The organism is Maribacter spongiae (assembly GCF_047345125.1).
Classification (GTDB): domain Bacteria; phylum Bacteroidota; class Bacteroidia; order Flavobacteriales; family Flavobacteriaceae; genus Maribacter.
In genome coordinates this window covers 57672-115342 of sequence record NZ_JBLFEQ010000001.1, presented here as the reverse complement: position 1 = coordinate 115342, position 57671 = coordinate 57672, and the positions used below count along the sequence as shown (strand labels likewise).

Here is a 57671-nt window from a genome sequence, read left to right as displayed (position 1 = left end):
AAGCCTTAAAAGTCGGGGAGGTATCGTCCGTACCATTATTTCCGTCATTCATATAGGAACTCTTAAGCAGTTCTAAATGACTTTTTGCTTTTTCTATTTTTTCGTCTATCAGCTCCTTGAACTCTGCTAAATCCTTATCGGAATATCTAATTTTTAAATCTTCTGCCATCTTTTAATGTTTTTCGATCAATAATTTTGTATTCACTTCGTCAAAGGCCACTTCGGTGCCTTTTTCCAATTTTTCTTCAAAATCCAGTTCGGCGGTCAAGGTTTCGGTCTTAATATACGCTAAATTACTCGTCACCGCTTTTTCCACAAAACCATCCTTGAGCATTTTAATGTCTATCTTATCAGTCACTTCAAACCCGGATTCCTTTCTTAGGTTTTGTATCCTATTCACCAATTCCCTGGCAATACCTTCTTTTCTTAAGTCCTCATTGATCGTAATATCCAGTGCTACGGTAAGCTTACCGGAAACGGCCACCAACCAACCTTCAATATCCTGAGAACTTATCTCTACATCCTGAAACTGTAATTTAATATTTTTATTTTCTATTTGAACGGATATTTCGCCTTCTTGTTCAATTTTTTGGATTTCTTCTTGAGAAAATGCATTTACCGCCCCTGCGATCTGCTTCATATCTTTTCCGAATTTTGGCCCCAATGTCTTAAAATTGGGTTTAATGCGTTTTACCAAAATACCGGAAGCATCGTCCAAAAGTTGTATTTCCTTTACGTTCACCTCGGATTTTATCAATTCTGAAACCGCTAAAATATCCGCTTTGTCCGTTTCATCTAAAACGGGTATCATTATCCTCTGCAAAGGTTGCCTTACTTTTATTTTTTCTTTTTGACGAATGGACAATACCAGGGATGAAATAATCTGGGCCTTGTTCATTTTGGATTCCAAGCCCTTATCTATCAAGCTTTCGTTGGAAACGGGAAAATCCGCCAAGTGAACACTTTCAAATGGATCTTTTTTGGTGGCGGCATTCAAATCCTTGTACAATTGATCCATAAAGAAAGGTGCGACGGGTGCGGACAGTTTGGCAATGGTTTCCAAACAAGTGTACAGGGTCTGGTAGGCCGAAACTTTATCCTTTTCGTAATCTCCCTTCCAAAAACGTCTTCTGCACAAACGCACGTACCAGTTGCTCAGATTCTCCTGAACATAATCTGAAATGGCCCGGGTAGCCCTTGTTGGCTCATAATCCGCATAGGCTTCATCCACTGTTTTGATCAATGAATTCAATTCCGATAAAATCCACCGATCTATTTCAGGGCGTTCCAAAACCGGAATCTCCGCTTCGCCATAATGAAAATTATCGATGTTGGCGTACAATGCAAAAAAGGAATATGTATTGTACAACGTTCCAAAGAACTTTCTTTTAACTTCAATAATACCCTCAGGATCAAACTTTAAGTTGTCCCAGGGATTGGCATTGCTGATCATATACCAACGCGTGGCATCTGCCCCGTGTTCGTTCATGGTTTCAAAAGGATCAACGGCGTTGCCCAAACGCTTGGACATCTTCTTGCCATCCTTGTCCAGTACCAATCCGTTGGAAACTACATTTTTATAGGCTACGGAGTCGAATACCATGGTCCCTATAGCATGCAGGGTGTAAAACCAGCCACGGGTCTGATCTACGCCTTCGGCGATAAAATCGGCCGGGAACGTTTCCCCGTTATCTATGAGATCGGCATTTTCAAAAGGATAATGCCATTGCGCATAGGGCATGGAACCGCTATCGAACCAAACATCTATCAAATCGCTTTCGCGTTTCATGGGTTTCCCGGAAGGGGAAATCAATATGATCTGATCAACAATGTTCTTATGCAAATCTATTTTATCGTAGTTGGTCTCGGACATATCCCCAATAACAAAATCCCCGAAAATATCCTTCTCCAAGACTCCGGCGACCATTGCTTTTTCCATTTCTGCCTTCAGTTCGGCCACGGACCCGATCATAAGCTGTTCTGTACCATCTTCCGTTCTCCAGATAGGCAAGGGTATTCCCCAATATCTGGAACGCGATAAATTCCAGTCATTCGCATTGGCCAACCAGTTGCCAAACCTACCTTCTCCCGTTGCTTTTGGTTTCCAATTAATGGTCTGGTTCAATTCGAACATCCTGTCTTTAATGTCCGTCACCTTTATAAACCAGGAATCCAAGGGGTAATACAGAATGGGCTTGTCCGTACGCCAACAGTTGGGATAACTGTGTATGTATTTCTCTACCTTAAAGGCTTTGTTTTCTTCTTTTAATTTGATGGCAATTTCAATATCTACCGATCTTTCGGGAGCTTCGCCATCTTCATAATACTCATTCTTCACATATTTGCCTCCAAACTCCTTCATTTCCGCCCTGAACTTTCCCTGAAGGTCTACCAACGGAACCGGATTGTTATTTTCATCCAAAACCAGCATGGGCGGCACTTCCGGTGAGGCTTGTTTTGCCACTAAGGCATCGTCCGCACCAAAAGTAGGGGCGGTATGTACGATTCCCGTACCATCTTCGGTAGTTACAAAATCCCCTGCTATTACCCTAAAGGCATTTTCGGGATTTTGATAGGGCTGTACGTAATCGATAAGTTGTTCATAACGGATTCCGACCAAATCGGCCCCTTTTGCTTCTGCCAATATCCGGTATGGGATTTTCTTATCGCCCGATTTGAAGTTTGTGAAATCCGCTTCATTTTCAGCTTCAAAGAATTTCCCCGAAAACTGCTTATTGACCAATGGCTTGGCCAAGATTACCTGGATCGGTTCAAAAGTGTATTGATTAAAAGTACTTACCAATACGTATTCAATTTTTGGACCAACGGTCAATGCGGTATTCGATGGAAGCGTCCAAGGGGTCGTTGTCCATGCCAAAAAATAAGTCGTTCCTCCTTCTCCTTTTTGCAGAAAATCGGGCAGGGTTTCGTCTACAGCCTTAAACTGGGCAGTAACCGTGGTATCCGTAACATCTTGATAGGTTCCCGGTTGGTTTAATTCATGGGAGCTTAATCCCGTTCCGGCTTTAGGGGAATACGGTTGAATGGTATATCCTTTATAGATCAGTCCCTTGTCATAAATCTGCTTTAACAACCACCAAACGGATTCCATGTACTTGGGCTTGTACGTTATATAGGGATTGTCCATATCTACCCAATAACCCACCTGTTCGGTCATGGCGTTCCAAACATCCGTATAACGCATGACCGCTTTTTTACAGGCCGCATTATATTCCTCTACGGATATTTTTGTTCCAATGTCCTCTTTGGTGATTCCCAATTCCTTTTCAACGCCAAGTTCAATCGGAAGGCCGTGGGTATCCCAACCTGCCTTACGTTTTACCTGATATCCCTTCATGGTCTTGTACCTGGGAAAAATATCCTTGATAGTACGGGCCATTACATGATGAATACCCGGCATTCCATTGGCAGATGGCGGTCCTTCAAAAAAGACATAGCTATCCTTGCCCTCCCTGGAGGAAATACTCTTGTCAAAAATAGCCTGTTCTTTCCAGTAGTTGAGAATCTCTTTGGCTACCTTGGGCAAATCCAATCCTTTATATTCTGCGAACTTCATATGAAATGCTTACGGTTCTGGGTTTTACGGCTGCAAAATTATAAAATTTAGATTTAACCATAGGTTATTAAAATCAATGAAATGCACTTAAAAATACTACCAAGGGAAATATATACATTACTTGTGTCCATAATGTAATCATCTCCTTAAACAACGTGATATAAACACTGGACCAATATAGGGTTCATACGTTTTATCCGCTCAAAACTATCTTTATGGTTTAATCTTCTCCCTAAGGGCAATAAAACGAAATAGGGCAGCCGGGGGGTTTATTAAAGCTAGACAATATAATTCGTATTTAAAACTGATACCCAAACCCTATGACAAGGTTGCTCCCGGGGGCAGCAATTCCAGAAGAATACGTGCGGTATCTTTGATCGGTAATATTCTCCAGGCCTAAAGAGGTTTTTAATCTATTGGAAAATTCATATTGCGTCCTAAGGTTTAACGTATACCATGATGGTGAATAGGGGTTTCCATTGGCATCCGGTGTATAGATGTAGGGCTTGGAACGTTCCGAAACGGCCAGATCGTCAAAGGAAATTTTTCCATTATAGTTCAAAAAGAAATCCATTTTCAACCTTTGGTTTTTCCAGATAATATGGGCATCCGCAAAAGTAGGTGCCACATGTCTGGCCGGTGTATCCGTCCCATCTATTTCTTCCTCGGTTCCTTCCGTAAGTGTTAGATTGGAGGAAAACGACCAATGATCATCAAAAAAAACATCGAGCCCAAATTCTAGACCATATACATAGGCCCTAGCCGCATTTTGAATGGCCTGAACATTACTAAGTTCCCCACGATATACAATCTGGGACATTCCATTGATTTCAAAATCCCTGCGCACCAAGGCATCCACTAAATAGGTATAGTACGCGGCCCCTTTTAAGACCACTTTGTCCTTAAAGTTTTTTCGCACCCCCATTTCTACGTTGTATGCATATTCAGGTTCCAAATTGGCATTCGGCACTACGACCGAACCCGGTTCGGAATCAAAAATTTTACCTACATCATCAATATTCGGTGCTCTAAAACCTGTAGATCCATTAAAGGTAACCTGCAGGTCTTTCTTTGGAAACCAACTGAACCCTAAGCTACCTGTAAGGGCCCCGGTACTTAAATCCGCTGTTTCAAAAGGAAAATCATAGAACGTTCTGTCGAGCATGGCACCTATCCATACATGACTATAGCGCAGACCGGACAATATCGTAAAATTGGGTTTTGCTTTATATTCCCCATTAAAATACCCAGCCAGACTTTTCCATGTAGCACCATCTGGGTAACGGGATGGGGCATCGGATTTTTGTACTGTTTCAATATTGATATTTGCACCGTCCGAATACACTTTATTAAAGATATACTCCGTACCATAATACAATCTTAATTTCCCTATGCCCTTATTTTCAAAATCCACATTAAGATTTATGGCATCTACTTTTTCCTCCGTAGTGTTCAACTCTATTTCCCCAAAATTCCTGCTATTCCTACTTTCTTGAAAATATTGATAGGCCGATGTAATCTTTACGCGATCATAAAATTTGCCGTTCCCCTTTTTATTGATCTGCAGATTTGCCATAAGCCATTTTTGGGGACCGTAAAACCATTCTGCCGAACGAAGTCCGTCACCATCATCGGAAGGGCGAATCAATCGGTCGTACCTGTCATAATCCGATGTTTCCGAGTAATACAGTCCTAACTTGGCATTCCAATCAACATTAGGCTTGAACAATATCTTCTGCATAAAATTCACCTGATCATATCCTGTAGCAACCTGTTTTTTAGGGTTTTCATTGGCAATGAGTACATCCTCGCCGTTGGATCGGGCCGCAAATGAATTTCTTAGATACGAATCGGGGCCGTGTGTTCCCATCTTCAAATCCTGAAAACTGTTATATGTAAAACTTGTTAACGACGCCCAATGCCGATTTCCAAGATTGATAGCTGCGTGGAACGTGTTCTCATTATTTGCCGAGGCATATCTATAATTGGCATTGCCCAATATCTGAATGCTATCATTCTGGGAAAGTAAGGGTGACTTTGTATAAAAGTTCATTACCCCACCAATAGCGTCACTACCATAAATGACCGATCCAGGGCCAAAAATGACCTCCGTATTTCGAATGGTAAAGGGGTCTATAGAAATAATATTCTGAATGTTCCCACCTCTAAAAATGGCGTTGTTCATTCTTATTCCGTCTACGGAAAGCACCAGCCTATTTGTTGCAAAACCCCTAATTATAGGGCTTCCTCCTCCTAACTGGCTCTTTTGCACAAACACCTTTCCACTCTGTTGCAATACATCCGCCGAAGTTTGGGGGGTGGCAAAGGCAATGGATCGTGCATCAATGGAAACTATCTTATTGGGAATATCCTTTTTCTGTTGCTCCCATTTGGAAACGGACATCACCACCTCATCCAACTCTTCCGGCCTCAGTATCAAAAAGACTTTTTGGCCTTGCTTACGGATTTGGGATTTGGTCATTTTTTTGACTTCGTAACTGATATGCTTAAAATTCAAGCGTTCATTATCGGTAAATTGAGCTATATCAAAAATTCCATCAAAATCAGTCAGGGCTATTTTGGATTTGTCCTTGTTAAAAATGGCCACATTGGTAACGGGCTCTCGTGTGTCCACATCAAGAACCTGTACTTTTTGAGACCATATGACCGATGCAAAAAGCAGTAAACAAATGAAAACTATTTTATGCATACTAACTAAAAACTTCATTTAAAACGGCAAGCGACCTAGGTTTTCTGAACCCTTGCAAATGTAATTCAAAATAGACCACAAGGGATTTCAACAACTCCTGACGGTTGGTTTTTTTCATCTTTATCCGATGTATTGCATCAAAATTTGTGCCTAAAAAAGATTTAAAGTACAGCAGGTTTTCACCGGCAATCATTGGATTAAGAGAAGGTGCGTTGGTAAACTCCCCTTCCAAAAGGTCAAAAAAACCAGCTTCCATTTGATCGGTATCAGGATAAAACCCCAGATACCTGGTCAAGGAAAGCAGAAAATAGAGATGGAAATTGGCAATCTCATTATGGGTGTCCAACCACTGTAAGGTTGCCTCTAAAAATTGATATAAGGCAGGATTGGCCTCTTCTTCATGAACGCTGTTCCCCAACATTTCGGCCAAAAAAAGAATCATCGCATTTTTAGTAATATCCGTATGTAAAGTCTGGTAATGATAATGGACCTTGGCCTCACGGATACTTTCCAGAGTCCCTTTATTACGATGGTTCGCTACAAGTTCCAACTGGGACAGGGGCAGAAAATAAGCCGATTTTAATCTCCCCTTTTTAGAAGTCAAAATTCCCTTGATCAAATATGACTTTAGACCGTCCGAAGCTGTAAATGCCCTTACAATAAGACTGGTATCTCCATATTTTATCGAGGAAAGGACTATGGCCTTGGTGGTTATTTGCATCTGAAATGTTGGGTTTGGGCAAAGATAAAGGTTACAAAAGTTTTCAATAGGCAGTAACAGTTAGTAGTGGGCGATAACAGTGGACAGTGGCCGTATGTGGTGGCAGCAGGTAAGCCGATATGAAAAAGACCCGCTAGATTTAAAAAAACCTGGCGGGTCTATCCTTTGTTTATTATGATGGGTTCCTATATAACGCCTTGCGCCAGCATCGCATCCGCTACTTTAACAAAACCGGCGATATTAGCCCCTTTTACATAATTACAATACCCATCCTCTTCTTTGCCGTATGCTATACAGGAATCGTGAATATCTTCCATAATGCCCTTTAATCGTTCATCCACTTCTTCCCTTGTCCAACTAATACGCAACGAGTTCTGTGACATTTCCAGACCAGAAGTGGCAACACCACCTGCATTGGAGGCCTTACCGGGCGCAAAAAGAACTTTGGCTTCGTGAAAAGCATGGATGGCCTCTGGTGTTGAGGGCATATTGGCACCTTCGGCAACACAAGCACAACCATTCTTGATCAAGATTTCGGCATCGTCTCCGTTCAGTTCATTCTGTGTAGCGCACGGTAACGCGGCGTCACAGGAAACTTCCCATGGTGTTTTTCCTTTATGGAATTCAGCCGATGGATAGTTATCCACATATTCCGAAATACGTCCGCGACGGCTATTTTTCAAATCCATGACAAAGGCCAACTTATCCTCATTTATGCCATCCTTATCATAAATATATCCACCGGAATCCGAAAGGGTCAATACTTTCCCCCCCAACTGCAATACTTTTTCCGCAGCATATTGTGCAACATTACCGGAACCGGAAATTACAACATTCTTGCCCTTGAAAGATTCGCCTTTGGTCTTTAACATGCTATCCGCAAAATAAACGGTGCCATATCCTGTAGCCTCCGGTCTAATTAGGGAACCCCCCCAGGAACGCCCTTTTCCGGTAAGTACCCCGGTAAATTCGTTTCGTATTTTTTTGTACATTCCAAAAAGGAAACCGATCTCTCTGGCACCCACACCGATATCTCCGGCAGGAACATCTGTATTTGGTCCAATATGTCTGTTCAATTCCAACATAAAGGCATGACAAAAACGCATCACCTCATCATCCGATTTCCCCTTAGGATCAAAATCGGAACCTCCTTTACCACCGCCCATGGGCAAGGTGGTCAAACTATTTTTAAAGACCTGCTCAAAAGCCAGGAATTTTAGGACACTGGCATTTACGGTGGGGTGAAAGCGCAACCCTCCCTTATAAGGTCCTATGGCCGAGTTCATCTGAATACGATAACCGCGATTTACATGGATCTCTCCATCGTCATCGACCCAGGCCACCCTAAATGATATCAACCGTTCCGGCTCTACCATTCGTAACAATATATTTTTACCGTGGTATATATCGTTCTTTATAATATATGGGATAACGGTTTCCGCTACTTCCTGTACTGCTTGAATGAATTCGGGTTCATGACCATTTCTGGTCTTTACCTCATCCATAAATCCTTTGATTTTTTCGTCCATAAGGCTTGTTCGTATTTTTAAATTATCGAATTAAAAATATTTTGGCAAAAATATGCTATTGCTGTAATTTTTAAGGTTGTTTTTTTTCAATTTGCCAATAATTATGATTTTATCTACATTATTTTGATTTTTATGAAAAAAAAGCAGGCTTCCCTTTAAAATGATAGTAAAAATATTGGATTACCCTACGACCTGTTCCATATCCGTAATAAGCTCATCTATAGCACATCCACATTCAATCCGACAAAGCATCCATTACACCTCTTTTTTCCGTTCATATCCAAAATTATTCGCATAAACATATCGTTATTCTTTAGAGATTGGAATGAAGCCTTACTTTTACGTTTAAAGTTGGTGATTTCATGAAAAAAATCATTTTATACAGTTTCTCCCTATTCTTTTGGTTTGGTTGCGGAAAAGAAGGTAAACTTACGTTCGACTATATTTCTTTTGAAAAAAAAGCTTGCGCAACCTGTGCCACCGTTACCATTTCTATTCCAGAGGCATTGAATAAATCGAAAATCGATAGGACCATTAATGCAGCTATCAAGGAAGAGATTATTTATCTACTGAATTTTGACGAGAATACCGAAACCATGGATATTGATATGGCCATAAATTCTTTTTTAAAGGGATATGATGAACTGAAACTAAAATATGCGGAAGCGGCTACGCCATGGGAAGCGAACATTAACGGGTACATAGCATATGAAAATGAACGATTATTGACCGTTCGTTTGGATTCCTATCTCTTTACGGGCGGTGCCCATGGGTATAGTTCTGTGCGATTCTTAAACTTTGATAAGGAAAAAGGCATAGAACTGGAAAACAAAGAGCTTTTTGTTAACGAGGGTGATTTTACGGCATTCGCCGAAGTAAAATTCCGTTCCCAGGAACACGTCCCACAAGGATCGTCCATTAACAGTACAGGGTTTATGTTTGAAACGGACTCGTTCTACCTTCCCGAAAACATAGGATATACCCAGGAAGGGTTACAGCTGTTCTATAAACCTTATGAAATTGCCTCTTATGCAGACGGCCCCATTGTATTGACCTTACCTTTTAAGGAGATATGGTCCTATTTGATGTTTCAAGTAAAATCCTAACCTGTTCCGAAACCCTGAAATAACCTCCACGATGCGTAAAAATGGTAATGGGTTTCTCAAGAATTAACACCATAGGCCTTAGTCGTTTAATCGGATTTAGGTTTCTTTGTCTTTTATAAATAATCGATACGCATGAAAAAAATATACCACCTGAGCAGCTGCAATACCTGTCAAAAAATAATCAAGGAACTACAACCATTGGAGGGTTTTGGACTTCAGGATATAAAATCGGAAAATGTCACAGAAAACCAATTGGAGGAAATGCGCAGTTTGACCGACAGTTATGAATCCTTGTTTAGCAGAAGGGCCATGCTTTTTCGTCAACGTGGGCTGAACAACCAAGAATTAGGGGAAACGGATTATAAAAACCTGATTTTGGACCACTACACATTTTTAAAACGCCCGGTAATCATAGTTGACGATAAAATATTTATTGGAAACAGCAAAAAAACGGTAGCAACAGCCAAAGAAGCCATTCGCCTGTGAACAAAAGGATCTTGGCCATAGGTGCCGCTTTAGGGGCCACCACCATATATGGGCTTAACCATACCATTGCCAAAGGTGTTATGCCCACCTATATACAGCCCTTTGGTTTTATTGTTTTAAGGGTAGTCGGTGCCGCTTTTCTTTTTTGGATAGCTTCCTTATTCGGCCCCAAAGAAAAAATAGATAAAAAAGACTATCCCCGTCTATGTCTTGCCGCAATATTGGGTATGGGTTTTAATATGCTGGTCTTTTTTAAAGGATTGGCTTTGTCGACCCCTATAAACAGTGCCGTTTTAATTACCACGACCCCCATAATCGTGTTGATTCTTTCCGCCTTGGTCATCAAGGAAAAAATAGGGGCACAAAAATTTTGGGGGATAGGTATTGGTCTTTTGGGTGCTTTGGGACTAATTCTCTTTAGTTCCGAAGTACGTCAGGACGCTCCCAACATTCCCTTGGGAAATATTTTTATTCTAATGAACTCTGTTTTTTACGGTTCTTACCTTATTGTAGTCAAGGCCTTGCTCAGTAAATACAACCCGCTTACTTTTATGAAGTGGCTTTTTACGTTGGGTATATTCATATGCCTTCCCTTTGGTTATGATGAATTTAGCCAAATTGCTTGGTCTACACTCCCTTTTGAGGCTATTTGGCCCATCATCTTTGTTATTGTAGGTACAACCTTTTGTACATACCTCTTTAACATCTTTGCCCTAACACAGTTAAAGGCCTCTACTTTAAGTGTTTTTATGTATGTACAACCCTTGGTCGGTATTATGTATGCCATAGGTACAGGCCGGGACAATTTAACGATCGTAAAAATAGCAGGGGCCTGTTTGGTCTTTTTAGGTGTTTATTTGGCTAGCAGGAGACCTAAAAAATCGTAATTTCCAGAAGCGTATATGCACCTAAATGTACTATGGGATTTCATTTATCTTTAGAAGTTAGCGAACTAAATCTTTCGGGATTTTAGCAAATTTTCTCGTATCTTCTTTGGTCAATACTTTAAAACCTGCTCCCTTTTCAGCCTTGTTGAACGCTTCTAAAAATTCGCCGGTAAGACTTGTTAGTTTACGCGTCTTCAAATCCATCCAAGCTCCCATCATTTCACAATGGGCAAGGTTTTCCCCTTTGTGATTGTAGAAATTATGGTGAAACTCAAAGAATTTTCCATCCTCGCTCATTCCCATCACCTCCATGGATACTTGTATAGGGCGCCCGGGAAAAGCTTCTTTAAAATAGTACATATGCTCATAAAAGACCACGGGGCCAATGTTATGATGGGCCATTGTATTATGGTCAAATCCCAATCGCATTAAATAAGCCATTCGTGTATGGCTCATAAAGTTTAAATAGGCCGAATTGGCCAGATGGCGATTGGCATCCACGTCACTCCATCTAATCTCAAATTCCTTTAAATACATCTTATTTTTTTCTTATGCATGCATAATAAATGTAAAAATACCATAGTTTTGAAAAACCGGGGCGGAAAGCTCCTGATTTTATTGTTAATTTTAGAAATCCAATAATGTAAGATTATGTCTAGCAAACCTGCTTTTATCAAAGAACTTTCCCTACCCGCCATTGCAGCTCCCATGTTTCTTATTTCGGGGCCGGAATTGGTGGTGGAATGCTGTAAAAATGGCATTGTAGGCACCTTTCCCGCATTGAACCAACGCACGAGCCAGGGCTTTGAGGAATGGCTCGTACAGATAAAGGAAGAATTGGACAGTTTTGAAAATGAGACGGGTAAAAAGGCGGCCCCTTTTGGGGTAAACCTTATTGTACATCCAACGAACCCAAGGTTAGAGGCAGACATTAAACTGTGCATAAAACATAAGGTGCCGATCATTATTACCTCTTTGGGTGCAGTTTCCCGTGTAGTGGATGCCATACATAGCTACGGTGGGATCGTTTTTCACGATATTATCAAAAAACGCCATGCGGAAAAGGCCGCTGCCGCCGGTGTGGACGGGCTTATTCTAGTTGCTGCCGGAGCCGGGGGGCATGCAGGGACCATTAACCCAATGGCCCTGGTAGGGGAAATCAAAAAATTCTTCCACAAGACCATTGTTCTTTCGGGATGCATCAGTACGGGAAGGGATATTGCCGCTGCCTTGCAGATGGGAGCGGATATGGCCTATATGGGTACACGTTTTATCAATACCGAAGAAAGCAAGGCCGAATTGGAATATCGCAAGATGATTATAGATGCGGGAACCAGTGATGTGGTCTATACGGCCGCAATTTCCGGCGTACATGCCAATTTTTTGGGCGCGAGCCTAAAAGCGGCAGGGCTTACCGAGGAAGATTTGAAGAAAAATACCAAAGTAGATTTTGGAAAAGAGCTGGATACCGAAGCTAAAGCATGGAAAACCATTTGGTCCGCCGGACAGGGTTCGGCCTTAGTCGATGATTCCATGCCCGTCTCAACATTGGTTTCCAATTTAAAAATAGAGTTTAAAGAAGCGATCGAAGCCCAAGTCAAAGTATTGGATACCTATCCTAAGTGATTGCGAACCCTGATTTTTTTGTCGCAAAGAACCCATGATAAACTTATAGCGACGAAATTTTAGATGGGTATGGACTATGCTCAATAATACACACCTCAAATAAGCTATATGCCCCTGCTCACCTCTAATTACGATCCACCTTATTTTTTTAAGCAGCCTCATTTTTCTACCATTTATTCCGGAACGATCCGCAAAGTAAAAGGAGTATATCAAAAAAGGGAGAGAATCAACCTTCCTGATGGTGATTTTCTAAATCTGGATTGGAGTTTTAGCTCTAGGAAGGCTTCCAAAGCCACCGTACTGTTACATGGATTGGAGGGTAATGCACAACGGTCTTATATGTTGGGGAGTGCCAAGATACTTGCCCGGTCCGGCCATGATGTATGTGCGGTAAATTTTAGGGGATGTAGCGGGGAGCCCAACCTTAAATACCACTCCTATCATTCCGGGGCTACAAAAGACTTACGGTCTGTTTTGCATCATATCGTACATACAAAAGAATATAATGAAATCTACTTGAAGGGTTTTAGCCTGGGCGGTAATCTGTTATTAAAATATCTGGGGGAAGGAAATCCCGTTCCCCAACAATTAAAAGGTGCCATGGCCATTTCCGTTCCCTGCCAATTGGCCGATTCCCTAACACAATTGTTATCCTTTAAGAATATCTTATATGCTATACGTTTCAAAAAAAATCTTTTGGAAAAATTAAGGGCCAAACAAAAAGTTTTCCCAGACCTTATTTCGAATGCCGATATAGCCCGGGTAAAGACCCTAAAGGATTTTGACGATATCTATACTAGCAAAGCACATGGATATGCGGATGCCATGGACTATTATGCGCAATGTAGCAGCCTTCAATTTTTAGCCTCTATAACCGTGCCTACGCTCATAGTGAATGCCCAAAACGATTCATTTCTCGGAGAAGCCTGTTATCCCGTTGAAGAAGCCAGACGCAGCAAAAGTGTATTTTTGGAAATTCCCGAATACGGAGGCCATGTAGGTTTTTATGGCCCAAATGGTTTTACATATACAGAACAAAGGGCCGTGGAGTTTTTCGCCGGACTCTAAAAAATGTTTTTTGACCGCATTTTAGTTCCTCCTTTTTCGTGTTCATTCGCTATTCCCACTAGCTATAAAAAATTGACCATCTATCAATATTATCACAAAAATCAATGAACCGGTACAATCTCAAAACACATATCGCCCAATAAAAATCCCTATCTTCGTATTTACAACGTTTTTAATATTCAATAGATAAAATTCGGCTAGAAATGCGAAAATTGCTCACTTTATTAGTCTTTAGCGCCATAATGGTCAGCTGTGGTGAAAAAAAAGAAGAAAAGAAAGAAGGTTTTGAAATGAACCGCACCAAAAAAGAGGTCAAATCGGTAAAAACCTCTGAAGGTGTTCCGGTAGACTTGAACAACAAAGGTGTTGGACCAATAAAAAATGTTGAGTTCGCCGATGATATCGACCAGGAAATGGTGACCGCCGGGGAAGCAAAATTCCAAACCATCTGTACTGCCTGCCATATGGCGGAGCAACGTATGATCGGACCGGCCTTAAAAGGTGTTTATGAACGTAGAAGCCCGGAATGGGTCATGAATATGATTCTTAATCCCGATGGTATGTTAAAAGAAGATCCCATTGCCAAGGCTTTATTAAAGGAATATAATAACGCTATAATGCTCAACCAAAACCTTAGCGAAGAAGAAGCACGAAATGTTGCGGAATATTTACGTATCCTATAGCAACGTATACGTTTGTTAAAAGTAAATTGCTTACTTCCCAAGAAATACAAAAAGAAGCCCGGCCCTTAAAACAAGCCGGGTTTTATTATGTCTTATTCTAACGTTTTTTAACCTGGTCAAAACTCCCCCCCAATTAATTTGTCCAAAATTCCCCGAACCTTTTCGCTGTTCCAGTCCGCGGCACCTTGTTCTTTTACAATAATCTGTCCTGCTTTATCAATTATATAATTGGTAGGGATGCTACGCTCAGAGAGTACTTTGGGTGTTTCCATTTGCGGTAAGACTACGGGAATATCATATTGTTTCTCCTCCAAAAATTCTTGGATTATTTTAGGATTCTCATTTGTGATAAGGACAAAGTTTATTTTATCGCCATAATCTGCATATAATTTTTGGATGCTTGGAAGTTCCGCAATACAGGGCGGACACCAGGTTGCCCAATAACTGAGAAATGTAACTTCTCCCCTTCCTATCTCTACAGGGCTTGGAGTACCTTTCAAAGAGGTCAGCCTATATGTAAAAGGTTCTAATTGAGTCCGGTCTTCCATATCCAAGGCAGACGGGGTAAACAGCTGCACTTTTACACTGTTGATCGCTACCTGAATAGGGGTTCTGGTCTGCGGAATGATCAACAAGGCCACAAAAATGACAAACAGCACATCCCCTACTTTAATCTTTCTTTTTTTCACGGTCAACAAGTTATTCTGTTATTAGTCGTTTCGGGCCATTCTATCATTACATTCAAATAAAATAGTTTCTTCTTTGCCTAAACGATTTCAAAAAACAATCTTTTCAAGGAGAAAACAACCTTGTTTCAAATTAGGTTTTCGTTATCTTTTACGACCAAACGGAAACAAACGGTAAACCTTATTTTGCGATGCAGAAAGAAACGATAAAAGTAGCTATTGTCTCGGACGTGGCATGCCCTTGGTGTTATGTCGGAAAACGTAGATTGGAGGCGGCCATAAAAAAGTGGAAAGGAACCCATGTTTCCGTAACGTGGCATCCGTATCAACTGGATTCCAACATTCCTGCGGAAGGCCTCGATAGAAACACCTATCTCACCAACAAATTTGGCAATCTGGAACGCATACACGAAATGACAGAACGCCTTATTGAAGCAGGAACGGATGAAGGCATTACCTTTAATTTTGGGGAGAAATGGCTTGCCGTAAATACCCTGCCATTACACCAATTACTCCATGTGGCCGGTGAAGAAGGTTTTAAAAGCACATTAAAAGAACGTTTCTTAAAAGCTTATTTTGACGAAAACCTGCATTTGAACGACACGACCGTTCTCCATACGATTATGAACGAATTTGGATGGGATGCCGAAAAAACATCCGGTATTATCGCGGACGAAAACATTGCCTATACGGTAAAGCAGGAAATTGCACATTACCGACAACGTGGTGTTACGGGCGTTCCTTTTTTTATCATAAACGATAAATACGGTATTAGCGGTGCCCAGTCACCGGATGTGTTTTTAGATGTATTTGCACAGGTATCCTCCGTTCAAACCATAAGGGAAGGTGACAGTTGCGATCCTGTTTCGGGTGAATGTTAACCTATTCCCGACAACTTATCATACTATAAAATTTCTCGATTTGGCAGGGGGAACTTCAACAACTCTCCGATTACTTCAATCGTTTTTGGATAAGTACAATTAAAATTAAACCCCATAATCCCTATTGGGTCCCAATAGGTTTTGTAACATTTTTACTATTCCCGCTACCCATAAACAAAGGGAATATAATGGGATATAGTGGAGAGCCAATGAAGGTCATTAAAGCGAATAGGAATTTGCTAAAAAAGCGGCGAACTTTTAAAGAGCTTCGCAAAACCTATGAAGGTTACACGGGTGAAACCAAGCTTCAATCCAAGGAACTTACTGTATTCCAACAAAAAGTAATTCGTGATAAAATCATTGCCCGGGCCAAAAAAGATATGATCTTTAACTTGGGCATTACCTTAATTAGTGTAATTATTATCTTCTTTATTTTTGGGCTGCTCTATGCCAAGTTTATGGTGTAATCCAGTTTTTGCCGGATAAAATCAAAGCCCCCAAAGGTTAAAAGGGTTTTTGCCCTCTTCTTCTTTCTTTTTTCGGACTTTGTCCACCACTACCTTGTAGGTAGGATCTTCCATAACATTTACATCTATAATATCATCCGCATCTTTCAACAAACGTACACAATCCTTGCTCAAATGCCTTAAATGTACCTTTTTTCCAACTTTGGCATAACGCCCCGTTATTTTGTTGAGGGCCTCGATACCGGACATATCCGCTATACGACTTTCCTTAAAATCGATTATAATCTCATCGGGATCGTTTTGTACATCAAATTTTTCCCCGAACAATGTGGTAGAGCCAAAAAACAACGGGCCATAAATTTCATAGTGTTTAATTCCCTTGTCATCAACGCTCTTTCTAGCCCGTATCCGTTTTGCGTTTTCCCAGGAATAGGCCAATGCGGAGATAACGACCCCTAACAATACCGCAACTGCCAGGTTATGGGTCACTGCGGTAATCAAAGTCACCAATACCATTACCACCACATCCGATTTTGGCATTTTACCAAACGTTTTAAAACTGGCCCATTCAAACGTTCCAATAGCCACCATGAACATCAGTCCCACCAATGCGGCCATGGGCAACCGTTCTATTAAACTACTCCCGAACATGATAAAGACCAGGAGCATTATGGCGGCCGTGATCCCGGAAAGTCGCGCCCTGGCTCCAGAGGACGTATTGATCAAACTCTGTCCGATCATGGCACATCCGCCCATTCCCGATAAAAATCCCGAAAGAATATTGGCCGTTCCCTGCGCAACACATTCCTTATTGCCGCTCCCCCGGGTATCCGTAATCTCATCTATGATATTCAAGGTCAAAAGACTCTCTATTAATCCTACCCCGGCTACAATGGCGGCATAGGGGAAAATAATCTTCAAGGTTTCTAACGTAACCGGTATCTGAGGAAGGGACAGGGGCGGAAAACCGCCTTTTATACTTTCTCCTTCCCGCATAGTGTCCGCAACGGTAAGCGTATCTATGCCAAAGCCCAAAACAATGGCCGATACAATAATGATAGCGACCAGGGAAGAAGGTACGGCCTTGGTCAATTTAGGGAGGCCCCAAATAATCAACATGGTCAATAGCGTTAATCCCAACATAATGAAAAACGGACTTCCACTCAACAGCTCATTCGTCCCCTTTTGATAAAAGTTAGGAAATTGGGCCATAAAAATGATAATGGCCAATCCGTTCACAAAACCGAACATTACAGGATGTGGCACCAATCGAATAAACTTTCCCAAACGGAGTATGCCCGCCAGTATCTGCAATATACCGGCAACAATAACAGTAGCAAAAACATAATGCAATATGGTCTCGGGTTCAATACCGGGAAAATTGCGTTTAAGTTCTAAAATCAACCCAACAAAAATTACCGCTACCGCTCCCGTTGCCCCTGAAATCATTCCTGGACGCCCACCTAAAATAGATGTGATCAAGGCCAATACAAAGGCGGCATAGAGTCCCGTTAAGGGCGAGAAGCCCGGAATTAGAGCAAAGGCTATCGCTTCCGGCACCAAGGCCAAAGCTACCGTAAGGCCGGAAAGTATCTCGGTCTTATAATCTACTTTTTGTTTAAAATCGAATAAATTAAAATACTTGCGCACACCTTTGGATTTTAAGGGCGCAAAAATAGCATTTTATTCCGTGACAACCCTTAAACGGTTTGATTATTAAGGATATGGCAAAAAATGGTTCTTTTAATCCTGAAGTTTCTTTTTTAGAATAATATATCCTAGTGAACCGATCCAATGGAAATAAAGACTCCCTCAAAGTTTGAGGGAGTCCATAACTAAATAACCAACCAAAAATTTTCTATTTTTTACGTCGCCTTTCTATTTTCATAATTGGGTTGGCAGATTTTGTTCTCTTTTTATCCACGGTACCTTTTCCCGATTTTAAATATTGTTGGTAGCCCCTTCCTTTAAACTCATAAACCGTCTCACTATCCGGGTGGAACAACTCGATGGTATTGTCATTAATGACGTATAATTCAAAATATTCGTTATCAAAGAAATCGTAATCCAATGTAAGGGTCTTCAAGCTGTCATCATTGGCCACATCATATACCTGGTAATTCCCTTCAAAATCCCATTGCAGTTCATTTAATGCGGTTCCCGGGACATCTACGGAAGATCTAAAAAAAGAAGGGTGAAATTGGAGAAAATTCTCATCATCAAAATCATTTAAAACACCTGTTTCACTGGTGTAGATTTTCTCCCAAGCATCATATTCCTGTATAAAATAATTAATGTTGTCATAAAAAACCTGATCGTAATCAAAATTGTTACGTTGGTATCCCTTTAAAAAATAAGAGGTATTGGAACGGGTATCGCGCAGCTCAATGGTAGCCCCATTTATGGCATAAACTTCCAACAACCATTTTCCATCCACATCATGATCGATCTCTATGGTCCCTCTTAATGTATCATAATACCCCACATCAATACCTAATCCGTTCCCCGTTTTACCTATTCCCACAATATTGTTGTTGGCGTATAAAGTTCCGCTATTAAAGGAGACTGTAAAGGCCCGTTGTAAAAAGGGAACTTCACCATTCCCCTCGGTCTCATTAATATCCACGTACCACAAATCATAGGCTTGTAAAACTCGGGCGGTATTAAAAGCGGATTCCTCTATAAATTCATCCTCTATAATCACCTCGGCATAACAGGATGCAAGAAGCATAGCAGCTAAAACAGGCCCGAAAAATAATTTTAATGATTTCATATCCTATGGTCTTTTTGGTTCAGTTTGTATAAAACAAGCTCTATGCCAAATTTTTATCATACTGATTATCAGTAGTTAACACGAACTTATTATTTGGTAATTTTACAGCGTTAGTTTACCTGTATGATGAAGGATATGAATTTTGCCGTACTTGGCGGGGGAAGTTGGGCCACGGCCATTGTTAAAATGTTAACGGAGAATCAACATAGGGTCCATTGGTATATGCGCAATGCGGATGCCATAGCTTATATCAAAGACCATAAACACAATCCCAATTACCTCAGCTCGGTCGAATTCCATACGGAGTTGTTGAACTTGTCCAGTGATATCAATCATACTATTAGAAAGGCCGATGTATTAATATTTGCTATACCGTCCGCATTTTTACATAGTGAATTGCAAAAGCTGACAACGTCTTTAAAGGGCAAAACTGTTTTCTCGGCCATTAAAGGGATCGTTCCGGAAACGGGCTTGATCGTTGGTGAACATTTTCATGACAAATATGAAATTTCATTTGAAAATATAGGGGTGATTACGGGGCCTTGCCATGCGGAGGAAGTAGCACTGGAACGTTTATCTTATCTAACACTTGCCTGTGCCGATGCCAAAAAAGCCAAAATGGTGGCAAACGCACTGCAAAACGATTATATCAAAACCAAGATATCGGACGACATCATTGGTACGGAGTATGCGGCCATGCTTAAAAATATTTATGCTATCGCCGCAGGAATTGCACATGGTTTAAGATACGGGGACAATTTTCAAAGTGTACTCATGAGCAATGCCATTCGCGAGATGAAGCGTTTTATTAAACGGGTACACCATATGAAACGCAATATCAACAATTCGGCATATTTAGGGGACCTGTTGGTAACTGGATATTCTACTTTTAGCCGTAACAGAATGTTCGGGACCATGATCGGGAAAGGCTATACGGTAAAAAGTGCCATGATGGAAATGAGTATGGTGGCCGAAGGTTATTATGCCACCAAAAGCGCATTCCTTATCAATGAAAAGCACAAAAAAAAATCCAAAACCCCCATTATAGATACGGTTCATGAAATTCTTTATAAGGGTGCAAATGCTAAAGAGGAATTTAAAAAGTTGACGGAAAAGTTGGACTGAGAAAAGATTTACTACCTTGGAGTTCATCAATTTGTTACTATGAGGATTAAGTTATTATTGGTCGTGTTTTTTTTATGTGCCTGCGCCATACCTCCCGAAGATGAGCGTATAAACGGAATTTTAACTGTTCCGGAAAACAGGACCGATCCAAAATCCCGTACACTCGAACTGGTCTATACGGTATTGAAGGCTAAAAACCCAAAAGCCGGAAAAGCCCCCATTTTATATTTGCAGGGAGGGCCGGGGGGATCTACTTTGTTCATGGAAAGATTTTGGGAAAATCATCCTTTGAGGAACGACAGGGACATTGTACTTATGGATCAGCGGGGAACGGGCGCATCAGAAGCAAATTGCAAAGATTCCGGTGACACCTTCATAACCATTCTGCAACAAGATTTTAATCCGGACGATGAATTCAAAGCGTTGCATACTACATTGTCCAGGTGCAAACAAACCATAAAAGACAACAAAGTAGATTTAGCGGGTTATAACAGTAGAGAGAACGCAGCGGATTTTGAGGCTTTACGAAAAGCCTTGGGATATAAAAAATGGAATCTTTTTGGAGGCTCCTATGGTTCCAGATTGGGGCTGACCATTATGCGGGATTTTCCTGAGCGTGTTAGAAGTGCCATACTCTTTTCCGTCTTCGCCCCGGAATCCTATTTATATAAAAGTTTCACCCAGAATTTTGAAAATGCGCTTTTTTCCGTACTGGAGCGTTGTGAGGGGAATAGCGATTGTAACCAACGGTATCCCGATTTAAAAAATCGTTTGCTACGATCATTAAAAAATATGGAAGCCGAGCCCATAACCTTTGACTATAAGGGGAGCGTATTTGTGCTGAACACTCAGGACGCACTGTTATTGTTACATCAATCCCTATATAATCGCAATACGATAGCGGCTATTCCCAAATTTATAACCGCTTTGGAAAATGGTAAAACGGATGTTATTATTGAAGCATTACAAAATGCAGCATTTACCTTTAACTTCGTTAATATGCCAATGTACCTATCGGTAACCGCTTATGAGGAGCTCCCTTTTAATGATGAAACCGATTTTGAAAAAAACCTGGAACAATATTCTGAAATTGGGGTCGCACCTGCTTTTTTTGGATCCGATACCAGAATATTGGAAAGTTGGCACCCCTATCGTGCTACGGATTTTGAAAACCAAGCCGTAATATCGGAGGTTCCTACCTTAATGGCATCTGGGGGTTTGGATCCAATTACTCCTGTAAGCAATGCAAAAGAGTCCTTAAGACATCTCAAAAACGGTTATGAAATTGTATTCGAGAATGAAAGCCATAGTCTTTTTAATCCTTGTTTTTTTCAAACAATCGAGGCTTTTCTGGATAACCCAAGCGAAAGGCCAAACATGGATTGTGCCCTAAGGAGGAATCCGCTGCAATGGGATTGATCATTGTTTTTATCTAAGTTCTTTCCAACGAAAAATGGGAATGTTCCCGAAGTTGTCTATGTAACGCTCCTTTCCAGGACAATATTTGTGCCTCATCCGTTTTATATGCTTTTTTAAACTCGTTTAAAACCGGTTCCATATAATTCCGAACGGCATCAATATCAAAATATAATCTTCCCGTTCTGCGGATAAAGAAATCCATTGGGTTTTGCACCATTTCAAAATCGATTCCAAATTGGAGTTCGGCCAAGATCATCCGCACGGTACGATCCTCTTCTTTTCGGTTTTTATAGTATTCCAGAACGGTCTCGGTCTGTTTTCCATAATTGGTGACCAGGAACCGGGCATCATACTCCGTAAATCCATCCATACGGATACGATCGTTGATTTCGGCAATATATTTCTTCACTTGCTTGAATTTTTTAAATCCGTTACCGCAAAGTGGAATCGTATCTGTTTTACAATCTTTGGTCTTAAAATCAAAGTCCTCCTCTATTTTTTCGGAAATACGATCAACTACCCGTTCCGCCATTTTACGATAGCCCGTTAGTTTTCCTCCGGCAATACTTATAAGACCTGTATGCGAGGTGAAGATTTCGTCTTTTCTGGACATTTCCGAGGCCGATTTGCCTTCTTCATGAATCAACGGCCGGAGACCTGCCCAAGACGAAATAATGTTCTCTATTTCCAAATTAATGGACGGGAACATATTATTTACGGCCGAAATTAAATAAATGGCATCGGCCATATCTGTACGGACCTCGTTTTTATTATCGTCATAGTTTGTATCCGTTGTACCTACGTAGGTGATTTTCCCCCTTGGAATGGCGAACATCATCCTTCCGTCCGGGATATCAAAATAAACGGATTGTTTTACGGGAAGTTTCTCATATGGAAAAACCAAATGAACGCCTTTCGTCAAATGCAACCGTTTTCCTTTTTTTGAATTGTCCATACCTCTGAGCTCGTCTACCCAGGGACCGGCCGCATTAACCACGTATTTTGAATCGACCCTGAATTCTTTCCCTGTTATTTCATCCTTGACCGTGACTCCGTTAATTTTTTCATCGGTATACATAAAGCCAGTCACCGTGGCGTAGTTGAGTGCCATTGTTCCAAATTGAAGGCTGGTCTTTATATTCTCTATCGTCAATCTGGCATCGTCCGTTCGGTACTCCGCATAATAACCTGCTCCTTTCAAGATTTTTTTGGGAAGTAGGGGTTCTAAATTTAGGGCCTCCTTTTTTTCCAACATCCGGCGTTTATCATCCCCTGTGACCTGGGCCAGGATATCATAGACCTTTAACCCAACGGATGTCAGCCATTTTCCATAGGAACCATTTTCGATCAGGGGCAAGAGCATCTTTTCCGGCAGCACCAGATGGGGTGCCAGTTTATGTACAATAGATCGTTCCGAACCCACTTCTTTTACCAACCAAAAATCAAATTGTTTTAAATACCTCAACCCCCCATGGATCAATTTTGTGGATTTACTACTGGTGCCGGAAGCAAAGTCTTTTTTTTCCAGCAAGGCCACCTTTAAACCTCTTGAAGCAGCATCAAGGGCAATGCCAGCACCGGTAATACCTCCTCCGATAACTATAAGGTCAAAATCTTCTTTGGTAAGTCTGGACACGGTTTCTGCCCTGTCTTGATTTGAAAATCTTATATTTTGCATCATTTATATTACCTATTTCAATGTTATGGCAAAAAGGACGGCCCTTGGCAGGTTCTTTTTTAAAAAGTCGTCGCACATAACCTTAAGGGAGTCGTTTTCTTTTTGCTAACAAACAGCTTAATTCCCCTCCCAACCTTTAGTGCGTTCTACCGCTTTTTTCCAATTCCCATAAAGCCTTTTTCTTTTTATACGATCAAAAGTCGGACTAAAGATACGGTCCATAAGTCTGTTTTGATCAATATCGGAGAGTGTCCATAGGCCAATTTGGATTCCCGCCAAAAATGCGGCACCCATTGCAGTAGATTCAATGACTTCCGGCCTGTGTACTTCCGTATCCAGAATATCCGCCTGAAACTGCATAAGGTAGTTATTGGCACAGGCTCCACCATCTACACGAAGGCTTTTCATTTGAATGCTACTATCCTCCTCCATGGCCTTTAGAATATCTTTGGTCCGATAGGCCAGGGATTCTAGGGTGGCCTTGGCCAAATGTGCCTTGCCCGTATCCCGTGTTAGCCCAAAAATGGCGCCCCGGGCATACATGTCCCAATACGGTGCCCCTAAACCGGCAAAGGCCGGGACCACATAAACGGAACTTTCGCCTTCCAGTGAATTGGCAAGTGTCTCTGTTTCTTTTGCATCTTTTATCAATTCCAAACCGTCCCGCAACCACTGTATGGCTGCTCCGGCAATAAAAATGCTTCCTTCCAGAGCGTAGTGTATCTTTCTGTCCAGACCATAGGCAATGGTAGTCAAAAGTCCATTTTTAGAAAACCGGGGCTCCTCCCCTGTATTCATCAACGTGAAACAACCTGTCCCATAGGTATTTTTGGCGGTGCCTTTGGTAAAACAACCTTGTCCAAAGAGTGCAGCTTGTTGATCTCCGGCAATACCGGTTATGGGAATTTTAACCCCTTCGGTCTCATACTCCCCAAAATGATAGGTGGAAGGTCTTACTATGGGCAACATACTTTTTGGGATGTCCAAGGCGGCCAACATTTTTTTGTCCCATTTTAAGTTTACGATATCATAGATCATTGTTCTGGAAGCATTGGTGTAGTCCGTAACATGATTCTTGTTGGCGGACATATTCCAAACCAGCCAAGAATCTATGGTACCCATCAATAACGTTCCTTGATCGGCCCTGGCACGTGCCCCGGACACATTATCCAATATCCATTTAACCTTGGTGCCGGAAAAATAGGAGTCTATTACCAAGCCCGTTGTTTTACGAACATGTTCCGTTAATCCTTTTCTTTTAAGGTCCTCACAGATAGCTGCGGTACGCTTATCCTGCCATACGATCGCATTGTAAACGGGCTTGCCCGTAATCTTGTCCCAGACAACGGTGGTTTCCCTTTGATTGGTTATCCCAATCGCTTTTATATCCTTTAACGCAATGTCCTTATCCTTGATCAGTTTTTTTAATACCCCAAGTTGTGTTCCTAAAATTTCCATGGGATCGTGCTCTACCCATCCGGATTTGGGATATAACTGTTTAAACTCCTGTTGTGCCAGACCCTGCATTTTTCCTTGTCCATCTACAAGTAAGGCCCTTGAACTGGTAGTCCCCTGATCTAATGCGATAATGTATGTTCCCATGGAAAAGTTTATTGTCCGTATCCGGTTAAAAACCCTCAAAACGATTTATTGACTTTTTGAAGATACTGGGATTAAGCGAGTTTTACAACCGAAAAAGGAATGGCAATATTGGAGCAGCACAAAGATTAGTCGCTCCAAGAATATTCCCGTTCTACAAGGCATATCCTTACGGTGTAATCCTTATACCATTCCCGGATTCCTCTTTTTTGGGCCACCAGATGTTCCGCATTCTGTTTCCATGCCGCAATGGCCTCTAAACTCTCCCAATAACTCACTGTGATCCCGATGGTTTCCCTGGCACTTTCTATTCCCAAATAACCAGGTTGTTCTTTGGCCAATTTTTCCATGAACTGTGCCATGGCCATGTAATCGTGATTCCCATCTTTACGGGTAGATGTAAATATGACGGCATAATACGGTTTGTCCAACGGTCTTCTTTATATGTAAAGGGTAATGGGTTTAGATGCCCTTACTTTCAAAAAGCAAGATACTTAATTAAATATAAAACAACCGGAGGCCAACGCCCAAACCTCAATTTTTTATATGTTCTCCCCCACTGGCTTTTTCTGTCCCATTTTTACATAATATTTTTTCCGTAACCAAAAAGAAACCCGAACCAACAAAATCAATGCCGGCACTTCAACTAACGGACCTATGACCCCTGCAAATGCTTGCCCTGAATTCAATCCGAAAACTGCTATGGCAACGGCAATTGCCAATTCAAAATTGTTTCCTGCCGCCGTAAAGGCAACGGAAGCCGTTTCGTCATATTCCGCACCCATGGCCTTAGTAAAGAAAAACCCGATGATAAACATTAAACTAAAATAAATCAGTAAGGGAACTGCAATAATTAATACGTCCATTGGAATTTCTACGATCAGTTCACCTTTTAACGAGAACATTATCACAATGGTAAACAAAAGGGCGATCAAGGTCAATGGCGAAATGGCGGGAATGAATTGTTTTGCGTACCATTCTTCCCCTTTGCGTTTTACCAATATCGATCTGCTCAAAATTCCCAATACGAATGGAACTCCCAGATAGATCGCAACACTTTCCGCAATTGTTCCGATTGAAATATCAACGATCGCTCCTTCATATCCGAAATAGGGCGGAAGAACCGTTATGAAGATCCAAGCATAAAAACTATAGGCAAAAACCTGGAAAATACTGTTTAAAGCGACCAAACCCGCGCCATATTCGCTACTGCCCTCAGCAAGGTCGTTCCATACCAAGACCATTGCAATACAACGTGCCAGGCCAATTAAGATAAGCCCGACCATATATTCGGGATAATCACGTAAAAACGTAATCGCCAAAATAAACATTAAAACAGGGCCAATTATCCAATTAAGGATTAACGAAATGGAAAGGATTTTCGGGTTCCTGAAAACCCTTGGCAAAAGCGAATAATCCACCTTTGCCAAAGGTGGATACATCATTACTATTAAACCGATCGCAATGGGAATATTGGTTGTCCCGCTACTGAACGAGTTTATGATATTAGGAAAGGTCGGAATGAAATATCCGATGCCCACTCCTATTGCCATTGCGACAAAAATCCAAAGTGTTAGGTTCTTATCGAGAAAGCTTAATTTTTTTTTAGATACCATTGTTAGGATTGGATTTGAGCGAAAACATAATAGAGTTCGGCAGCAATTTGCAAACTTCTTTCGTTGTACTTTTCAGCCTGTTGCGGTGTATCGTCAAATATCTTCGGGTCCTCAAAAGTTATAGGGATACGTTTTTCCGCTCCCGGAACAAAGGGACACGCTTCATTTGCCGAGTCGCAGGTCATAACTGCCGCAAATTCGGACTTTGGATTAAAATCATCGTCCAATTTTTTTGAAAATCCGATAATAGGGTGCTGGTTATCCCCATATTTAATACTGTAAATTGGATTGTTGTCCTTTGAAATCGTCTTGACCTCAAAGCCTGAATTTTGCAAAGTTTTCGCAGCCATTGGGAAAAGTGCGGTACTTTCCGTACCACCGGAATAACAAAAAACATTTTTTACATTAAAAAAGCAAGCCATAGTTTGTGCCCAAACCTGTGATAAATGGCTTCTTCGCGAATTGTGGGTACAGATAAAATTGATTCGAATTTCCTGATCATTTGATATTTTTGATTGAATAAAATCGATCAAGGGCCGTAAAACAGCTTTGCGTTCTTCCGTAATGGTTTCGGGTTCTAATCCCTTGATCAAATTTTCTATTTCTGGAAATAAGATCGCTTGTGTTGTTGTCATTTTATTTAATTTTGTATAGTTTTTAGCAACAATTCCCATCTGGTGAACAACAGGTCCCTTCATTCAAATCCGATAATTTTACTTTTGGTTTTTCTACCGGGATTCCGCATTTATCCTTTGCCAAGCAATCGGTTTGTTTAGAGGTCAGCAAGAAATTTTTCCCATCAAAATCAAGTCCGAATTTTTGAATAGTACCGCCTTGATATTCCACTTCGACCTCTGCATCTTCCAATCCCAATACATTTTCCGATAGTTTTATTATGTTGGTTAGTTTTTCCGGATGCAATCTATGATCATAGTCGTTTGCATTCCATAGTTGAAAGCTTATCATTTCTTCGTTTCTTATAGTTCCCCCACAATCAATAAAATGTTTTGTGATTTTACCAACCTCCGTAACGTGAAAGTGGTTGGGCACTAATTCCCCGTTCGGTAGCTGAAAACCTATGGTTTCCAATTCTTCCAAAACCAATTTTACTTCTGATAACTTCATAAGTTCATTTGTTTATTGCGATTATACGATACAATGAATTAATTTTTTTTAACAACAATCTTGTTTTTTGGTCATGTCCTGATCAAGAAATTCGGACATAACGGTTTTCATCGCAGTCCAATTTTCTTTATGTATGCAATAACATACGCTTGTCCCCTCCACATTTCCCTTAATTAAGCCCAAATGTTTTAATTCTTTTAAATGTTGTGAGATAGTGGGTTGGGCCAATCCAATTTCGTTGACCAAATCTCCGCAAACACATGAGTCGATCTTAAATAAATGTTGTAGAATGGAAACCCTTGCAGGATGTCCAAAAACTTTTGCAAAAAGAGCAATTTCATTTTGCCGGTCTGTAAACATTTCCGTTTTGGCCAATCCCATTTTGTTCTTTATTGATTTATTGCAATATTACGATTAATGTGTGTACATTAAAAATTATTTTCGCATATTGGTTTATCGGCTTAAGGGCAAGATGAGTTCTTAGTCTATAAACCCCTTTTCCATAAAATAATCCACTATAGCCTCTTTCATAAGTACGGATTGCTCTCCCGCTTTTAACGCCGGCAATTCTTCCTTTATCTTATAATGTGGCCAACCATCGGCATCAAAAAAATCGAACTCATAATAGCCGTAAGGTTCCAATAACCTGCAAATAGCTATATGCATGAGGTTTACTTTTTCGTCCTTTTTATATTTTTTATGGTATTGGCCCAACTCCTGGATTCCCACCAAATAAATTATCGCATCCAGCTCCAACAAATCGCCATCGGAGAATTTGGCGGATAACCTTCCCACCAACAGTTCCCACCTTTCCTTTAATACCGTATCCCTAGACATCTTATATCATTATCTGTTTTGGTAAAAATCCAAAGGTACTAATCAAAATTCTATATTTGTCGAAACACTTTAGGAATGGTATTTATAGATATTATTTTAGGATTGTTACTTATTTGGGGCCTTTGGAAAGGTCTCAAAAATGGATTATTTGTAGAAATAGCTTCTATTATTGCCTTGGTCGCAGGTATTTATGGTGCTGTTCATTTCTCATACATTACGGGCAACTATCTTGCCGCTAAAATGGAATGGGACGCAGGTTATATCAACATCACGGCCTTTATTATCACATTTATCCTTATTGTTCTGATCGTACATATGGCAGGTAAGTTTCTGACCAAAATTGCAGATTTTGCCATGCTCGGATTATTGAACAAGATTGCCGGAGGAATTTTTGGTGTTTTGAAAGTAGCCGTTATTTTGGGGACGATTATTATTTTCTTTGAAAAAATCAACGCCAATTTGAATTTTATGGATGAAGAAACCAAAAAAACATCTACCCTATATCCACCTATAAAAGAAATCGGGGGCTTTGTTTTTGATACAGTTTTAAAGGTCGATGAAAGGGAACCGGAAAATCGCTGATTACAGAATAAGATGGTCAATGCCTAAAAGTAGTTTCCCTATATTTTTGACCTCTTTATCGAAAAAACCGTTTTTCCTGATTTGAAACCCTCTTTTTTTATTTAACATTGCCCTCTTGATATCCCCTGTCAAGAGCAATAAGAACATCCCCTTTCTTACTACATTACCTACTTATTGCACTGAAGGCCTACTTACAAATAGAACATCATTATGAAAATGAGATTGCACCACGCTATCCTTGTTTTATTCGTATTTATTATTTCATGTACAAGTGAAAATTTAGACGAGGATACAACTTCTATTGTAACGGCAGAAAACAATGTCCAACTAGAGGAAGCTCTTTTAGAGCTGGTAAACGAACACAGAGTTAATTTAGGCATTAATAATTTGGAATTTAGTGAAGTGGCGTACAAATATGCCAATAGCCATAACGATTATATGATCGCTAAAGGAAGTTTAAGCCATGATAATTTTAGTTCCCGGGCTTCTAACATCAATTCTGAGGAAGAAGTGGAAATGGTAGCGGAAAATGTAGCCAAGGACTACAATACCGCCCAACAGGCCTTTCAAGGATGGTATACCAGTTCCAATCATAAAAAAACCATGGAAGGTGATTTTACCCACACTGCAGTGAGTGTAAAAGAGGACGAGAACGGAAACTATTACTTCACCCAACTTTTCTATAAAAAATAAAAAGGCCGGGTATAAACACTTTTAATCGAAGGTTTTCTACAACCTGTCGGAAATGTATTCTTAGAGTTCTCGATTATCTTCTCTTTTTCTATGACCAAAAGTCAAAATAAGCATCAACGGTATCATTTTTTCGATAAAAAATCAGAAGCCGTTTATCGATAAGGCCCTATATGGCCTTATTTTACAGCTTATCGAGTTTTTCTTCCGAATTAAGGAGGTTTTGGATCTAAAAGTTGTTCAGCGATCTACCTTCGTTGTGTCAAAACAAGTAAAGTACCCCCAAATCATGAAGTACAAGTTTATAATATTGGTCTTAATATCATTTAGTATCCTTTCCTGTTCTAAAGATACCGTTTTGGAAGAGGTGGACGCCTCACAATTTATTTCGGGAACGATAGCAATTACCGAAGCCGAGGAAAAACTTTTTGACCTTATCAATCAGCATAGAAAAAATCTCCAGCTAAACACCCTTTCTTTAGAAGCCACTTCCTATCATTATGCAGGGGAGCATACCGATTATATGATATCCAAGGGCAATACAAGCCACGACAAATTTGAAGAACGGGCAAAAGCCATTTCAGATAAGACCGGGGCAAAATTCGTTGCGGAAAATGTTGCAAAGGATTATGATACCGTAGAAGAGGCTTTAGAAGCCTGGTTGGAAAGTTCCGGCCATAAAAAGAACATAGAAGGAGAGTACACACATTCCGCATTATCCATTAAAGAAGACAGTAACGGAAACCTTTATTTTACCCAAATATTCTTTAGATAACGATTATTGGATTATTCTATCCTAAAAAAGCCTTTGGACGTCCAAAGGTTTTTTTGTGCCCCGGTTTTAGGTCGGAGCGATCCCTTTTTTTATCTTTAAATAAAATAAACCCACATGGAAATCAAGGCCCCTTTTAACCTAAATGCATGGATCAAAGAAAATAGGGATACGTTAAAACCTCCGGTAGGGAATAAAAATCTGTACAAAGATGCCGGAGATTATATTGTTATGATCGTTGCCGGACCCAATGCAAGGAAAGATTACCATTACAACGAGACCGAAGAACTTTTTTATCAGTTAGAAGGGAATATTGAAGTACATATTCAAGAAAACGGTCAAAAAAAAACAATGAGACTGGGTCCAGGGGATATGTACCTGAATCCGGCCAAAATTCCACATTCCCCTGTAAGGCATAAGGATTCCATAGGTCTCGTAATTGAACGAAAGCGGGCGGATATGAATATAAATGACGGCCTTATATGGTTTTGTGACAACTGCAACACGAAACTGCATGAAGTATATTTTGCCCTGAACGATATAGAAAAGGATTTTCTAAAACATTTTAAACATTTCTATAGTTCAGAAGCATTGAGGACCTGCAACAACTGTTCTACGGTTATGCCCGTTGACGAACGTTTTATGGCAAAAGAGGAATGATCTTAATTACGGCAAAAATCATCACGATACTAGTTGCATTATTGCATCTGTATTTTCTATGGCTGGAGATGTTCGTATGGACGACCAGGGCAAAAAAGGTCTTTCGAAATTTTCCTTCGGATTTGTTCGAGCCTACTAAAAATATGGCCGCCAACCAAGGGCTGTACAATGGTTTTCTGGCGGCAGGTCTCGTTTGGTCATTTCTTATTGAAAACCCCGTTTGGGCCGCCAATATTTCCCTATTCTTTCTAGGTTGTGTAACCCTTGCGGGAATCTACGGAGGCATTACGGTATCAAAACGGATTTTCATCATACAGGGCATACCTGCATTATTTGGCCTTATACTATGGGGGAGCATAAGGTTTCTTTAAATCATTTGGACTTGCATTGAGGCCAATATTCTTCATACTTTTGTTCAATATTTAACATTATGCATTAAAAAAGTTATAAAATGTCTAAAATTGCAACAGCGTTTGGAATAAATAAAGCTTTGATAGCATTGGGGGTTCAGGATATGAACAACGGGACCTCAACAGGTCTTAGTTTTTTTTCCTCGGGAGAAATTATTGAATCTTACTCGCCCGTAGATGGGGCCTTAATCGCTAAAGTAAAGACAACGACCAAAGCGGATTATGAAAAAGTGATGGCCTCCGCCTCTGCTGCATTTATTTCATGGCAAAAAAAACCGGCACCGCAACGCGGTGAAATTATAAGACAATTTGGGGAGAAATTAAGGGAATTAAAAGAACCTTTGGGGAAATTGGTTTCCTATGAAATGGGGAAAAGTTATCAGGAAGGTCTTGGTGAAGTCCAGGAAATGATAGATATATGTGATTTTGCGGTAGGCTTGTCCCGACAGCTGCACGGCCTTACCATGCATTCCGAAAGGCCTGGGCATCGCATGTACGAACAATACCATTCATTGGGCATTGTGGGCATAATTTCGGCCTTTAATTTTCCCGTGGCCGTTTGGGCATGGAATACGGCCTTGGCTTGGATATGCGGCGATGTCTGTATATGGAAACCTTCCGAAAAAACACCGCTTTGTGGTATTGCGTGCCAGAACATCATAGCAGAGGTGCTCCAAGAAAACAATCTCCCAGAAGGTATTTCTTGTTTGATCAATGGTGATTATAGGGTTGGGGAAATGATGACACGGGACAATCGTATTCCTTTGGTATCGGCTACAGGTTCCATTAGCATGGGTAAAGTAGTGGCACAGGCCGTAGCTGCCAGATTGGGAAAATCACTATTGGAACTTGGTGGCAATAATGCCATTATAGTGACTCCGGACGCCGATATAAAAATGACGGTCATCGGTGCCGTTTTTGGAGCGGTAGGGACCGCAGGGCAACGTTGTACTTCTACCAGAAGATTAATTATCCATGAATCTATATATGATACGGTAAAAGATGCTTTAGTTACTGCTTATAAACAGCTACGAATTGGAAATCCGTTAGATGAAAATAACCATGTTGGGCCTCTGATAGATCCCGATGCGGTAGTCCTTTATAAAAAAGCACTGGAAAAGGTTGTTATGGAAGGGGGGCAGCTAATCGTGGAAGGCGGTGTTCTAAAAGGCGAAGGGTATGAAAGTGGTTGTTATGTAAGGCCGGCGATCGCCGAGGCAAAAAACAATTTTGAAATTGTGCAGCACGAAACATTTGCTCCCATACTTTATTTATTAAAATACTCCGGCACTCTAGAAAACGCCATTACCATACAAAATGGTGTTGCTCAGGGGCTATCTTCTGCCATTATGACAAATAATTTGAGGGAAGCGGAATATTTTCTTTCTACCGCAGGAAGTGACTGTGGCATTGCCAATGTAAACATAGGCACTTCCGGTGCGGAAATTGGTGGTGCTTTTGGTGGTGAAAAAGAAACTGGGGGAGGACGGGAAAGCGGTTCTGATGCTTGGAAAATCTATATGAGAAGGCAGACCAATACCATAAATTATACTTCTGAACTACCTTTGGCCCAAGGTATTAAGTTTGATTTATGATCAATTTATCAAAAAAGGAAATCAACCCATCTTCTTTGGCCAGGTTAATCTACGGGTTCATGGGTCCAGCTCCCTTGTAACAAAGCCTGAATCCCAAGAACAACGACCATGCATATAAATCTAAAAAAATTTACCAGCTTCTTTTTTGCTCTTTTCAAAGGTACCCAAGTTTAAAGAAAGGTAATTATTTCAGGCAGCTTTTAATCCTATTTGTGTATAATTAGTGCCAGCCGTTGTATAAATCGCAGGCTATCCACCTTATCCCCATCATAAAGAAAAGCCCCGCTACTAAAATCAGTAGGGGGCTCGACCATTAAACCAACTAACTCAAATTTTTTGGTGAACCCTATCCCAGTGCCGGAACTTTGTCGGGAGAGATAGGGTATTGTTCCATTTGTTGCCACAATTTCAAAAGAAAAGCCCATTCCATAAACAAGTATTATATCTAACCGGGATAACAGTGTGCAAATGGGTAGGAATCAAGTATGGATGGAAAAACGATCAATATCGATTACAATACAATAAACCTTAAAATTTTTAACAGTTTTAAGATTTTTTTAATACATTGTAAAACAAACACTTAACAATCTTCAACTATGACAAAAACAACAACAAATCTCCTGCTGATGTTGATAGCTATTTTGGCAGGGACTTACTTTTATGTTATGTATTGTAGTGAATGTAGTAATCAAAAAAGCTTAGAGCCTGAGGAATCTACCGAAGCTAGGACTCCAACGGAACCTGTTAGTACTTTCTTGTCCGCTACAACCAACAATGGGAACTATTCCCCTATTCACCAAAATGGTCTATCTCAACCCATTCTAACATCCTTTTCTAAAAATGACACGGAAACCCTTAACAGTAGGGGGTTGGTCAGAACGAATATCTCTAAAAATCATCAACCCATAAAATCATACGAAAATGAATTTTGAAAATATGAATATCTGGTGCTGGTTAATTCCCTTATTGATAGGTGTTATATGTGGTATTTTGGGGTACTTAATAGGTAACAGTGGAAATACTACTGTTGATCATTCCGCCGATTTAAAAACATTGAAAGATAAGAACGCTAAATTACAAGCGGATTTGGATGCATGCAATAAAAAAGTTTCAACGGGTGCCGATCTTAGTGCCGCAGCAACTTCATTAAGTGCGGGTACAACGGTCGCTTCTATTCCTTATGATGCGGCCATGGCAAAATCGGCCCTTGGAAAGACCGTTAAACAAGATGACCTTAAAATAATTGAAGGGATAGGCCCTAAAATTGAGGGTATGTTCAAGGATACCGGAATCAAAACATGGAAAGCGCTTTCTGAAACTTCGGTAGCGGAATGCAAAAAGGTGTTGGACAGTGGAGGGAAACGTTATCAAATACACGACCCGGCATCATGGCCCATGCAGGCAAAAATGTGTTATACCGGTAAATGGAAGGAACTGGCCAAATGGCAGGAAGAACACAAACACGGAAAATTATAGCAGCAACAACCAACTTAAATTAAAAACCCGATCAAAAATTTTGATCGGGTTTTCTAATCTGGTTACTTAAAGTATGTTACAACGCACCATTGGCCTCTACCCATTTAAAATGGTATTGGTCTTGCGGAAATTTCATGCGTTCTGCAATACGTTCCAGTCTTGCAGGTAATTTTATAAGGTAATCCCTAGCTTTTTCAGCCTCTTCGTTTAACGAACGAATACTGTCCAACTCCCAATAGGCATTCAATTTTCGCAATATATCCACATAATCCTGAGCCGTATAAACTCCCAAACGCTGTGCACAGTTTGAAAAGTTTTCAAAGGCGGTGCCTATGGAACCCCCGGATTCTCTTAAAAAATGTGCCGGCATCACAATTTTTTTCTTCATCATATCCGCAAAGGCCAACATCATCCCAGAAGGATCCTCACCAAAAATTGTTTTCACAAATTCCCGATAGGCCAAATGATGGCGCATTTCATCCCCGGCAATGATGGCGCACATTTTTCCCAATAACGCATTTCCTTTTTTCTTGGCCATTTTCCCAACTCGTTTATGCGAGATGTTGGTGGCCAATTCTTGAAAGGAAGTGTACACAAAGTTTTTATAGGGGTCTCTATCCGTTCCAATATCAAACCCGTCCGAGATAAGGTGCTGGGTAGTTATCTCCACTTCTTTCATATTTACCCGACCCGATAAGTATAAATATTTATTGAGCACATCACCATGCCTATTTTCCTCTGCCGTCCATGCCCGTACCCATTTGGCCCAACCATTGGTCTTGTAATCCCCGTGTTGGTCTATACCCACCACATCCATCAACCAAGATTCGTAGGTGGGCAACGCCTCCTCCGTAATGGTATCCGCAACCATGGTCACCCAAAAGTCATATCCCAATTCCTTGGATTCTTCCCGTAATTCCTTTACTTCCTCCAAAAAACCGTCTTTTTCGGAATCGGGCAGAAAATCGGTCGGTTGCCAAATTTCCTCAATGGGGATAAGAAAAGAATCCATAAACCCCGCTACCTTAGGCTCTAGGGCCTGCATTACTTCCAGTCTTATATTTTTAACGGACATCTTTCTATTTTTTTCAAAGTTCGTCAATAAAATAAACTTTTAAGGGTTAAAAGCCATTCATTTTTAATCCATTCAATTTCGGCCCTGTTCATTTGGATAAAACGTATGGACGGCATCACTTTGCCAATACTCCTTTGTTTCCACGTTCATAGCGGTCAACGGTCCCTTAAATGCCGCACCGGTATCAATGTTCCAAACATTGGCCCTATTTTGCGGTGTTGTCATACCCATACGGGTAACCGGGGTATGGCCAATATAAATTTCCTTATAATGTGTGAGCCGTTTGGGATAATACATGTCATCCTTATCCAGGGCTGGATTTAAGGACAGCGCCAATTCCCATAACGTACGATCCCAATAAAAGGTTTTGGTGAAATATTCAAAATCAATTCCCTTTAAATTCGTGAAACCGGCGTGAAGAAAAAGTCTGTTTTCCTTATCCAAATAATAATTACGAAGTTGCTCAAAAAATCGGATATGTTTGTTTTTGGAATCATTATCCGTTCCATTATACGATGTCATGGTAGCCCTCCCCCCATGTATATGCCATGTAGGGTTGTCAGCGGCCCCGGTCAACCATTCATGGCAAAGTTCATCATGATTGCCCCGGAGAAACACACAGTTTATTCGATCTTTTAAGTCCAATAAATAGTTCACTGTTTCAGCTGCATCACTCCAACCATCAACATAATCCCCAAGAAATATCAATCGATCTCTTTCTGTTACTTTAGCACGTTGTAAAAGTTGCTCCAAAGCTTTTAATCCGGAATGGATATCCCCAATGACCAGTGTTCTTTCTAAAATCATTTTGCAAAAATCGCAAATAGGGCTACCAATACAAGAATAAAAAGGACTAAAAAGAAAATTTTCCAAAACGAATAAGGTCTCCTGCCACTTACCGTTCCCGTTTGTCCATTGATATAAAACCGATATTCTTGATCGTTATATCTGTATGAACTAATATAAACGGGCAATAAAATATGCTTGAACGTTTCGTCAAAAAGGCTGTATTGCAAATTGGTAATGCGTTGGGTGTCGCCGCCTATTTTTTGACGAGACCAACGTTCGGCTATACGTTCCCCCTCTTTTTCGGCAACAAGATGCCCTTCTTTTAGGGGAATGGTATATTTCTCGGTAACAAATCCCCTTAAAAAGCTGGAGTTAAAAGGCTGTAACAATTTCAAGTTCCAATGGGCGACTTTAGCCGGAATACGTCCTTTTTGTTGTTTGGACGCTTTCACCAGGGTATCGTCTATAAATCCGGAAACGGTACCGGAGGTATTCGTCCAACGCGTCTTACGTCGCTGCCTTTTTTGGGCCTTACCGTTACTATCTCGATAGGTTTCCGTCACATAATAGTAATCCCCTCGCTGGCCGATATATTCCCCTATCAACTTGGCATCAAATGTCCAATAGGGCAGATACAGGCCTTTGGTATATTTGGGGTCTAGGGCCGCTTTTTTAAGATTGTTCGGGGCAAACCACAAATTATCGATCCATTCTTTAAAGATCCGATGTGATTTTTTCCGATCAATTTGGAACGGCAGGACCGCACCCGGCAAAATCCAATCCTCTTTATAGGAATCCTCCAATACCAAAGGCATGCTACAATACACACAATGCAGGGATTTGTAGTTCTCTTCCACGTGTTGTTGCGCACCGCAATTTTTACAACGCAGCATGGAGATTTCTTCACTGTGTTTTTGTGCCCCCATTTGGTTGAGGTAGGGGTACAGTTCCAACTCTTCAAAACCGCTTTCGTCAATGGCGATCGCTTCTTGATACCCGCAATAGTCACAACTTATATTTTTGGTCCCCGGCCGGTATTTAAGCTCCGCTCCGCAATTGACACAGGCTTTTTTACGTTCGGTATTTTGAATTTCTTGCATTCGTTTTTAATCCTTGCTCGTCAAATAGAAAAGACTCTTTCGGGTTTGACTTTCAATCTCTTTATCGTACTATAGCATAGTTCTCCAGAAATTCCATTCCAATGAAATCTTCCGTTATGGAACAAGGTCTATATTTTTCTATGATCAAACAGTCGGTAAGGGTGGTGGTGTATTGCCTCCTAAAAAAGATTTGAGTTCCTCAACTTCCTGTAGGGCCGTCCAATTGGGCATGCCCTGTTTCCAGATCAAGGTTTCTTTATTTATGGTCCTATTGGCAAACAATACTTTCAATTGCTCCAGATATACCGGCCCTTGCTGTGCGTTGTCCAGTGCGTAAAAATACTGTGTGGCAACAGGCATTGGCGGAGGTACTGCCCCAGTACCCGGGGCCCGGGATGTTCCTATTTGTGTATTTGCCGGTGACATTCCTGGCATAACACCGCCCATTTGCTGTGCCATGATAAAGCCCATGCCCATACCCATGCCGGCACCTGCGGTTCCTCCTTCATTTTTTGCCGCCGCTTCAATAGCCTTGGCCGCTTTAAATTTGTATAGTTTGTCCAAATCTATAGTATCGATACGGCTATATTCAAAGATTTCCTTCTTCAAATCTTCGGGCATGGAAACGTTCTCTATATAGAATTTCTCCAGTGAAATACCTACGGATAAAAATTCCGGTTTCATTACCTCCTGACAAGTATCCGAAAGTTCGGAAGTGTTGGCCGCATAAAGTTCTATGGGAATATTCGCTTCCCCCACCGTATCCGTAAACCTCGTAGCAATTAAGCTCTTAAGGTGTTCATTAATTTCAAAGTTGGTGAAATTGTTATCCGTACCCACAATATCCACTATAAATTTTCCAGAATCCGAAATTTTAAATGCGTACGTTCCAAAAGCCCTGATTTCTACCAATCCAAAACGTGCGTCGTTCAAGGTAATGGGGTTTTTGGTCCCCCATTTTTCATCCGTGAACAATCGGGTGTTCACAAAATATACTTCTGCCTTGAACGGACTGTCAAAACCATATTTCCAACCTTTGAGCGTTGTTAAAATAGGAAGGTTTTTGGTGTTTAAAGTATAGGTTCCGGGTGTAAAGACATCGGCCAAGCGGCCTTCGTTCACAAATACCGCGGTCTGGCCTTCACGTACTATGAGCTTTGCATTGTTCTTGATTTCATTTTGATAGCGTTCAAAACGATGTACAATGGTATTGTTGTCCGTATCAAGCCATTCAACAATATCTATGAATTCATGACTTAATTTCTTTTTTATTTCATCGAATATGCTCATTTTTCCAATAGGGTTTTAATTACCCTAAAAAGGTAGGGAATTCCCAAGCACCCAACAAACGAATAAATTATTCTACGTATTAATAACGCCCGAAATTCGTTTTTCTCCGAACGAGAACTAGTTGAACTCGTTTGAACTTTTAGGATTTAAGTGAAAATATTGGCCGGAGCTGGATTTTCTAGTTATCTTAGAAGGTATGACCGATTCATGGAAATTTAAGATCTATAGTTTTCAAAGCAATAACATAGTAATCCATGGATTATAATCAGGCTCCTAAAAACAGATAAACAACAGATGAAAAAAGTCTTCTGCATTGGTGAACTCTTGATTGATTTTGTTGCCGAAAACCAGGGCAAAGACTTATCAAAAGCAAACGAGTTTTCCAAAAAAGCAGGTGGTGCACCGGCAAATGTAGCTTGTGCCATAAGTAAGCTCGGAGGAAAAAGTTACTTTATAGGTGCCGTAGGAAATGATCCTTTTGGCAATTTTTTATTGGATGCTCTCAAAAATTCGGATGTTGACATTTCTTTGGCGCAGCGATCGGAAATATTTACGACCCTGGCATTCGTTTCCCTGGACAAAAATGGGGAAAGGGATTTTGTTTTTAGTCGGGGTGCGGACAGGGAATTGATCTACGATTCTTCCCTAAAAATCAATTTTAAGGAAAACATAGTGCATTTCGGTGCGGCTACGGCCTTGTTGGGCGGCAATTTGGAGAATGCTTACGGAAGGTATTTTTTTGATGCGCTCACACAAAATTCCTTTATTAGTTTTGACCCTAATTACAGGGCCGATCTTTGGAAAAACAAGGAGGACATCTTTATCAAAAAATGCAGGCCTTTTGTGGAAAAGTCGCACCTCTGCAAATTTAGTTTGGATGAAGCCTATTTGCTTTCGGGCAAAACAACCCCGGATGAGGCCTGCTCCTACTTACATGAAATCAGTACCGGTATTATCGTAATTACCATGGGCGATAAGGGTACGTTGTTAAGTACCGCGAACTATAAACAAACAATCCCCAGTATTGTGATAAACCCTGTTGATACGACAGGGGCGGGCGATGCGTTCATCGGTTGTCTTTTAACCCAATTATCCTCTTTCGATCCGTTGGAAAACATAATTGAAAATCAGGGGGTACTCCACAAAATGGTAGAAAGGGCGAACAAGGCAGGAGCTATAACCACTACCCGTTTTGGTGCCATAGCATCATTACCGAATCAGAACGAATTGGATACCCATTAAAATGAACCGGGTGGCATTACACCGCCTATTAATTGCTCAAAAAATAGGGCTTCTGCAAAAGAAGTCCCCGATTCCGGCCCATAAAATGTTCTTCTGTACATCCATGCTCAAATCCCCGTGTATCTGCCCATGAAAGACGAAAAAACGATATACAAATGTAGGTGATTTCCAATTTTGATACAGCTATACGGCATCTGGATACTCCTTGGTTATTCTCTATTGGGTTTTTGCCTTGAGAGCTAAGGAACATCATCCGTGGTCATGGGTTAAAACTGAAGAAAATCCGCTGGAGCTAAAACCTTATGGACAACTGTGGACCATGAGGACCTAATTATATTTTACTTTCCTCAATATCCGCAAGGCTTCTTTAAGGGAGTCATACACTTTTGGATATAGCTTTTTAACCAACTTCCTGCCTTGTTCCATTTGTTTTTTTGCCGCTTCAAATCCATTCAAATAACAGATTAGGTAAGTATCCGCCAAATGCCCCAAATCCACTTCTTCAGAAGGCTTCAGGCCTATGTTGCCCCTAATCTTTGATAATAAACTATTGTTGGCATTGTATATATGATGCAGTATTTTTTTATCGTATCGCGGGGGTTCAAAAATAAGGGTGCTTTGTATCTGATAGGTGCCATTATCCTCAAAAGTAATGACCACTTTTTCCAAAGGATAATATTTTTGTTTACCTCCAAGACCTAACTGTACATATTCCATGATCGTAAAAGAATGTTCGTTGTAGGCAATGGTAACCTCATCCAGATTGGAGTAGAATAGTTTTACCTGTTCGTTTATCAATTCAATATCCACCCTAAAATAATACGTTTCCCCTTTTACCACCTTTTTATTTCCTGCCCAACAGACCACAAACTGTTCCTTGAACACCTTATAATCATTCTCCAAATCTTTATGGCGATTGTTCAAAAAATCTATTACTCCATCCAGTGTCAATTCTATATTGTTACGGGCATGTTGTTCAATGGTAGCCACCGTTTTGGAATTGATGTCCTTTAATTCAATATCATAAACCTTGGGCAGACTTATACTTCCTTCCCTAAAGTAAACAGACCCTCCATAATACTTCCAGATATTCCTCTTAAGCGAACAGATTTTTCCATCGGATTTTATAGTGACCAGCCCTACTACTTTACCCTCCGGCAGATGGGGAAAGGGAATGTTCTCATAAGATATTAAAGGTGGGTTATCCAAATAGGCGTTGACGAGGTTTTGAATTTTACTATCATCAAAAAAATCGACACCGATAATTTTATTGTCCTCGTCTTCCACACCAACAACGATAAAAGAGTTGTTCCCGGGGTTGCTATTTGCCAACGCACAAACATGCTTTAAAAACTTGGCCTTGCCTTCTTTCTCCCCTATAGCGATAAAACGTTTTTTGTCATAAAAACTATTTTCATCGTTATGGGCGAGTAAGTTCTTAACCAATAGGCGTTTATTGATCATAAATTCTTTTTCACAATAGTGCTGTTGGCCTGGGCGGTAGGCATCACCAATAAATCGGCAATGTTTACATGATAAGGTCTGGAAACGACAAAATAGATGATATCCGCAATATCCTCCGGTTTTAACGGTCGGAATCCTTTATAGATACCGTCGGCTTTTTTTGAATTTCCCTTAAACCTTACATTGCTGAATTCGGTCTCCACCAATCCCGGATTTACAGCTCCGACTCGAATCCCATATGAGTTAAGATCCATGCGCATACCCTGGTTTATGGCATCTACGGCATATTTACTGGCACAATATACATTGCCTTTAGGGTATACCTCTTTTCCTGCTATGGAACCAATGTTTATTATATGCCCTTCCTTTCTGTCGATCATTTGCGGCAGAAGTGTTTTAGAAACATATAGCAATCCTTTCACGTTAATGTCCAACATGTCATCCCAATCGTCCAAACTACCTTTATCTATACTGTCCAGACCGTGAGCATTGCCGGCATTGTTGATCAAGATGTCTATTTTGGAAAAGTCCGACGGTAATGAATCAACGGATTTCTTGACCGCAGCTTTGTCCCGAACATCAAAAGTTAATGTATGGACCTTAGTATGAACACCTAAATCCCGACTTAATTCATCCAATCTTTCCTGTCTTCTTCCACAGAGTACAAGATGTATATTATGCTGCGCAAAGTACTTGGCCGTTGCCCTTCCGATACCACTTGTGGCACCTGTAATGAACGCAGTTGTCCCTTCTAGCACTCTCCGGGAGGGAGAACCATTGGTTTTATCGATCATATTTCAATTTATTTGATAATGTCACCGTAACTATATTCCTTCCCAAAGGGAGTCTAGACGGGACTTATGTAACTTCTCGCCCCAATCTCCCCACATCATCGTTTCAGCAATAATCATGAAATCCTGGATGGATACCGTTCACAGGGGAATGAAATTAAAAAGAAATCCCTTAAAAACTTCACAAAAATAAAGGGTTATCCTTTTTTTTAACCAATTGTTAACAGGTACTCAATGAATAAATTTTCAATTTGCACAACTGTTAAATAATTAACTTATTTAGACCAAAAAACGAAGTTTTTATATGGAGGAAAATACTACTGTTGACATTAGTGCCGTAAATGAGAAAATTGCTCAGGAAAGTGCTTTTATCGATTTACTGATGCTTGAAATGAACAAGGTAATCGTTGGCCAAAAGCACATGGTAGAAAGACTGTTGATCGGTTTATTGGGTCAAGGCCATATACTTTTGGAGGGAGTTCCCGGTCTGGCAAAAACATTGGCGATCAATACCCTGTCAAAAGCGGTCAAGGGAAGCTTTAGCAGAATACAGTTTACCCCCGATCTTTTGCCGGCAGATGTTGTGGGAACACTCATTTACAATATCAAGGAAAATGATTTTTCCATAAAGAAAGGACCCATTTTTGCCAATTTTGTTTTGGCCGATGAAATAAACAGGGCCCCTGCAAAAGTACAATCCGCCCTATTGGAAGCCATGCAGGAAAAACAAGTGACCATTGGTGACGAGACGTTTGTGCTGGATAAACCTTTTTTGGTCATGGCAACCCAAAACCCGGTGGAACAGGAAGGTACCTATCCCTTGCCCGAAGCACAGGTTGACCGTTTTATGCTGAAAACCGTAATCGATTATCCCAAAATGAACGAGGAGCAATTGATCATGCGCCAAAACCTTTTAGGTGCTTATGAGACCGTAAAACCCGTAGTTACCCTAAAGCAGATTCTTAGTGCCCAAAAAGCGGTCAGGGAAGTCTATATGGACGAAAAGATAGAAAAATACATCTTGGATATCGTATTTGCCACAAGATATCCGGAGAAATATAATTTGGAGCATTTAAAGCCGCTCATTAGTTTTGGGGCCTCACCAAGGGGAAGTATCAATTTGGGCAATGCGGCCAAATGCTTCGCTTTTATAAAAAGAAGGGGGTATGTTGTTCCCGAGGATGTAAGGGCCGTGGTACATGATGTACTTAGACATCGAATCGGAATCACATATGAGGCCGAGGCCGAGAATATTACTTCCGAAGAGATCATCAACAAAATCGTTAATGAAATTGAAGTGCCCTAAAAGCGGACGGTTGGCAGGTGCAGTTGGCAGTAAAATCCTTTGACCGGATAAAATAAACTGCTACTGATCGGTGCTCACTGAAAACTGTTTACCAAACCAATGGATACCAAAGAATTACTCAAAAAAGTCCGAAAAATCGAGATAAAGACAAGACGTCTTTCCGACCACATCTTTGGTGGGGAATACCACTCGACCTTTAAGGGCCGTGGTATGACCTTTAGCGAAGTAAGGCAGTATCAGTTTGGTGATGATGTAAGAAGCATTGATTGGAACGTTACCGCAAGATATAACGAGCCTCATGTAAAAGTTTTTGAGGAGGAGCGGGAGTTGACCATGATGTTGATGGTAGATGTAAGTGGATCCGAATTGTTCGGCACGGTCAATCAGTTCAAGAACGAAATTGTAACGGAAATATCCGCAACATTGGCATTTAGTGCGCTACAGAACAACGATAAAGTAGGGCTCATTCTTTTTTCAGATCAGGTAGAATTGTTCATTCCGCCAAAAAAAGGGAAAACCCATGTACTCCGTATCATCAGGGAATTATTGGAATTTAAGCCCAATAGCAATAAAACGGATATTGCGGAAGCGTTGAAGTATCTGACCAACGTAATGAAAAAGAAGGCCATTGTTTTTGTCCTATCGGATTTTATAGCATCGGACTATGAACGCACCTTGAAAATTACGGGCAATAAGCATGATGTTACGGGTATTAGGGTATATGATGAACGGGAAGAAGCTATCCCCAACCTTGGTGTGGTCCAAATGATGGATGCCGAAACGGGGGGCATAAGGTTGGTCAATACCCAATCCAAAAAGGTAAGAAACGCCTATTCCAATTTTCACAGGGAACGTATGGCTTACTTTAAGGATACTTTTACAAAGTCCGGTTGTGGCGTATTGGATTGCAGGGTAGATGAAAGCTATGTGAAAAAGTTATTGGGGTATTTTAAAAGAAGAGGCTGATGAAAATTGAGAGGTTAGAGGTTAGGGTCCAAAATTATCCACTTTCATCAAAGTGGATTTCTTTGCTATGCCTGTTCTTTCTTTCTTTTATGGGATATGCACAGACCGAACCGAACATCTCGTCAGAAGTCGATACCACTTACATAAAAATAGGAGAGCAAATTCAGTGGAAAATAATCGTAGAGGTAGACAGCTCCTCACAGGTTTTTTTTCCCGAAGGGCAGACCTTTTCCCCGTTGGAAACCGTAGAGGCCCTTGCAACGGATACCACCCGTAAAAAAGACCGCTTAACGCTCCAAAAAATCTATGCCCTCACCCAATTTGATTCCGGAGCCTATAAACTACCCGCCCAACGCATAGAAATAGATGGGATGGGCTACTTTACGGATTCCCTGACCATTCATGTGGAAACCGTACCCGTGGATACCCTTGCCCAAAAAATGTATGACATCAAACCCTTGATCGCAGTAGAAAAAAGTAATCCGGGTTTTTGGAAATACCTAATATACGGGCTATTAATTTTACTGATTTTGGGCGGGCTTTTCTATTGGTTCGTTTTGCGAAAAAAACCGTTGACCGAAGAAGAAAAAGAAGCGTTGTTACCTCCATATGACCGGGCACTTTTAGAATTGAAACGATTGGAAAATTCCAAATACCTGATCCAGGACGAATACAAACAGTATTATTCCGAACTTACGGATATTGTTCGTTCCTACTTGGAAGAAGATGCACATGTATCCGCTTTGGAAAGTACCACCGGGCAATTGATCTCCAAATTGGAATTAATGAGGGATGCCGGGGACCTGCAATTGGACAATGATACCATAAAACAGTTCCAACAAATTTTACAGACCGCGGATCTGGTAAAGTTCGCCAAATCAAAACCCGCTACCTCTATTGCGGAACAGGACAGGAAATTAGTGGAACAGATCGTGGTCAAGACCCATGATGCCTTACCTGAACCGACCGAGGAAGAATTGATGCAGCAAGCGGCATACCAAGAGGAGCTGGAACAGAAAAAACAGAAGAAAAAAATAATTATTGGAATAGCTTCCCTTGCGGCCATTCTGTTGATCGGGACTACCATAGCCGGCTTCAAGTTCGGTTTCGGATATTTAAAAGATACCGTTCTAGGTCACCCTACCAAAGAACTTTTGGAAGGGGAGTGGATCAGGAGTACTTACGGCTATCCCCCTATTACCATAGAAACGCCCAAAGTCTTGGTAAGGCAAGAAGTGAAATTGCCCCCAGAGGCAAAAGCGGCCATAAATGATATACAGGCCTTTGGATATAGAAGTTCTATTGGGCTATTTACCATGGCCACTACCTCCCTGACCCTAAATCCGCAAGCAGACCCCAATGTGGAACAAACGGTTGAGCAAATCCTAAAAGGATTCGAATCACAGGGAGCCAAAAACATTATCACCAAACAGGAAGAGTTCACCACTATTGGTGGAACAAAAGGATTAAAAATACACGGTAGCGGAAAATTTGCCGTGCCGGAATCAAAAGAATTGATAAAAGGAAAATATACGGTACTGCTATTTAGCGGAAAGGGCTTTCAACAGTATTTCATTGTCACCTGGTTGGATGATGATACCTATGCACAGGAAATGGTAGACCGCATACTCACCACAATAGAAGTAAAAACGGAAGTATAATGTTGGAGAATATATCATTTGCCAATCCCGATTTTTTCTGGTTGTTCCTATTACTACCCTTGGCCATATTATGGTATCTGTTCAAGCAAGGGCAGGAAACTGCCGCACTTCGTATTTCCAGTATCCAGGGATTTGGCCATAATAGCTTTTTACCAAAACTCAAGCCATTACTTTTTGTATTGCGCCTTTTGGCATTAAGTGCTATAATCGTAGCCATGGCAAGACCCCAGACCGAGGATATCTCTACACGGGCCAAGACCACCAAAGGAATAGATATCGTCATGGCCATAGATGTATCTTCCAGTATGCTGGCCCGGGACCTAAAACCCAATAGATTGTCCGCACTTAAAAAAGTAGCTGCCGATTTTATCAAAAAACGACCTAACGATCGTATCGGGTTAGTGGTCTATGCCGGCGAGGGATATACCAAAACACCGGTAACAACGGACAAATCCATTGTTTTGAGTGCCTTAAGGGAAATAACCTATGGGCAGTTGCAAGACGGCACGGCTATTGGAATGGGGTTGGCAACAGCGGTCAATAGGTTAAAAGAAAGTAAGGCCAAAAGTAAAATTATCATTCTTTTAACGGACGGTGTCAATAATTCTGGTTTTATTGAGCCACAAACAGCAGCAGATCTGGCCATCGAGTTCGATATTAAAGCCTATACCATAGGCCTGGGCACCAATGGCAATGCCCTATCACCTATTGCATATAATGCCGATGGTTCTTTTAGGTATGGTATGCAACAAGTGGAAATAGACGAAGCGCTGTTGGAAGATATTGCCAAGGTCACGGGGGGCAAATATTTTAGGGCCACGAACAACGAGAAGTTAGAGGAAATCTATGATGAGATCAACAAATTGGAAAAAACGGAAATAGAGGAGTTTAAATATTACCGTTATGAGGAGAAGTTCAGACCTTGGGTTTTAATTGCAGGGGCATTCCTTATTTTGGAATGGATTTTGAGAAATACGTTATTCAGAAGTTTTATATAAACTATGGTACAGTTAGACGAAAAAATATATTTCTATCTGTTTTTTATCGTTCCGGTACTCGTTGTGTTGTTCCTGTTATTACTTATCTGGAAAAAAAGGACACAGAAAAGATTTGCCGATCATGCATTGCTTAAAAGGCTTGTGCCAAACCGTTCTTATTATAAAGGTACATTAAAGCTTATATTGTTTCTTTTAGGGCTTTCCCTTTTGATCTTAGGACTGGTAAATCCTAAAATAGGGACTAAATTGGAAACCGTAAAGCGCGAAGGTGTTGATATTGTATTTGCCGTTGATGTATCCAAAAGCATGTTGGCGGAAGATATAGCTCCCAACCGGTTGGAAAAAGCAAAAAGACTGGTTTCCGAGATTATCAACCAATTGGCGAGTGATCGTATCGGAATAATCGCCTATGCAGGCCAGGCCTTTCCCCAATTGCCCATAACTACGGATTATGGTGCGGCCAAAATGTTCTTGCAGAGCATGAACACCAATATGCTTACCTCTCAGGGCACCGCCATTAATGAAGCCATTGAACTGGCCACCACATATTATGATGATGACGAACAGACCAATCGTGTCCTTTTCATTATTTCGGATGGGGAAGACCATTCCGAAGGCTCCGCGAGCAATGCTGTAGAGGCGGCCGTAGATGAAGGTATAAAAATTTATACGATCGGTGTGGGGAAATCCAAGGGTGCACCTATTCCGATCAAACGAAACGGAATATTGGAAAGCCTTAAAAAAGATGCCCAGGGAGAAGTGGTCATTACCAAATTGAACGAAACTGTTTTAGCCGATATCTCCGGAGAAGGCAATGGCAAATATATAGATGGTTCCAATACGGACGAGGCCGTGGAATTTATAAAAGAGGAACTGTTGAAAATGGATAAAAAAGAATTTGAAGCCAAGCAGTTTGCAGAATACAAAGATCAATTTCAATGGTTTCTGGGAGCCGGACTTTTGTTCTTATTTTTGGAAATATTTATCTTGGATCGCAAAACCAGATGGCTTAAAAAATTGAATTTGTTCAACGAAAAACAAATTGAATAACATGAAAAAGATATTTTTCCTGCTTTTTGTTTTCCTGTTTTCTTTTGTGGGTTTCGCACAAGAAGATGAAGTAAAAGTTAAAGAAAAAGCTTTAAGGGCTTCAAAGAATTTTACATGGGAAGGCAATAAGAATCTATCCGAAAACAACTTTATCGAGGCTGAGGTGGACTATAGAAAAGCAATTGCCAAAAGCCCCGAAAATGTTGCGGCGCCTTACAATTTGGGCAATGCCTATTACAACAATGAAACCTATAGTGAAGCTTTTGGTAGATTTAAGGAGGCGGGTGAATCCGCTTCTTCCAAAACGGACAAGCATAGGGCCTATCATAATATGGGCAATGTTTTTATGAAAAGAAAGGATTATGCCAAGGCGGTGGAAGCCTATAAAGAAGCCCTACGGAACGACCCAAAAGATGAGGAAACCCGGTATAATTTGGCATTGGCAAAAGAACTGCTGAAAAAGGACGAACAGAACAAGGACAAAAACGACGAAAAGAAAGACGATCAAAATCAGCAGGACAAGAAAGATCAGAACCAGGATCAAGATAAGGACGGGGACAAGAAAGATCAGAACCAGGATCAAGATAAGGACGGGGACAAGAAAGATCAAAAAGACCAAGATCAGGATCAAAAAGATAAAGGGGACGAAGGTGATAAGGGTGATGAAAAGAAAGACGAGAACAAGGAAGGTGATGGGGACCAAAAACAAGAACAGAAGAAAAAACCCGAGGAGGGAAATGAACCCCGTGAACAAAAACAACCCAGACCCGATCAACTGTCCAAACAGCAGGTTGAAAACTTGTTAAGAGCAATGCAAAATGCCGAAAAACAAGTTCAGGAAAAAATTGATGCCAAAAAGGTCAAAGGTGTCAAAGTCAAGAACGAAAAGGATTGGTAATACGGAGCATGTCTAAAAGGCTATTCATTTTTATTTCAATATTTTTCCTCGTCCTTAATTTAGGGGCGCAGGATAATAGTGCCATTACATTTGAAATGAAGTTGAGCAAATCAAAATTGGGCCTCAATGAACGGCTTAGAGTGGATTTCACCATGAACAAGGACGGTGATAATTTTAACCCACCGGATTTTGAGGGGTTCAGGGTTTTAATGGGTCCGTCCCAGTCCATAAGCTCTTCATGGATCAATGGGGTGAGAAGTTATTCAAAAAGTTATTCCTACACACTGGCGCCGACCGCCAGGGGAAAGTTTACCATTAAACAGGCCACTATCGTCATAGGGGGCAAAACATACAAGTCTTTAGCAAAAGAGGTAGAAGTAACTGCCGCCGTAGATAAACCGAACGGTCAAATGACCGCAAACGATATTGCGGACGAGAACCTGCATTTGGTCGCAGAAGTATCTAAAAGCAACCCTTACCTAAACGAAGCCATTAGCGTAGTCTACAAATTATATGTAAGTCCCTCCATTAGTGTTTCCAATTTCCAGCCTTTGGACAACCCCAAATACAATAATTTTTGGAGCCAGGATATCAAGACCTCCGCCCTTAATGCACAAAATGGGACATATAAAGGCAAGCCTTATCGCTATGTAGTATTAAAACGCGTTGTTCTGTATCCCCAAAAATCCGGTAAGTTGGAAATAGAACCGCTTTCTTTGGATGTTACCGTTGATGTTCCTACGAGCAAAAGGGATTTCTTTGGAGGTCGCATCTACGCACAGACCAGTAAAACGGTTTCCGCGGGCAAGCGCACCATTAACGTAAAGGCCCTACCTACGGAAAATCAACCCGCCGGTTTTAATGGAGCGGTCGGGGATTTTGATTTCATGGTCGTTACGAGCAAAACCAACCTCAATGCCTCAGAATCGTTGCAAGCCACAGTAGAAGTTAGTGGAAAAGGAAATTTAAAACTTTTTAAGCTTCCGGAGCCCGAACTGCCCGGTGCTTTGGAAGTCTATGAACCGGAATTGAAAGAAGGGGTCCGTACTACGTTAAGTGGCATGCAGGGCAAAGTAAGCAATGCTTATACCATCGTGCCCGCATATAAGGGCAAATACCCCATTCCATCCATAACCTTTAGTTATTTCAACCCAAAATCCCAAAAGTACGTTATACTACGTTCGGACGAGATCATCATCAACGTTCTGGAAGGTCCCACTAACGGTACGGGCAACGTTGTAAATGGTCCTATTGGAAATAAGCAGAGTGTGGTCGCTACGGGAAATCAATTCAATTTCATCAAACTTTCACCCAACCTTTCCGCAAAAGGAAGAAGTTACTTTTTTGGTTCCATCTCATTTTATATTTGGTTGTTGGGGCCGGTATTATTGATTCCATTAGCAATTTTATTCCGAAAGAAAAGAGAGGAAATAGCAAGTGATGTTGCCGGAAACAAAGTCAAGAAAGCCAATCGCCTTGCCAAAAGATATCTGTCCAAGGCCAAGAAAGAACTCGGTAACAAAGATTCTTTTTATGTGGCCCTGGAGAAAGCGCTCCATAACTATTTGAAAGCGAAGCTCAAAATCGAAACCGCGGAATTCAGTAAAGATAAAATCTCAGAACTGTTAACGGAAAAACAGGTTGATGAAACCCCTATCGCCGGTTTTATAGAATTACTAAAAAATTGCGAAGCTGCCAGATACAGCCCTTTCTCCAATGTGCAAATGCAAAATGATTATGAAAAGGCCAGTGAGGTAATCGCTTTAATGGATAAACAACTGTAATATGGGCAAAAAGATTTTCATTCTGTATTGTCTTTGTTTTTCAATTTGGTCCAACGCCCAAAATGAAGCTGTTTTTAATAAAGCTACCTCCGAATACAATGAAGGTAATTATCAAAAAGCAATAGATCATTATCTAGATATATTGGAAAGCGGCCAACATTCCGCAGCGGTTTATTTTAATCTTGGAAACTCCTACTACAAGCTAAATGAGATAGCGTCCAGTATATACTATTATGAAAAGGCATTGCTGCTAACGCCCAATGACCCGGAAATAAAAAACAATCTTGGCTATGCCCGTAATATGACTTTAGATGCCATAGAAACCTTGCCGGAAACAGGATTGTCAAAACTTTACAAATCCATTACAACTATATTTTCCTTTGACCAATGGGCTTATTTAGCAATTGTATTCATGCTATTGTTCGTACTACTTTATATCACATTTTATTATTCCCGATATTCCGCTAGAAAAAGATGGGCCTTTATCAGTAGCTTGATTTCACTGTTCATAACAATAGTAGCGGTACTTTTTGCCTTCACGCAGTTTAACGATTTTGAAGCCGAACAGCCCGCTATTGTCTTTGCCGATGAAATTGGCATAAAATCAGAACCTAACCCCTCTAGTCAAGAAGTATTTTCATTACACGCCGGAACCAAGGTAAACGTTCTGGATAAATTAAACGAATGGAAAAAAATCAGGATCTCGGATGGAAAAACCGGTTGGATCCTCTCTGGGGATATAAAATTGTTAAAGGATTTTTAAAACAATTTTAACAACGATCCAATAGCAATACCGCTATATTTGCTGTTTTCGTTTCAGGAAAATTTATGATAAAGACCATTTTAATATTTTTTCTTTCCTCGATACTTACAATGGCTATTCTTGCTCCGTCCGTAATAGTATTATTGGACAGAGACTGCAAAGCCATGGTTATGGATTTTAACGAGGAGGAAAATAAAAAAGAGGAAAAAAAGGAGATTGGCGAGAAAAATTTCCTGTTTTATTCCTGGGTCAATGATTTTCGCTTATCGGAACACCAAAAATCATCTTTAGCAGCTACTTATATCGCCAACTACACATTTGCTTATTTAGAAGTTAGTATTCCACCGCCCGAATACATGGGTTAGTCTTTTCATTATTCTTATTACTAACCTGTCTTCCTATAGGTCGAAGACAATATAATTTTTAAATATGTTCAAATATATAAAAAACGACTTGCCTGCAAGTATCGTTGTATTTTTTGTTGCCCTACCCTTATGTTTGGGTATTGCCCTGGCCAGTGGGGCACCTTTGTTTTCCGGTTTGATCGCCGGCATTATCGGTGGTATTGTTGTGGGTGCCTTAAGTGGTTCCCAAATAGGGGTCAGCGGACCAGCCGCAGGATTGGCCGCTATCGTCTTAACCGCTATCGGTGCCTTGGGAGGTTATCAGAATTTTCTTTTAGCCGTTGTTTTGGGCGGAGCCATCCAATTGGCGTTCGGAATCCTTAAAGCTGGGATCATAGGATATTATTTCCCCTCCTCTGTCATTAAGGGAATGCTTACCGGCATCGGGATAATTATTATCCTAAAACAGATTCCACATTTTTTTGGATACAATCCCGAAAGTAATTTCGTGTTTTTTGAAACGGACGGTCAGAATACTTTCTCGGAAATTTTTCAAACCGTCAACAACATAAGTCCCGGTGCTACGCTAGTGGCCGTAATTGGTTTGGCCATCCTATTGTTGTGGGATAAAGTTCTCGCCAAAAAAGGTAAAATTTTTCAACTTGTACAAGGTCCTTTAGTGGCCGTGGCCGTTGGTATTATTTTTTATGTCCTTACCATGGATAGTGAAACGATCTCCATTTCATCTGATCATCTGGTAAGCGTTCCTATTCCAGAAGATGCTACATCATTTTTAGCACAATTCAGCTTTCCTAATTTTGGGGCCATTTCCAATCCCCAAATCTGGATTACCGCATTTACCATTGCCCTGGTGGCAAGTCTTGAAACTTTGCTCTGTGTAGAAGCTACGGACAAACTGGATCCCTATAAAAATGTAACTCCCACTAATAGGGAGCTATTGGCACAGGGAACCGGAAACATATTATCCGGCATGGTCGGAGGACTCCCGATCACGCAGGTAATCGTGCGTAGTTCTGCCAATATTCAATCCGGGGGAAGATCAAAAATGTCCGCCATTATCCATGGGTTCTTCTTATTGATCTCTGTAATCTTAATCCCCAGATTATTGAACATGATTCCCTTGTCCGTGCTTGCCGCCATCCTGCTTATAGTCGGTTATAAATTGGCAAAACCGGCATTGTTCAAAAAAATGTATCAGTTAGGTTGGAAACAATTCATTCCTTTTACGGTGACCGTCTTAGGCATTGTCTTTACGGACCTATTGGTCGGCATTGGTTTGGGATTGGCCGTTGGTGTCGTGGTCATTTTGATAAAAAGCTATCAAAACTCGCATTTTCTGCATATTGAGGATAAAAGCAATGGAATCCATAAGATAAAAATGACCTTGGCGGAGGAAGTGACTTTTTTCAACAAAGGGGCCATTTTAAAAGAATTGGACAGTATCCCCAAAGATTCGTATCTTGAATTGGATGTACGAAATACGCGATACCTGGATAATGATATTATTGAAATCCTTGAAGATTTTTCCGGAAAGGCCAAAAATAGGAATATCGACATTAAACTGATCTCTGAACGGGGCATTACCGAAAACCCCGATAGTTATATTGAATTTTTTAAGCTGAGACCAAAATCGGCCTAACATCACATTAAAAAAGTTAAAAAAATGAAAGCACATACAAAAGAGACCCAAGCGGCGATTACGCCAGATTCCGCAATTCAATTGTTAAAGGAAGGCAATGCCAGGTTTGTTGCGGACAATGCAATAAACCGAAACCTATTGGAGCAGGTGAAGGATACGGCTACAGGGCAATACCCCTTTGCAACTGTTCTAAGTTGCATTGATTCAAGGGTTTCCGCAGAACTCATTTTCGATCAAGGGGTCGGAGATATTTTTAGTGCCAGAGTGGCCGGGAATATAGCCAATGAAGACCTTTTGGGAAGCATAGAATTCGCCTGCAAATTGGCCGGAACCAAAGTCCTTGTAGTTCTGGGGCATACCGCTTGTGGAGCGGTCAAAGGGGCATGTGACGGGGCCAAACTGGGAAATCTCACTATTCTGTTAGATAAGATAACCCTTGCCGTAGATGCCGTTAAAGAGCCTGTGGACGCCTCGCTAAGGAATTCCAAAAACATTGATTTTGTAAATGAGGTAGCCCTAAAAAACGTACAAATGACGATAGACACCATTAGAAAAACAAGTCCCGTCCTCAAAGAAATGGAAGATAATGGGGAAATTAAAATAGTGGGTGCCATGTATGATATCAATAATGCAAAAGTTACCTTTTCGGAATAAAATACCACGATGTTTAAAGTAAAGCCAATGCAAATGCATTGGCTTTTTGCTTTAAAAATATTATCTTATCCTATTGAAAAACAACACTATCTATTCAAATTGAAGATAATGTTAGTACTAACAGAAATGTTGATCGGCAAATTATGTCGGACCTCAAAAAAACAAACAACAACGGATGAAAAACCTATTCTCTAATCTCAAAGGAGATTTTTTTGGCGGTATTACCGCAGGTATTGTAGCCCTGCCGCTGGCACTGGCATTTGGGGTAAGTTCTGGCCTAGGGCCCAGTGCCGGGCTTTACGGAGCTATTTTCATAAGTTTCTTTGCTGCGCTTTTTGGTGGTACCGACACCCAGATTTCAGGTCCGACCGCACCTATGACGGCAGTAAGTATGGTAATTATAGCAGGTATCGTTGCCATCTATGACGGTCAAGTAGAAAAAGCATTGCCCGCAATTCTAACGATATTTTTACTGGCCGGACTATTTCAGATCGGTCTTGGGCTATTGGGATTGGGCAAATACATTAGATATATTCCTTATCCCGTGGTATCCGGTTTTATGACGGCCATTGGTTTGATTATCATCATCACCCAAATTTTACCGGCCATTGGTTATTATCCAAAAGAAGATACGGCCTTTGTAGCTAAATTTAAACCCGAAGCGGAGGAATTAATTTTAGAAAGTATCTTACGTGAAGAAGCCAAGGAAGGTATTTTGGTCTTAGAGGATTTTGAGGAAACCATAAAGCGTTCGAATGAGGTTACGGCCTCCGCCATCTTAAAAGAGGCCAAAACCTTGGCCGGTTCGGCCTCGTCCGGTGTTATAGGTTCTATAAAGGCGTTGCCCAGGGCACTCAAAAACATCAACTGGTTGGAGCTCGGCCTGACGCTGGCTACGATCATTATCATTTTTGGCTTTAAAAGAATAACGACCGCTATTCCAAGTACCCTTGTAGGGTTAATAATTGTGTCCGGAGCGGCATACGCTTTTGGTTTGGATTATCGTCCCATTGAACAAATACCCGATGGCCTGCCCATTCCAAATATGGAGATATTCACTACATTTAAGCTAAACGCTTTTACGCCCTATGTGTTTACCGCCTTGACCCTGGCTATTTTGGGAGCCATAGACTCTCTGTTGACCTCTGTAGTAGCGGATAACATGACCAAGACCAAACACAGTCCCAATAAGGAGCTTTTGGGCCAGGGGATCGGCAATAGTATTGCGGCAATTTTTGGGGGGCTGCCGGGTGCCGGGGCAACTATCAGAACCGTAGTGAATATAAATTCGGGAGGTAAAAGCAAGCTTTCGGGAATGATCGCCGGGGTTTTGCTTTTATTGATATTGCTGACCTTAGGTCCTGTTGCCTCTCAAATTCCAGCAGCTGTTCTAGCGGGAATTTTAATCACAGTGGGAATCAGCGTTATGGATTATAAGGGTCTTAAAGCCATTCCCAGTCTGCCAAGAGATTTGAAATTTGGCCCCCTAAAGCTGAGTTCCGAGGTAATCGTGATGATCATAGTCATGGTTTTATCCACTTTTTGGGATTTGATTTATGCAGTAGGTATCGGACTGGTCATCGCATCACTTATGTTCATGAAAAAAATGGGGGACCTAACTGCGGAACGATCAGATGTCAAGACCCTGGAAAAGGAAAAAGCATGGCCCGACGAATCGGGTTTCCCAAAAAACCTACGGGAAGAAGTCTTCATTAAACATCTAAAAGGGCCATTGTTTTTTGGTTCGACAAGCGACTTTCAGGCATTGGCGGAGCAAATTCCAAAAACCGCTTCTTCCGTAATTATCAGAATGGGGCGCATGCAATACATAGATCAGTCGGGGCTATATGCCTTAGAGGATGTTTTAATAGACCTTGAGAATTCAAATATCAACGTACTTCTTGTAGATGTATTAAAACAACCCAGATATATGCTGGAGAGAGTAGATGTTATTCCCGACCTAATTCCGGAAGAACACATCTTCGATACTTTTGAAAGTTGCTTGGAATGGGTCAAAAACAATGTGAAAGATGAATATTAATCTACATTTCTGCCTTTTCAAAATCCCCTAAAAAATAAGCCCTGCTATTTTAAATGTCTTAAATTTGCCGCTTTAGTCCATAGCCATGATAGAGACGATAAAGAAGCACATTGAAGAGGTTGAACAATTTACGGCGGATACCGCTGCGGCCATTGAAACCTTCCGCATAAAATATTTGGGTAAAAAGGGAGTGTTGAACACATTCTTTGGTGAGTTCAAAAACGTGCCCAATGAACAAAAAAAAGAATTTGGCCAAGCCATCAACACGCTAAAGCAGGCAGCTACCAATAAGGTAACCACACTTAAGGATGCCTTGGAGAGCAATACGGAAGAAAAAGGAATTTACGGGGATTTAACACGGCCGGGTGAACCCGAAGAATTAGGGGCCCGCCACCCGATATCCATCGTAAAAAATCAGATTATAGAGATTTTTTCCAGAATTGGCTTTAACGTTTCCGAAGGCCCTGAAATAGAGGATGATTGGCACAATTTCACGGCATTGAACCTCCCGGAATATCATCCGGCCAGGGATATGCAGGACACATTTTTTGTGCAGACCGACCCCGATATTTTATTACGCACACATACCTCATCGGTCCAAGTACGGTATATGGAAAACAATAAACCTCCCATTCGTACCATATCTCCAGGGAGGGTATATAGGAATGAGGCAATTTCCGCCCGTTCCCATTGTTTCTTTCATCAGGTAGAAGGGCTCTATATTGATAAGGACGTATCTTTTGCCGATTTAAAACAGACATTACAATATTTTACTACAGCACTTTTCGGAAAATCCAAGATTCGTTTACGCCCCTCCTATTTTCCCTTTACGGAACCCAGTGCGGAGGTAGATGTGTATTGGGGCCTGGAGACCGAGACGGACTATAAAATGACCAAAGGAACGGGCTGGTTGGAAATTATGGGCTGTGGCATGGTGGATCCAAACGTACTACGCAATTGCAATATCGATCCCGATGAATATTCCGGTTTTGCCTTTGGTATGGGTATTGA

56 protein-coding genes (2 of these 56 cut by a window edge) are annotated in these 57671 nt (G+C 40.9%); 32 read left to right on the top strand and 24 right to left on the bottom strand.

From position 1 onward, the window contains the following. The 5 genes from ACKWB9_RS00550 to gdhA form a co-directional block, all read right to left on the bottom strand. On the bottom strand, window positions 1-169 hold the start of the coding sequence (locus ACKWB9_RS00550) for a TraR/DksA family transcriptional regulator (RefSeq protein WP_414001024.1). It extends 215 nt beyond the left edge of the window; only the first 169 of its 384 coding nucleotides appear in the window; its start codon is at window positions 167-169; its stop codon lies off the left edge, out of view. Between the two features lie 3 nt (window positions 170-172). Beyond that, window positions 173-3577 carry an isoleucine--tRNA ligase gene (ileS, locus tag ACKWB9_RS00545; protein ID WP_414001023.1) on the bottom strand — a complete coding sequence of 1135 codons (3405 nt, stop codon included), beginning with the start codon at window positions 3575-3577 and terminating at the stop codon, window positions 173-175. Window positions 3578-3875: 298 nt separating this feature from the next. Then, on the bottom strand, window positions 3876-6287 hold the full coding sequence (locus ACKWB9_RS00540; RefSeq protein ID WP_414001022.1) for a TonB-dependent receptor: 2412 nt from the start codon (window positions 6285-6287) through the stop codon (window positions 3876-3878). Between the two features lies 1 nt (window position 6288). Then, complete coding sequence (recO, locus tag ACKWB9_RS00535) at window positions 6289-7008, bottom strand: DNA repair protein RecO (RefSeq protein ID WP_414001021.1); 720 nt, start codon at window positions 7006-7008, stop codon at window positions 6289-6291. 185 nt (window positions 7009-7193) lie between these two features. After that, window positions 7194-8537 (bottom strand): NADP-specific glutamate dehydrogenase, encoded by a 1344-nt coding sequence (gdhA, locus tag ACKWB9_RS00530; RefSeq protein WP_414001020.1) that lies wholly within the window; start codon window positions 8535-8537, stop codon window positions 7194-7196. A gap of 362 nt (window positions 8538-8899) precedes the next feature. Between gdhA and ACKWB9_RS00525 the strand changes: the two genes are divergently transcribed. From ACKWB9_RS00525 to ACKWB9_RS00515, 3 genes are all read left to right on the top strand, one after another. Beyond that, window positions 8900-9643, top strand: a complete 744-nt coding sequence (locus ACKWB9_RS00525; protein WP_414001019.1) for a DUF3298 and DUF4163 domain-containing protein — start codon at window positions 8900-8902, stop codon at window positions 9641-9643. A gap of 132 nt (window positions 9644-9775) precedes the next feature. Further along, on the top strand, window positions 9776-10129 hold the full coding sequence (locus ACKWB9_RS00520) for an arsenate reductase family protein (protein WP_414001018.1): 354 nt from the start codon (window positions 9776-9778) through the stop codon (window positions 10127-10129). After that, on the top strand, window positions 10126-11016 hold the full coding sequence (locus ACKWB9_RS00515) for a DMT family transporter (protein WP_414001017.1): 891 nt from the start codon (window positions 10126-10128) through the stop codon (window positions 11014-11016). Before ACKWB9_RS00520 ends, ACKWB9_RS00515 begins: the two co-directional genes overlap by 4 nt. Window positions 11017-11073: 57 nt before the next feature. On the opposite strand, the gene ACKWB9_RS00510 is transcribed toward ACKWB9_RS00515, so the two are convergent. Further along, window positions 11074-11553, bottom strand: coding sequence for an acyl-CoA thioesterase (locus ACKWB9_RS00510; RefSeq protein WP_414001016.1), 480 nt, complete (start codon window positions 11551-11553; stop codon window positions 11074-11076). A 114-nt stretch (window positions 11554-11667) separates the two neighbouring features. On the opposite strand from ACKWB9_RS00510, the gene ACKWB9_RS00505 reads away from it, so the two are divergent. The 3 genes from ACKWB9_RS00505 (at window position 11668) to ACKWB9_RS00495 (ending at window position 14393) form a co-directional block, all read left to right on the top strand. Beyond that, window positions 11668-12642 (top strand): NAD(P)H-dependent flavin oxidoreductase, encoded by a 975-nt coding sequence (locus ACKWB9_RS00505; protein ID WP_414001015.1) that lies wholly within the window; start codon window positions 11668-11670, stop codon window positions 12640-12642. Window positions 12643-12750: 108 nt separating this feature from the next. Further along, a complete protein-coding gene (locus ACKWB9_RS00500) occupies window positions 12751-13710 on the top strand; it encodes a YheT family hydrolase (RefSeq protein ID WP_414001014.1) in 960 nt (319 codons plus the stop codon). Between the two features lie 203 nt (window positions 13711-13913). Further along, entirely contained in the window at window positions 13914-14393 is a 480-nt protein-coding gene (locus ACKWB9_RS00495; protein ID WP_414001013.1) for a c-type cytochrome, read from the top strand. 116 nt (window positions 14394-14509) lie between these two features. Here the strand turns inward: ACKWB9_RS00495 and ACKWB9_RS00490 are convergent, their stop codons facing one another. Then, on the bottom strand, window positions 14510-15082 hold the full coding sequence (locus ACKWB9_RS00490) for a redoxin family protein (RefSeq protein ID WP_414001012.1): 573 nt from the start codon (window positions 15080-15082) through the stop codon (window positions 14510-14512). A 188-nt stretch (window positions 15083-15270) separates the two neighbouring features. Between ACKWB9_RS00490 and ACKWB9_RS00485 the strand changes: the two genes are divergently transcribed. Beyond that, window positions 15271-15960: a DsbA family oxidoreductase gene (locus tag ACKWB9_RS00485; protein ID WP_414001011.1), complete on the top strand. Its 690-nt coding sequence runs from the start codon at window positions 15271-15273 to the stop codon at window positions 15958-15960. 188 nt (window positions 15961-16148) lie between these two features. Continuing rightward, window positions 16149-16427: a hypothetical protein gene (locus ACKWB9_RS00480; protein ID WP_414001010.1), complete on the top strand. Its 279-nt coding sequence runs from the start codon at window positions 16149-16151 to the stop codon at window positions 16425-16427. Window positions 16428-16448: 21 nt separating this feature from the next. Here the strand turns inward: ACKWB9_RS00480 and ACKWB9_RS00475 are convergent, their stop codons facing one another. Together ACKWB9_RS00475 and ACKWB9_RS00470 are read right to left on the bottom strand one after the other, a co-directional pair. Next, entirely contained in the window at window positions 16449-18077 is a 1629-nt protein-coding gene (locus tag ACKWB9_RS00475; protein ID WP_414001009.1) for a SulP family inorganic anion transporter, read from the bottom strand. A 208-nt stretch (window positions 18078-18285) separates the two neighbouring features. Beyond that, on the bottom strand, window positions 18286-19200 hold the full coding sequence (locus ACKWB9_RS00470) for a nicotinic acid mononucleotide adenyltransferase (RefSeq protein ID WP_414001008.1): 915 nt from the start codon (window positions 19198-19200) through the stop codon (window positions 18286-18288). Between the two features lie 123 nt (window positions 19201-19323). On the opposite strand from ACKWB9_RS00470, the gene ACKWB9_RS00465 reads away from it, so the two are divergent. Further along, window positions 19324-20325 (top strand): NAD(P)H-dependent glycerol-3-phosphate dehydrogenase, encoded by a 1002-nt coding sequence (locus ACKWB9_RS00465; protein ID WP_414001007.1) that lies wholly within the window; start codon window positions 19324-19326, stop codon window positions 20323-20325. A gap of 39 nt (window positions 20326-20364) precedes the next feature. Then, window positions 20365-21744, top strand: a complete 1380-nt coding sequence (locus ACKWB9_RS00460; RefSeq protein ID WP_414001006.1) for an alpha/beta hydrolase — start codon at window positions 20365-20367, stop codon at window positions 21742-21744. Between the two features lie 13 nt (window positions 21745-21757). On the opposite strand, the gene ACKWB9_RS00455 is transcribed toward ACKWB9_RS00460, so the two are convergent. The 8 genes from ACKWB9_RS00455 to ACKWB9_RS00420 form a co-directional block, all read right to left on the bottom strand. After that, window positions 21758-23425 (bottom strand): glycerol-3-phosphate dehydrogenase/oxidase, encoded by a 1668-nt coding sequence (locus ACKWB9_RS00455; protein ID WP_414001005.1) that lies wholly within the window; start codon window positions 23423-23425, stop codon window positions 21758-21760. A gap of 114 nt (window positions 23426-23539) precedes the next feature. Beyond that, a complete protein-coding gene (gene glpK, locus ACKWB9_RS00450; protein ID WP_414001004.1) occupies window positions 23540-25024 on the bottom strand; it encodes a glycerol kinase GlpK in 1485 nt (494 codons plus the stop codon). A gap of 125 nt (window positions 25025-25149) precedes the next feature. Further along, window positions 25150-25452 carry an antibiotic biosynthesis monooxygenase family protein gene (locus ACKWB9_RS00445; RefSeq protein WP_414001003.1) on the bottom strand — a complete coding sequence of 101 codons (303 nt, stop codon included), beginning with the start codon at window positions 25450-25452 and terminating at the stop codon, window positions 25150-25152. A 111-nt stretch (window positions 25453-25563) separates the two neighbouring features. Then, window positions 25564-26637 (bottom strand): ACR3 family arsenite efflux transporter, encoded by a 1074-nt coding sequence (gene arsB / locus ACKWB9_RS00440; protein WP_414001002.1) that lies wholly within the window; start codon window positions 26635-26637, stop codon window positions 25564-25566. A gap of 2 nt (window positions 26638-26639) precedes the next feature. Next, entirely contained in the window at window positions 26640-27272 is a 633-nt protein-coding gene (locus ACKWB9_RS00435; protein ID WP_414001001.1) for an arsenate-mycothiol transferase ArsC, read from the bottom strand. Window positions 27273-27294: 22 nt separating this feature from the next. Then, window positions 27295-27762 (bottom strand): DUF6428 family protein, encoded by a 468-nt coding sequence (locus ACKWB9_RS00430; RefSeq protein ID WP_414001000.1) that lies wholly within the window; start codon window positions 27760-27762, stop codon window positions 27295-27297. A 48-nt stretch (window positions 27763-27810) separates the two neighbouring features. Continuing rightward, window positions 27811-28143, bottom strand: a complete 333-nt coding sequence (locus tag ACKWB9_RS00425) for an ArsR/SmtB family transcription factor (protein WP_414000999.1) — start codon at window positions 28141-28143, stop codon at window positions 27811-27813. Window positions 28144-28242: 99 nt separating this feature from the next. Continuing rightward, window positions 28243-28599, bottom strand: a complete 357-nt coding sequence (locus ACKWB9_RS00420) for a hypothetical protein (protein ID WP_414000998.1) — start codon at window positions 28597-28599, stop codon at window positions 28243-28245. 75 nt (window positions 28600-28674) lie between these two features. Between ACKWB9_RS00420 and ACKWB9_RS00415 the strand changes: the two genes are divergently transcribed. From ACKWB9_RS00415 to ACKWB9_RS00380, 8 genes are all read left to right on the top strand, one after another. Continuing rightward, a complete protein-coding gene (locus ACKWB9_RS00415) occupies window positions 28675-29181 on the top strand; it encodes a CvpA family protein (protein ID WP_414000997.1) in 507 nt (168 codons plus the stop codon). A gap of 210 nt (window positions 29182-29391) precedes the next feature. Beyond that, entirely contained in the window at window positions 29392-29874 is a 483-nt protein-coding gene (locus tag ACKWB9_RS00410) for a CAP domain-containing protein (RefSeq protein ID WP_414000996.1), read from the top strand. A gap of 286 nt (window positions 29875-30160) precedes the next feature. After that, the gene (locus ACKWB9_RS00405) at window positions 30161-30646 is read left to right on the top strand and encodes a CAP domain-containing protein (RefSeq protein ID WP_414000995.1); all 486 of its coding nucleotides are present in this window, start codon (window positions 30161-30163) and stop codon (window positions 30644-30646) included. A gap of 114 nt (window positions 30647-30760) precedes the next feature. Beyond that, window positions 30761-31303, top strand: coding sequence for a 3-hydroxyanthranilate 3,4-dioxygenase (locus tag ACKWB9_RS00400; protein WP_414000994.1), 543 nt, complete (start codon window positions 30761-30763; stop codon window positions 31301-31303). Beyond that, complete coding sequence (locus ACKWB9_RS00395) at window positions 31300-31674, top strand: DUF1304 domain-containing protein (RefSeq protein WP_414000993.1); 375 nt, start codon at window positions 31300-31302, stop codon at window positions 31672-31674. The genes ACKWB9_RS00400 and ACKWB9_RS00395 overlap by 4 nt, the downstream gene beginning before the upstream one ends. An 80-nt stretch (window positions 31675-31754) precedes the next feature. Next, window positions 31755-33308 (top strand): L-piperidine-6-carboxylate dehydrogenase, encoded by a 1554-nt coding sequence (amaB, locus tag ACKWB9_RS00390; protein WP_414000992.1) that lies wholly within the window; start codon window positions 31755-31757, stop codon window positions 33306-33308. A 596-nt stretch (window positions 33309-33904) separates the two neighbouring features. Further along, window positions 33905-34240, top strand: a complete 336-nt coding sequence (locus ACKWB9_RS00385; RefSeq protein WP_414000991.1) for a hypothetical protein — start codon at window positions 33905-33907, stop codon at window positions 34238-34240. Further along, window positions 34230-34784, top strand: a complete 555-nt coding sequence (locus ACKWB9_RS00380; protein WP_414000990.1) for a hypothetical protein — start codon at window positions 34230-34232, stop codon at window positions 34782-34784. The genes ACKWB9_RS00385 and ACKWB9_RS00380 overlap by 11 nt, the downstream gene beginning before the upstream one ends. A gap of 76 nt (window positions 34785-34860) precedes the next feature. Here the strand turns inward: ACKWB9_RS00380 and ACKWB9_RS00375 are convergent, their stop codons facing one another. The 4 genes from ACKWB9_RS00375 to ACKWB9_RS00360 all read right to left on the bottom strand — a co-directional run bounded on the left by ACKWB9_RS00375 (window position 34861) and on the right by ACKWB9_RS00360 (window position 39038). Further along, window positions 34861-35859 carry an acyl-ACP desaturase gene (locus ACKWB9_RS00375; RefSeq protein ID WP_414000989.1) on the bottom strand — a complete coding sequence of 333 codons (999 nt, stop codon included), beginning with the start codon at window positions 35857-35859 and terminating at the stop codon, window positions 34861-34863. Window positions 35860-35931: 72 nt separating this feature from the next. Next, window positions 35932-36666, bottom strand: coding sequence for a metallophosphoesterase family protein (locus ACKWB9_RS00370; RefSeq protein WP_414000988.1), 735 nt, complete (start codon window positions 36664-36666; stop codon window positions 35932-35934). Then, a complete protein-coding gene (locus ACKWB9_RS00365) occupies window positions 36663-37748 on the bottom strand; it encodes a TFIIB-type zinc ribbon-containing protein (RefSeq protein WP_414000987.1) in 1086 nt (361 codons plus the stop codon). The genes ACKWB9_RS00370 and ACKWB9_RS00365 overlap by 4 nt, the downstream gene beginning before the upstream one ends. Window positions 37749-37892: 144 nt before the next feature. Beyond that, window positions 37893-39038, bottom strand: a complete 1146-nt coding sequence (locus ACKWB9_RS00360; protein ID WP_414000986.1) for an SPFH domain-containing protein — start codon at window positions 39036-39038, stop codon at window positions 37893-37895. Window positions 39039-39332: 294 nt separating this feature from the next. Here ACKWB9_RS00360 and ACKWB9_RS00355 point away from each other — a divergent pair, with 294 nt between their 5' ends. Then, the gene (locus ACKWB9_RS00355; protein ID WP_414000985.1) at window positions 39333-40280 is read left to right on the top strand and encodes a carbohydrate kinase family protein; all 948 of its coding nucleotides are present in this window, start codon (window positions 39333-39335) and stop codon (window positions 40278-40280) included. A 327-nt stretch (window positions 40281-40607) separates the two neighbouring features. Here the strand turns inward: ACKWB9_RS00355 and ACKWB9_RS00350 are convergent, their stop codons facing one another. Next, window positions 40608-41744 carry an ATP-binding protein gene (locus ACKWB9_RS00350; RefSeq protein ID WP_414000984.1) on the bottom strand — a complete coding sequence of 379 codons (1137 nt, stop codon included), beginning with the start codon at window positions 41742-41744 and terminating at the stop codon, window positions 40608-40610. Then, window positions 41741-42538 (bottom strand): SDR family NAD(P)-dependent oxidoreductase, encoded by a 798-nt coding sequence (locus ACKWB9_RS00345; protein ID WP_414000983.1) that lies wholly within the window; start codon window positions 42536-42538, stop codon window positions 41741-41743. The genes ACKWB9_RS00350 and ACKWB9_RS00345 overlap by 4 nt, the downstream gene beginning before the upstream one ends. Window positions 42539-42839: 301 nt before the next feature. Here ACKWB9_RS00345 and ACKWB9_RS00340 point away from each other — a divergent pair, with 301 nt between their 5' ends. The 8 genes from ACKWB9_RS00340 to ACKWB9_RS00305 all read left to right on the top strand — a co-directional run bounded on the left by ACKWB9_RS00340 (window position 42840) and on the right by ACKWB9_RS00305 (window position 51961). Then, on the top strand, window positions 42840-43841 hold the full coding sequence (locus tag ACKWB9_RS00340; protein WP_414000982.1) for an AAA family ATPase: 1002 nt from the start codon (window positions 42840-42842) through the stop codon (window positions 43839-43841). A 99-nt stretch (window positions 43842-43940) separates the two neighbouring features. Beyond that, entirely contained in the window at window positions 43941-44807 is an 867-nt protein-coding gene (locus tag ACKWB9_RS00335; protein WP_414000981.1) for a DUF58 domain-containing protein, read from the top strand. Next, window positions 44807-46468, top strand: a complete 1662-nt coding sequence (locus ACKWB9_RS00330; protein ID WP_414000980.1) for a hypothetical protein — start codon at window positions 44807-44809, stop codon at window positions 46466-46468. The genes ACKWB9_RS00335 and ACKWB9_RS00330 overlap by 1 nt, the downstream gene beginning before the upstream one ends. Continuing rightward, on the top strand, window positions 46468-47466 hold the full coding sequence (locus tag ACKWB9_RS00325) for a vWA domain-containing protein (RefSeq protein WP_414000979.1): 999 nt from the start codon (window positions 46468-46470) through the stop codon (window positions 47464-47466). The genes ACKWB9_RS00330 and ACKWB9_RS00325 overlap by 1 nt, the downstream gene beginning before the upstream one ends. 3 nt (window positions 47467-47469) lie before the next feature. Next, window positions 47470-48516, top strand: coding sequence for a VWA domain-containing protein (locus ACKWB9_RS00320; RefSeq protein WP_414000978.1), 1047 nt, complete (start codon window positions 47470-47472; stop codon window positions 48514-48516). Between the two features lies 1 nt (window position 48517). Then, window positions 48518-49414 carry a tetratricopeptide repeat protein gene (locus tag ACKWB9_RS00315; protein WP_414000977.1) on the top strand — a complete coding sequence of 299 codons (897 nt, stop codon included), beginning with the start codon at window positions 48518-48520 and terminating at the stop codon, window positions 49412-49414. A gap of 8 nt (window positions 49415-49422) precedes the next feature. Further along, window positions 49423-51198, top strand: a complete 1776-nt coding sequence (locus ACKWB9_RS00310; protein ID WP_414000976.1) for a BatD family protein — start codon at window positions 49423-49425, stop codon at window positions 51196-51198. 1 nt (window position 51199) lies between these two features. Continuing rightward, on the top strand, window positions 51200-51961 hold the full coding sequence (locus ACKWB9_RS00305; protein WP_414000975.1) for a tetratricopeptide repeat protein: 762 nt from the start codon (window positions 51200-51202) through the stop codon (window positions 51959-51961). Window positions 51962-51968: 7 nt separating this feature from the next. On the opposite strand, the gene ACKWB9_RS00300 is transcribed toward ACKWB9_RS00305, so the two are convergent. Then, window positions 51969-52127, bottom strand: coding sequence for a hypothetical protein (locus tag ACKWB9_RS00300; protein ID WP_414000974.1), 159 nt, complete (start codon window positions 52125-52127; stop codon window positions 51969-51971). A gap of 4 nt (window positions 52128-52131) precedes the next feature. Between ACKWB9_RS00300 and ACKWB9_RS00295 the strand changes: the two genes are divergently transcribed. The 5 genes from ACKWB9_RS00295 to pheS all read left to right on the top strand — a co-directional run. After that, the gene (locus tag ACKWB9_RS00295) at window positions 52132-52326 is read left to right on the top strand and encodes a hypothetical protein (RefSeq protein WP_414000973.1); all 195 of its coding nucleotides are present in this window, start codon (window positions 52132-52134) and stop codon (window positions 52324-52326) included. Window positions 52327-52390: 64 nt separating this feature from the next. Beyond that, complete coding sequence (locus ACKWB9_RS00290; protein WP_414000972.1) at window positions 52391-53965, top strand: SulP family inorganic anion transporter; 1575 nt, start codon at window positions 52391-52393, stop codon at window positions 53963-53965. A gap of 24 nt (window positions 53966-53989) precedes the next feature. After that, on the top strand, window positions 53990-54619 hold the full coding sequence (locus ACKWB9_RS00285; protein ID WP_414000971.1) for a carbonic anhydrase family protein: 630 nt from the start codon (window positions 53990-53992) through the stop codon (window positions 54617-54619). 175 nt (window positions 54620-54794) lie between these two features. Further along, window positions 54795-56660, top strand: coding sequence for a SulP family inorganic anion transporter (locus ACKWB9_RS00280; protein WP_414000970.1), 1866 nt, complete (start codon window positions 54795-54797; stop codon window positions 56658-56660). A gap of 85 nt (window positions 56661-56745) precedes the next feature. Continuing rightward, window positions 56746-57671, top strand: partial view of a phenylalanine--tRNA ligase subunit alpha gene (gene pheS, locus ACKWB9_RS00275; protein WP_414000969.1) — the 5' portion only. Its footprint extends 97 nt past the window's final position; only the first 926 of its 1023 coding nucleotides appear in the window; the start codon lies at window positions 56746-56748; its stop codon lies off the right edge, out of view.

Bases quoted from the DNA above. Each gene is read 5' to 3' on its own strand.
- ileS (WP_414001023.1), bottom strand. From the start codon at position 3,577: ATGAAGTTCGCAGAATATAAAGGATTGGATTTGCCCAAGGTAGCCAAA.
- ACKWB9_RS00540 (WP_414001022.1), bottom strand. From the start codon at position 6,287: ATGCATAAAATAGTTTTCATTTGTTTACTGCTTTTTGCATCGGTCATA.
- recO (WP_414001021.1), bottom strand. From the start codon at position 7,008: ATGCAAATAACCACCAAGGCCATAGTCCTTTCCTCGATAAAATATGGA.
- gdhA (WP_414001020.1), bottom strand. From the start codon at position 8,537: ATGGACGAAAAAATCAAAGGATTTATGGATGAGGTAAAGACCAGAAAT.
- ACKWB9_RS00525 (WP_414001019.1), top strand. From the start codon at position 8,900: ATGAAAAAAATCATTTTATACAGTTTCTCCCTATTCTTTTGGTTTGGT.
- ACKWB9_RS00520 (WP_414001018.1), top strand. From the start codon at position 9,776: ATGAAAAAAATATACCACCTGAGCAGCTGCAATACCTGTCAAAAAATA.
- ACKWB9_RS00510 (WP_414001016.1), bottom strand. From the start codon at position 11,553: ATGTATTTAAAGGAATTTGAGATTAGATGGAGTGACGTGGATGCCAAT.
- ACKWB9_RS00505 (WP_414001015.1), top strand. From the start codon at position 11,668: ATGTCTAGCAAACCTGCTTTTATCAAAGAACTTTCCCTACCCGCCATT.
- ACKWB9_RS00500 (WP_414001014.1), top strand. From the start codon at position 12,751: ATGCCCCTGCTCACCTCTAATTACGATCCACCTTATTTTTTTAAGCAG.
- ACKWB9_RS00495 (WP_414001013.1), top strand. From the start codon at position 13,914: ATGCGAAAATTGCTCACTTTATTAGTCTTTAGCGCCATAATGGTCAGC.
- ACKWB9_RS00485 (WP_414001011.1), top strand. From the start codon at position 15,271: ATGCAGAAAGAAACGATAAAAGTAGCTATTGTCTCGGACGTGGCATGC.
- ACKWB9_RS00480 (WP_414001010.1), top strand. From the start codon at position 16,149: ATGGGATATAGTGGAGAGCCAATGAAGGTCATTAAAGCGAATAGGAAT.
- ACKWB9_RS00470 (WP_414001008.1), bottom strand. From the start codon at position 19,200: ATGAAATCATTAAAATTATTTTTCGGGCCTGTTTTAGCTGCTATGCTT.
- ACKWB9_RS00465 (WP_414001007.1), top strand. From the start codon at position 19,324: ATGATGAAGGATATGAATTTTGCCGTACTTGGCGGGGGAAGTTGGGCC.
- ACKWB9_RS00460 (WP_414001006.1), top strand. From the start codon at position 20,365: ATGAGGATTAAGTTATTATTGGTCGTGTTTTTTTTATGTGCCTGCGCC.
- ACKWB9_RS00455 (WP_414001005.1), bottom strand. From the start codon at position 23,425: ATGATGCAAAATATAAGATTTTCAAATCAAGACAGGGCAGAAACCGTG.
- glpK (WP_414001004.1), bottom strand. From the start codon at position 25,024: ATGGGAACATACATTATCGCATTAGATCAGGGGACTACCAGTTCAAGG.
- arsB (WP_414001002.1), bottom strand. From the start codon at position 26,637: ATGGTATCTAAAAAAAAATTAAGCTTTCTCGATAAGAACCTAACACTT.
- ACKWB9_RS00435 (WP_414001001.1), bottom strand. From the start codon at position 27,272: ATGACAACAACACAAGCGATCTTATTTCCAGAAATAGAAAATTTGATC.
- ACKWB9_RS00430 (WP_414001000.1), bottom strand. From the start codon at position 27,762: ATGAAGTTATCAGAAGTAAAATTGGTTTTGGAAGAATTGGAAACCATA.
- ACKWB9_RS00425 (WP_414000999.1), bottom strand. From the start codon at position 28,143: ATGGGATTGGCCAAAACGGAAATGTTTACAGACCGGCAAAATGAAATT.
- ACKWB9_RS00420 (WP_414000998.1), bottom strand. From the start codon at position 28,599: ATGTCTAGGGATACGGTATTAAAGGAAAGGTGGGAACTGTTGGTGGGA.
- ACKWB9_RS00415 (WP_414000997.1), top strand. From the start codon at position 28,675: ATGGTATTTATAGATATTATTTTAGGATTGTTACTTATTTGGGGCCTT.
- ACKWB9_RS00410 (WP_414000996.1), top strand. From the start codon at position 29,392: ATGAAAATGAGATTGCACCACGCTATCCTTGTTTTATTCGTATTTATT.
- ACKWB9_RS00405 (WP_414000995.1), top strand. From the start codon at position 30,161: ATGAAGTACAAGTTTATAATATTGGTCTTAATATCATTTAGTATCCTT.
- ACKWB9_RS00400 (WP_414000994.1), top strand. From the start codon at position 30,761: ATGGAAATCAAGGCCCCTTTTAACCTAAATGCATGGATCAAAGAAAAT.
- ACKWB9_RS00395 (WP_414000993.1), top strand. From the start codon at position 31,300: ATGATCTTAATTACGGCAAAAATCATCACGATACTAGTTGCATTATTG.
- amaB (WP_414000992.1), top strand. From the start codon at position 31,755: ATGTCTAAAATTGCAACAGCGTTTGGAATAAATAAAGCTTTGATAGCA.
- ACKWB9_RS00385 (WP_414000991.1), top strand. From the start codon at position 33,905: ATGACAAAAACAACAACAAATCTCCTGCTGATGTTGATAGCTATTTTG.
- ACKWB9_RS00380 (WP_414000990.1), top strand. From the start codon at position 34,230: ATGAATTTTGAAAATATGAATATCTGGTGCTGGTTAATTCCCTTATTG.
- ACKWB9_RS00375 (WP_414000989.1), bottom strand. From the start codon at position 35,859: ATGTCCGTTAAAAATATAAGACTGGAAGTAATGCAGGCCCTAGAGCCT.
- ACKWB9_RS00370 (WP_414000988.1), bottom strand. From the start codon at position 36,666: ATGATTTTAGAAAGAACACTGGTCATTGGGGATATCCATTCCGGATTA.
- ACKWB9_RS00365 (WP_414000987.1), bottom strand. From the start codon at position 37,748: ATGCAAGAAATTCAAAATACCGAACGTAAAAAAGCCTGTGTCAATTGC.
- ACKWB9_RS00360 (WP_414000986.1), bottom strand. From the start codon at position 39,038: ATGAGCATATTCGATGAAATAAAAAAGAAATTAAGTCATGAATTCATA.
- ACKWB9_RS00355 (WP_414000985.1), top strand. From the start codon at position 39,333: ATGAAAAAAGTCTTCTGCATTGGTGAACTCTTGATTGATTTTGTTGCC.
- ACKWB9_RS00350 (WP_414000984.1), bottom strand. From the start codon at position 41,744: ATGATCAATAAACGCCTATTGGTTAAGAACTTACTCGCCCATAACGAT.
- ACKWB9_RS00345 (WP_414000983.1), bottom strand. From the start codon at position 42,538: ATGATCGATAAAACCAATGGTTCTCCCTCCCGGAGAGTGCTAGAAGGG.
- ACKWB9_RS00340 (WP_414000982.1), top strand. From the start codon at position 42,840: ATGGAGGAAAATACTACTGTTGACATTAGTGCCGTAAATGAGAAAATT.
- ACKWB9_RS00335 (WP_414000981.1), top strand. From the start codon at position 43,941: ATGGATACCAAAGAATTACTCAAAAAAGTCCGAAAAATCGAGATAAAG.
- ACKWB9_RS00330 (WP_414000980.1), top strand. From the start codon at position 44,807: ATGAAAATTGAGAGGTTAGAGGTTAGGGTCCAAAATTATCCACTTTCA.
- ACKWB9_RS00325 (WP_414000979.1), top strand. From the start codon at position 46,468: ATGTTGGAGAATATATCATTTGCCAATCCCGATTTTTTCTGGTTGTTC.
- ACKWB9_RS00320 (WP_414000978.1), top strand. From the start codon at position 47,470: ATGGTACAGTTAGACGAAAAAATATATTTCTATCTGTTTTTTATCGTT.
- ACKWB9_RS00315 (WP_414000977.1), top strand. From the start codon at position 48,518: ATGAAAAAGATATTTTTCCTGCTTTTTGTTTTCCTGTTTTCTTTTGTG.
- ACKWB9_RS00310 (WP_414000976.1), top strand. From the start codon at position 49,423: ATGTCTAAAAGGCTATTCATTTTTATTTCAATATTTTTCCTCGTCCTT.
- ACKWB9_RS00305 (WP_414000975.1), top strand. From the start codon at position 51,200: ATGGGCAAAAAGATTTTCATTCTGTATTGTCTTTGTTTTTCAATTTGG.
- ACKWB9_RS00300 (WP_414000974.1), bottom strand. From the start codon at position 52,127: ATGGCTTTGCAGTCTCTGTCCAATAATACTATTACGGACGGAGCAAGA.
- ACKWB9_RS00295 (WP_414000973.1), top strand. From the start codon at position 52,132: ATGGATTTTAACGAGGAGGAAAATAAAAAAGAGGAAAAAAAGGAGATT.
- ACKWB9_RS00290 (WP_414000972.1), top strand. From the start codon at position 52,391: ATGTTCAAATATATAAAAAACGACTTGCCTGCAAGTATCGTTGTATTT.
- ACKWB9_RS00285 (WP_414000971.1), top strand. From the start codon at position 53,990: ATGAAAGCACATACAAAAGAGACCCAAGCGGCGATTACGCCAGATTCC.
- ACKWB9_RS00280 (WP_414000970.1), top strand. From the start codon at position 54,795: ATGAAAAACCTATTCTCTAATCTCAAAGGAGATTTTTTTGGCGGTATT.